The organism is Candidatus Endomicrobium procryptotermitis, from assembly GCA_031279415.1.
GTDB classification, from domain to species: domain Bacteria; phylum Elusimicrobiota; class Endomicrobiia; order Endomicrobiales; family Endomicrobiaceae; genus Endomicrobium_B; species Endomicrobium_B procryptotermitis.
Genome location: JAITIP010000038.1, coordinates 1 through 57,671, shown reverse-complemented (window position 1 = coordinate 57,671; position 57,671 = coordinate 1). Strand labels below are relative to the sequence as shown.

Here is a 57,671-nt window from a genome sequence, read left to right as displayed (position 1 = left end):
AACGCGCTGAAAGCAATACTGACAATTTAAAAGAAGTGGAAGACCAGCTTAAAGAAAATCTTGCAGGCACAAAATTTCCTTTCAGAATTTCTGCAAGACCGAAAAACCTTTATGGGATATATAGAAAGATGGAAAGACAGAATAAACCTTTTTCCGCGATTGAAGATTTGTTTGGACTACGGATTATTACTAATACCGTAGAAAATTGTTATGCGATTTTGAGCATAATAAATTCGAGTTTCAAACTTGTGGATGGTTCGTTTACTGATTATATAAATCTCCCAAAATCGAATATGTACCAATCTCTTCATATGACGATAATTTCAGATAAAGGAGTTATAATCGAAACACAAGTAAGAACCGAAGAAATGCATCAGCGGGCCGAATACGGAATTGCAGCACATTGGAGATATAAAAAAAGAGTCGAAAGCAGTGGAAAAAATGTTAAAGAAGACAATAAATATGCGCTTACTGAAGACCGGCTTGACTGGCTCAAAAAATTTTTGGAGTGGCAGAGGGAAACTACGGATTCAAAAGAGTTTTTAACTACTCTGAAAACCGAATGTGATTTCGAACAGATTTTTGTTTTTACACCGAAAAGAAAAGTCATAAAACTTCCTTATGGAGCCACAGCTTTAGATTTTGCATACACTGTTCATTCCGATATAGGTGATACATGTATGGGCGCAAAAGTAAATAATAAGATGGTTCCGATAGACACTAAACTTAAAACAGGTGACATATGTGAAATTTTGGTAAGGAAAAACATCAAACCCAGCAAAAATTGGCTGGAATTCGCTATAACTGCTCAAGCCCGTTCCAGAATAAGAAAATATTTACGTGAACACAAAAAAAGTCCTAACGGATGATAATGACCATCCTCACAGTAAGCTGTGTGGATAGTCATTTTTTACTGCATCCATAACCACCGTCCACATCGGTGATTATGGCTGTTTTGAAGCGGTATCTATATAGCTTTTTTTACTTTGTTGGATTTTATACACGAAGTGCATACATATTCGCGGGTCTTTTTTCCATCGAGAACTATGTTCAAGCTCTGAAGATTGGGTCTGAAAAGCCTTTTTGAAGCTTTATTTGAATGGCTGACAGTGTTTCCTGAAGTTGAACCTTTTCCGCATACTACACATTTGTAAGACATTTTTTAATCCTCCGATTATAAACTAATTTATGCATTATATGAAATTTTAATTTTATTTGCAAAACGGACAGTGTTTGCCATTCATTACTAAGTTTCCGTCTTTAATGCGCTCAGTATAGTGGCAAATATATTTTCTTTTTCTCCTAGTGATAAAGATGTTACTGCATTTTCATCGATTATTTCAGTTATTTCGGTTTCCGGAGTTAGTGAGGATTTGGAAATCAGCTGCAGGATTTCAGCGTTTGCAGAAGCTTCAAGTATATTACTGTCTTGCGTAAAATCTTCTTTTAAAAACTTTTTCATTTTGTCATAAGCATATATAATATTATTTGAAGAATCCAATATTATGAACATTTGATAATTTTGAGAATTCGCCCTCAAATAATATTCGATAATTTTAGTCAGTTTTTTCTTATCATCTTGCAATGATTTAATCTTTTGCAGTGACTTTTCATTTTCCGTAGCAAACATGTCGGCAATTTCATCATACTTTCCATCTTTATATGTTTCTACAACGACCTGTTCTATTTTCTTTTTCGTTCTATTAAAAGGTGCGATGACAAATAACTTTGAAAGGAAATAAAGAATAAAAATCAGTATTACGGCAGTTATCGCAGCTACCGTGAAGTATTTTATTGTCCAGTATTTTGCATTTTCATTCGCTTTTTGCATGGAAAATATACAACATAAAGTATAATCATTGGTAAGAGGTGAAGAAAAAAGAATGTGGTCATTGTCATAGGAAAGCTGGAGAAGTTCTCCGTCATAGCTTACCGACCTGTCATAGATGTCACCTTTTCTCATGGAATTCCATTCATTTGTATTATTATGTATAATTACGGCATTATTTCTGTCTAAGATAAACGCAGATGTGACATTTTCAAGTTTTGAAATGGATTCGATATTAGTAAGAAGTGATATATCGTCGGAGTTTTGTATCGCTCTGTTTATTGATGCAACTGAAACCCTTACGGCCGAGCGCGCTTTTTCAATCGTAAGATTTTCCAAATCTTCAGTTTTATATTTTACCAGCTGGTAGGTAAGGAGATAAAACGCTCCTGCAAGAATTAAAAAGAAAGAAAAATTTAACGCTATAATATTTTTTTTCATAATGAAGAAATTATACAAAATATTTGGGGGCTTTTGGCAGTGAAAGAAGATTCTTTGAAAATCAAGGAAGCTAGAACATTTAAAGACAAGCTTTTGGGATTTATGTTTAAAAAATCGGCGGATTATGCGATTTTGTTTAAAAAATGTAGAGCAATACACACTTGTTTTATGTGTTTTAATATTGACGTGATATTTATGGACAGAAACAAAAACATAATAAAAGAAGTTAAAAATTTGAAGCCTTGGCGTGCGGCATTTTGCGGGAAAGCTTATTATGTTTTGGAAATTCCCGTCAAGGAGAGCAAAAATTAAAAAAATGCCATTAAATTATTTTTTGAAAATCAGCAATATTTTGAAGGAATTTTAAATGATACGGCTTGACAGCGAAGTACAGTATATAAAAGGAATAGGACCGAAAAGGGCACAGTCTCTGCTAAGATTAGGCATAAAAAATGTCAGCGATTTGTTGACTTTTTTCCCCAGCCAGTATCAAGACAGGACCCATATTGTTTCCGTATCAGACGCTTATAAGGATAAGCAATGCTGTATATGCGGCAGAGTAGGGATATCTCATGAAAGAAAACTTTCAGCAGGTCTTTTTCTTTTGGATATTGAAATTTTTGACAATACAGGCATGGCTTACATCAGATTCTTTCGCAAAAAAAATCCATATTCCAAAATAGATGTATTCGCTTCAATAAGAAAAGCTTTTGAGCCGGGAAAAACGGCATATATTTTTGGGGACACAAAAATTGAAGCAGGAGCAAGATACATATCGGTTAACGATTATGAAATCAGAAATTTCGAAACGGAAGTTCCACTTTTTTTTAATAAAATAATCCCGGTTTATCCTGCAACAGAAGGATTAAATCAGAAAGTGATAAGGGAAGCCGTAAAAAACGCTTTGGATACCGCCGTAAATTTATATCCCGACATTTCTGCGATAATACCGGAGATTAAAAATATTCCTAAAATAAGCTCTTATGAAGCGATAAGACGAATACATTATCCGCAGACTTTGGATGATGCAGAAAATGCAAGAAGAGCTTTTGCAGTTCAGGAATTTTTCGTTTTGGAAAGTGCGCTTGCAATTTCCAAAAACAGAATAAAAAACAAATCGAAAAACCGCCGCTATGAGATAAAAAAAACTTTTCTTACAGCTTTCCGCCAAAACCTAAAATTTGAATTTACCAAATCTCAGAAAAAAGCCATAAATGATATTTTTGCGGATATGCAAAGCGCTCTGCCTATGAACAGAATACTTATGGGCGATGTCGGTTCTGGAAAAACGGTTGTCGCTCTGAGTGCCGTTTTGCTTACATGCGAAAACGGGTTTCAATCTATGATTGCCGCGCCTACGGAAATTCTTGCCGAACAGCATTTTCTTACGATTTCAAACATGCTTGCAGGATTGGATATAAACATAGTTCTGGTGACATCATCTACTATGAAGAAGAAAACCGAAAGGGAAAAAATACTTTCCGCCTCCGAGAAGGGCTCGGCGCTTATAATTATAGGTACACATGCTCTTATGGAAGAGAGGATAAAATTCAAAAATCTTGCTTTGATAGTTGTCGACGAACAACATAGGTTTGGCGTTATGCAAAAACATTCGGCATTAGACAAAACTGACAATCCTGATACTCTTATGATGACGGCCACTCCCATTCCACGCGCTTTAGCCATGACGGTTTACGGTGAAATGGATATGACAGTAATCGATGAGCTGCCTCCGGGTAGAATTCCCATAAAAACGCGTTTTACAAGCGAAAGCGAAGCTTATTATAAAACTATTTCCGAATTGCAAAATGGCGGACAGGCATATATAGTTTATCCGCTTATAGATGAATCCGATAAAATTGCCCTTAAATCTGCAATCTCAGAAACCGAGAAACTTTCACAAAGCTATTTTAAAAATTATAGAGTTGGACTTCTGCACGGAAAAATGAAACCTTCGGAAAAAAACGAAATAATGGAAAAGTTTAAAAATAAAAATTTTGATATTTTGGTTTCAACTACGGTTATTGAAGTAGGAATCGACGTGCCTAACGCTTCGGTCATGATAATACAGCATGCCGACAGGTTCGGACTTTCCGCATTGCATCAGCTGCGCGGAAGAATCGGAAGGGGAAAAAAACAATCTTATTGTTTTTTAGTAGGAAATTTGAAAAGCAAAGCTGCGGCAAAAAGACTTAAAATAATGACAGAAACAAATAATGGATTTAAAATTGCCGAAGAAGATTTGCGCATGCGCGGACCGGGAGAACTGATAGGAACCGTACAGCACGGTTTTCCAGAATTTAAAGCTGGCGATTTGATTAAAGACGCCGATATTGTCGACTTTGCAAAAGATTCTGCTGTAAAACTTATAGATCAAGACTCTCAATTAATAAAAAAAGAACATTCTATTCTGAAAATGCTTATAAATCAACGTTTTTCTGATAAAGTGAAACTGATTGGCGTCGGTTGATTATTTCATTGAAATTTGATATAAACTTGCCTATGTATAAAGAACTTTCAGCCGTTTATCCCGGCAGTTTTGATCCTCCTACAAACGGGCACTTGGATATAATAACAAGAGCATCTAAATTGTTTCCAAAAATTATTGTTGCAGTTACTGAAAATGCCAATAAAAAGCATATGTTTTCTTTGGAAGAACGTGTTGAATTATTAAAAGAAGCTTCCAAAAATTTGGCAAATGTTGAAGTTACCTCTTTTTCGGGGCTTTTGGCAAATTATCTTGAAAAGATAAATATTTTCATATTGATAAGAGGTCTGAGAGCTTTATCAGATTTTGAATATGAATTTCAGATGGCTTTAATGAACAGAAACTTGAACAAAAATATAGAAACCGTCTTTTTAATGCCAGATCAAACCAATACTTTTCTTTCTTCTAGCATGGTTAAAGAAATTGCGGCTTTAGGCGGAAATACAAAAGATTTTGTTCCAGAATGTGTAGAAGAAAAACTGCTCGGGCAAAAGAGGTGATTTATGTATGATTTATATATGCTTATTGAAGAAATGGGAAAATTAAAAGCTTCGGATTTGCATATAACGGTCGGAGCGCCTCCGATGTACAGATGTGATACGAAAATGAAGCCTGCGGGAGCAGTAATCTTAGATCACGAATCCTGTAAAGAGCTCATATACGGTGTTTTAAGTAACGAACAGATGCGGCGTTTTGAAAAATCCTGCGAACTCGATATGTCTTTTGGCATAAGAGGTTTGGGAAGAATCAGAATGAATGTGTTTAAACAAAGAGGTTCGATTTCGGCGGCTTTAAGGCTCATCCCTACAAAAATATGGACGTTTGAAGAATTAAACCTTCCTAGGGTTGTATATGATATTGTAAATTATCCTAAAGGGCTTGTTCTTGTTACCGGCGCTACGGGGTCAGGCAAATCTACAACACTTGCTTCGATGATAAATTACATAAACCAAAACCGTTGTGGGCATATAGTTACAATTGAGGATCCCATAGAATATATTCACAATCACAAAAAATGTATAGTTAACCAAAGAGAAGTCGGCTCCGACACGACTTCGTTTGCTTCGGCGTTAAAATATGTGCTAAGAGAAGATCCTGACATAATTCTTATAGGCGAAATGAGAGATTTGGAAACTATTTCCGCTGCTGCTACCATAGCTGAAACAGGGCATCTGGTTTTTGCCACTCTTCATACCATGGATACAGCTTCTTCAATTAACAGAATGGTAGATGTTTTTCCAGCTTATCAGCAGGGACAGATAAGAGCCCAGCTTTCTTTAACTTTGCAGGCGATTTTATGCCAGCAGCTTATGCCTCACATATCAGGAAAAGGAATGGTTTTGTCTACCGAAATAATGATGATGAATGCAGCAATGAGAAATATCATAAGGGAAATGAAAACTGAACAGATTTATTCCCAGCTTCAGATAGGCGCCAAATACGGCATGCAGACCATGAATCAATCGATAGCCGAAAATGTTATTAAGAAAAGAATATCGAGAGAAACAGCATTTGAATATACCACAAACAAAATTGAACTCGAAAGGCTTATAGCCATGGATGGAAGGTAAAAAAAGGATAAAATATGCGCGGCAAAGATGGATTTAGTGAAATCGAAATAGTAATAGCCATAGCCGTCATTGTAATTATTTCCATTATAGCTGTCCCGAAGTTCGTAGACGTTTTACAAAAATCTGAAGAAAGCGCCACGAAAAGTGCTCTCGGCGCATTAAGGGGAGCGATAGCGATGTATTACGGCGACCACGAAGGAAATTATCCAAGCGCCGATATTGTAAAAGAGCTTACTGAAAATGAAAAATATATACAGGAAATACCTTATGCTGCATGTCCGCCTTATCATAAAAAATCGAACAAAATTTATACCTCTGATTTTGAAAAAAATAGAGATTTATGTGGATGGGCGTATAAAGCTGATGACGGCGATGACGGCAGCGGCAGAGTCAAAGGGCAGATATGGGTAAACTGTATCCATCAGGATTCAAAAGGAAATATTTGGAGCGAGTTATAATTATATGGATATTCTTTTTTCCGATTTTAATATTATTTTTTACATATTTTTCTTTCTTACTGGTCTGGTACTAGGCAGTTTTGCCAATGTGTGTATATACAGAATGCCTCTGAATTTATCTATAGTAAAACCGCGTTCTTCTTGTACAGTATGCAAAAAACAAATCAAATGGTACGACAATATACCTATTATGAGTTATATAATTTTGCATGGCAAATGCCGTTATTGTAAAGAAAAGATATCAATTACATATCCGATAATAGAACTGCTGACAGGATTGTTGTTTGTCTTGCTGTATCATTTTTATGGATTGACCCCTGCTTTCTTTCTTTTTTGTTTTATGACTTTCTGCCTTGTAGTTATTTCTGGCATAGATTATTATTATCAGATAATTCCAGATATTTTTCCACTTATGCTTACAGTTGCGGGGTTTTTGCTTTCGTTTTTTAACGTATCTTTGGGTGAACATTTTATGCAGAAATTCTTAAACGCTTTCATCGGCTTTATTGCCGGAGGCGGTTCTTTGTTTTTGATAGGATTGCTTGGACAATTCTTTTTTAAGAAAGAAGCTATGGGTGGAGGTGACATAAAACTTATGGCCGGAATAGGGGCAATAGTAGGCTGGCAGAGAGCTCTTTTTGCGATTTTTATAGCTTCGTTTTTAGGAAGCATTTTAGGTTTATTTCTAATATTAACTAAAAGAGTCGAAAGGAAAGGATATATGCCTTTTGGCCCATTTTTAGCGGTTGCTTCATACATAACTTTGCTTATACCCGCACCTTCTTTTTTGCTTAACTCTTTTTTTGTTTTAGAGCTTGACTTTATAAATAAGTTTTTCGGGACATAGAATTTGAACACCTCAACCGATAAGTTTAATTATCTGATTCTCATCTTTGGAGTTTCTTTAATCACATCTGTTTTTGCAAAGTTTTCGGACGCCGTCGGAATACAATCTGCTCTTCTTTTTCTTTTGGGAATAACATTTTTTTTCACTATCAACAATAATATTTTAAAATATAAAAATTATGTTTTGCCGCTGCTCTTTTTTGTTTTGTATGCGGTATTTTCATATTATAGTGCGGATTTTCAGTATAATGCCAGAAACGGCATAATGCTGCTTTCGTATTGTTCCTGTGCATATCTTTTGACGGGATTTTTAAAACCTTATGACAAAAGAAGCATTTTGCTGATTCCGGTTTTTATAGGTCTATGGCTTACAATATTTCTTTTTGCTTCCAATGTAACTTTTGCGGGCTATATGGAATCTGCCGGCGCTTTGTCAAAAAGCACGCATGCTACAGCCGGTTTTCTTATTTTGGCTCTTTGTCTTTCTTTCGTTTTTTGGCAGAACGAAAGAAAAATTTATATTTATACTTCTTTTATTATTTTAACCGCAGTTATTTTGACAAAATCTTTTTATGCTATAGGGCTGGCTTTTCTTGCTTGCGGCATTTTTTTATTTTTTATGAGGTCTAAAATAAAAATAAAAACGCATTTGCTTGTTTTACCTTTTTTGGCTGTATCAGCGGCAGCGTTTTATCAGGCGTTTAAAAGCGGTTATTTTGCACCAAAAATAATATCATGGCAGACAGCTGTTTCAGTTGTAAAAGACAACTTACTTATGGGCACGGGCTTTTGTAATTATTCTGTCGTTTCCGGAAGTTATGCCAAAATTGCCAGCGCAGACGTTTCACAGACGGAAAATTTATTTTTGCAGCTCATTGCTGAAACCGGAATACCAGGTCTTGTTTTGTTTGCAGCCATTTTGGCAGTATTTTTCATCCTTGCTGCAAAAAAAATAAAAAATATAGAAAATAGAGTAACGCATCTGCCTGTTATGCTTGCCGTAATATTTTTCATTGCATATAACATGTTTGAATCAACGGCATTCATATCCACCAATATGCTTGTATTTTTTATACTTTTATCTTTTCCTTTAGAAACGTCAGAGATAAAAACCAGAAAAATAAAAATTAATACTTATATTGCGATTTTGCTTATTATCCCGTTTCTCTACATATTGGCAGTACCTTTTCTAGCGCTTAGCGATTATAAAAAAGGTATAATGCTTTTTACAGTAAATAAATATACTGCCGCGTGCGGCCAATATCTTAAAGCGCTGGAAAAAGATGCGTTAAATCCTGCTTATGCAAGCAAACTTTCAGACGCTTATTTTGCCATAAGCCAAAAAGAGAATACTTTGCTTAATCTCGATAAAGCAATAGAATATAAAAAATTTGCTTTATCTCTCAACAAATGGGAAGGAAAATACTATTATGATTTGGCATGGCTCTATAAACAAAAAGGCGAAAAGAGACTTGCTTCAGACAATATAATAAAAGCTTTAGAAATGGATCCGTTTGACAAACAGTTCATGGAATCCTATGAACTTGTGTATTAACGGTAATTTTGATAAAAATGCTGCTAAATTCGTATATTTTTATTTCGAAATGAGCATTATTTGACATCAAAGTTTTTTTATGTTAAATTATTAATCTACGTCGTCCGATATGCCTCTGCCTTTTAGGCAAGCACACTTTATCGGGCTTTTTTTAAAGGATAAAATTAATGCAATATAACAAACCTTTTCTGACCTATGAACAACAGGCAGAACTTTTAATTTCTTGCAAATTTACTACAAATCAAAAATATGCTGATTTTCTAATAGTTTCAGTATTATTTAATAAAATTGTATCTAACAACTAAGAGGAAAAATGTTTAAAAAACACTTTTTGAAAATATTGATTGGCTGTTTGTTCAGTGCAGTTTTGATTTTTTTGACACTTAGACAGGTAAATTTTAACGAATCATTTGAGCTTATCAAAAATGCAAATTATTATATTTTGCTGCCAGGCATAATACTCTATGCTTTAACTTATGTGCTGCGCAGCATAAGATATTATTTTATACTTTTACCTGTTAAAAGTACGACTGTCCTACAAAATTTTCCTTATATGATGCTCGGGTTTTTTATGAACAATATCATACCGCTGAGAATCGGCGAATTGATAAGAGCAAAAGTTACGGGAGAAAGGCTGCAAATCTCAAGAAGCAGCACTTTCGGCACTATAGTGATAGAAAGGCTCATAGATGTAATTATTTTTGTATTGTTCTTTTTTATCATTATGGCGGTTCTTCCTTTTCCAGGTTTTATTAAAAAGTCTTTTTACATTTCCGGTGCAGTTTTTGGAGCGGTTCTTTTGGTTCTATTTTTGATTTCAAAAAATGAAACCAAAGCTGTGGACATAATTTCAAAAATTCCTATGCCGCAGAAAATTAAAGATATTTCAGTAAAACTTTTGGGCAAATTTGCCGGAGGGCTTATAATATTGAGAAAACCGAAAGCTTTTTCAGCGGTTTTAATCTTATCCGTACTGATATGGATTACAGAAAGCCTATTTTTAGTACTTACTGCTTCTTCATGCGGGATAAATATCTCGGTTTTAGGCGGCATTTTTGTTGTTATTATAATAGGTATAGGAGCCATAATTCCTACCGCTCCAGGATACATAGGCGCATTCGAATTTATGGGTGTAGCGGCGCTTTCAGCTTTATCAGTAGAAAAAGATGCGGCTTTTGCCTGTATAGCAATATATCACTTTTTGCAGCTTATGACGATTTTTACTTTAGGAATATTCAGTATAGTAAAAGAAAGAATTTCTTTTGTAGATTTGTTCAAATTTGTAAAAATTGAAGAAGGAAATAAATGACAGAAATACGATGTACTAACAGCTGCATTAAATATCCCAATGACAGCTGGAAAACCGATTTAGAATTTCAAACCAATTGTCTTGCATATACATTATTCAACAATAACATTCAATCGAAATATGGCATAAACCATTGGATACCTTTTACAGAAACAGAAGTAAATTCACGCGACAAATTCGACAGCCGGTTTATGACCGATTTTATCAATGGTAAACAGAATTATACAGCAGAAAATATATTATTTCCAGAAACTAAAGAAAGCAGGAAATTGGAATTTTCTGCCGAAGCTCAAGCTGTTTTTGCTGCTAGGAAAAAGTTATGGAAGTATTACCATGCACAACCAAAAAGCAGCGTAAATGCATCACTCTACGACATACGCGAACACTTTCAGTGACGCAGCAGAAATGGTAGAATGAACAATAAGTCAACAAGTGAAAAATATAACGAGCTTATTGACAGTTTACGCAAAATTTAAAAGTGCTTACAAAAAAAATAGAACCAAAAGTTTTTAAACATGGTTTTTTGAAAAAATAAAAAAATGAAACAATATATGTTAAAACTTTCAACAGCTGGATGAATGAGTCCAATAGTGAATTTTAACCACCACAATGCGGCATTAAAAAGACTGGTTTAATTTTATTGAAATATGGACATGAGTTCATTAAAAGTCCGGTGGATTGGCGGGACTTAAAAAGGAAATATAATGGGAAAAGAAAAAATCGTCATTGTTATGCCTGCTTACAACGCCGCAAAAACCATAAAGCAGACTTTAGATGATATTCCGCAAGGCAGTTATGACGAAATTATTCTGGTTGATGATTTGTCAAAAGACACTACCGCAGAAACGGCAAAAAATCTTGGACTTAAAGTTATCATCCACGAAAAAAATAAAGGTTATGGGGGAAATCAAAAAACCTGCTATAAAGCAGCTCTTGAAGCGGGTGCTGATATTGTTGTCATGCTTCATCCAGATTACCAGTACGACCCCAAACTTGTGCCTTTTCTCACCGGAATTATCAGTCAGGACGTATGCGATATTATGATGGCAAACCGCATAAGAACGCGTAAGGAAGCGCTGAAAGGCGGAATGCCTTTTTACAAATATTTCTTTAACAGATTTCTTACGATTACAGAAAACATAGTTCTGGGTCTTAATTTGGGTGAATATCATACAGGCTATCGGGCTTTTTCCAGAAAAGCTTTGGAAACTATAAATTTTAATGCGGATTCAGACGATTTTGTTTTTGACCAGCATATTTTGGTACAGGCGGCGGCCTGCGATCTCAGAATAGGCGAAATTCCAGTTCCTGCAAAATATTTTGACGAAGCTTCTTCTATAAATTTCGGGAGAAGTTTAAAATACGGCTTAGAAACACTGTGGATATTGATAAGATATATATTGCATAAATGGCATATTTATAGGTCAGCTATGTTTTTGCCGTTAAATAAAAAAACTGGAAAATAAAATGAGTACTGAACTCCTTTATTTAATTTCTTTTTGTACGGCTTTTCTTATTTCTTTGCTTGTAATGCCTTTGTGTAGGTTTTTGGCAATTAAGTTCAATATTATGGATAGTCCTATCAGTGCGGTTAAAACGCATACAATCAGCATTCCTTATATGGGAGGCGTCGCCATATTTTTAGGCTGTATTTTAAGTCTCCTTATTATAAGAGCAGTCACAAGTTTCCCTGATGGAACCCTTAGAAGCCTGAGAGGAATTATTTATGGAAGTGTTATGGTTATGCTATTGGGGTTTGTAGATGATGCCAAATTTAAAGGACTCGGCTTTAAATCAAAACTGATAGTACAGTTTTTGGCAGCTGCAATTGTCGTTTTTGGTTTTGATATAAGAATTAATTTTTTTCCTTCATATCTTTTATCCTGTATAATAAGCATATTTTGGATTGTGGGAATAACAAACGCTTTTAATATTATAGATATTATGGACGGTCTTTCAAGTGGTATTGCCATTATCGCTGCTTTTGCTTTTTTGTTCATATCGCTTCCTACGGAAATGATATATGTAAATTTTTGCGCCGCAGCGCTTGCGGGATCTGTTTTGGGTTTTATACCTTATAATTTTTCAAAATCTAAAAAAATATTTATGGGAGACACCGGCAGTTTATTTATAGGTTTTGTACTGGCAAGCCTTGCCATGGGCACATCTTATACTGCAATGAATGAAGTAGGTCTTTTTGCTCCACTTTTGATCCTTGCCGTACCGATTTATGAAACGGGACTTGTGAGCCTGTTTAGGATGCATAAAGGTAAATCTCCATTTTTGGGAAGCAAAGACCATTATGCTTTAAGGCTTGAAAAAATGGGTCTTTCAAGAAAACAAATTTTAATTATGACATATGCAGCATGCATAATTTTGGCATTTTGCGCGTTTCTGTTTACAAAGCTGCCGCTTTCATATGCCATAATGCTTTTATTTCTAGTTTTAATATGTCTATGGGTAATTACAGTAAAACTTGCTTCCGTAAAGGTAGAATAAAATGAAAAATATCATAATAATAGGAGCGGGTATCAGCGGATTATCCGCGGCATATTTTCTTAAAAAACCTTGTATAGTTTTGGAAAAAAACCAGACGGCCGGCGGAGTTTGCCGTTCTTTTTACAAAAACGGTTTTACTTTTGACTGCTCAGGACATTTCATACATATAAAAGATAAAAAAATAAAAACTTTTGTCAAAAAAATGACCGGCGGCATTGATAAAATTGTCAGAAACTCTTCAATTTTTATAAATGAAACTTTTGTCCCTTTTCCTTTTCAGGCAAATCTTTATTATCTTGACGAAAAAACTAAAAAAGAATGCGTTGATGGTGTATTAAAAAGAAAAGAGATTGAAATTTCAGCGAAAATGCCTTTCATAGATTGGTCTGAAGCGATGTTCGGTAAAGGCATAACAAAATATTTTATGAAACCTTACAATGAAAAGCTTTGGAGTTATGATTTGTCCAAAATGACTGCCGAATGGACAGGACATTTTGTACCGAAGCCCGATGCTGAAAGCATAGTTAAATCTGCTTATTCAAAAAATGGAAAAAAATATGGTTATAACAGCACTTTTTATTATCCGAAAAAAAGCGGCTGTCAGGCCTTAATAAACGGTTTATTAAAAAAATGTAAAAATGTCGAACTGAATTCAAAAACTTCTGAAATTGACACAAAAAATAAGACTGTTATTACTTCTTCAGGAAAAAAATATGGTTACGGCGTTTTAGTATCCACTCAGCCGCTTACAGAGCTTATCAAACAAATTAAAAATGTTCCCACAGGGATAAAAGCGGCAGCTCAAAAACTTAAGTGTTCTTCTGTAAGATGTGTCAATCTTGGCATTAAGTCTAAAAATGGCATTCCAAAAAAATTAAATGACACACATTGGGTTTATCTGCCCGACAAAAAACTTTCTTTTTACAGAATGGGAATTTATTCCAATGTCAATGCATCGTCCGCCCCCGAAAATTGCTATGGCTTTTATATTGAATTCTCCTCTCATAACGGCGTCTTTAAAAAATACGGGGATGTTATAAAGGATTTAAAAGCTATAGATTTTATCGGTAAGAATGATGAAATCATGGTTGAAAATATAATAGATATTCCATACGCCTACGTTATTTTTGACGATAAAAGGGAAAATGCCTTGAATGCAATAAACAGTTGGCTTAACAAAAACGGTGTTTTTTCAATAGGGCGTTACGGCGCATGGGAATATTCGTTCATAGAAAAAAATATTAAAGATGCCAAAACTTTGGCAGAATATATAGATTTAATTTAACTTAACTAACTTTTCCGCAAAAATGATGTAATTAAAACTAATATAATGTACTATAATATGCGAGGTAAAAATGGATATTGCGATAATAGGAACGGGCTATGTAGGTTTGGTCAGCGGAGCATGTTTTGCAGATATAGGGCATAATGTAATTTGTGTAGATATGGATGAAACAAAAATCCGAATGCTTGAAAACGGGCATATGCCTATTTACGAACCTGGAATAAGCGAACTTATAGCCGATAATGTAAAATCTGGAAAACTTTTATTTTCAAACGATATTACGATTGCCGTTCAAAAATCAAGTGTTATTTTTATAGCGGTTGGAACGCCTGCTGCTCAAGATGGTTCAGCCGATTTAAAATATGTTTTTATGGCGGCAGAGGCAATTGCAAAAGCCATTAATTCTTATAAAGTGATAGCGACAAAATCAACCGTTCCGGTAGGTACGTCTGAAAAAATAAGAGAACTTATAAAACGGGATTCGAATTATGATTTTGACGTTGTTTCGAACCCCGAATTTTTAAAAGAAGGGTCGGCAATTAATGATTTTATGAAGCCCGACAGAATAGTTATAGGTGCAGACTGTGCAAAAGCTGCCGAGATAATGCAAAGAATTTATGAACCGTTTACAAAAAATTTCCATCCGATTATTGTTATAGATGTAAAAAGTGCAGAACTTACAAAATATGCGTCAAACAGTTTTCTTGCAACAAAAATTTCTTTTATAAATGAAATAGCAAATATCTGTGAAAAAACTCATGCAAATATAGACAGCGTAAGAAAAGCCATGGGAGCCGATAAAAGAATCGGATATGAATTTTTCTATAATGGCATAGGATACGGAGGCTCTTGTTTCCCGAAAGACATTCGTGCATTAATATCAACGGCAAAAAGCAGCAATTATGTCCCGCATATTTTGGAAGCTGTCGAAAAAGTTAACGAATTTCAGAAATTAACTTTATTTAATAAAATAGTATCTCATTATAAAGATAAAATTGAAGGTCTTACTTTTGCCGTCTGGGGACTGAGTTTTAAACCTAATACCGACGATATTCGTGAAGCTCCGTCAATAAATGTAATAAACAAACTTCTCGACAAAGGTGCGGAAGTAAAAGCTTTTGACCCTGTAGCAATGAATAATGCAAAAGAAGCACTTAAAGGCAGAATATATTTTATGCAAAAAAAAGAAGATGCTTTAGACAAAGCTGATGCTTTAATAATTTTTACAGAATGGAATGAGTTCAAAAATATACCGAACGGTCTTTTAAAGTCAAAAATGAAAGGAAATGTGGTTTTTGACGGAAGAAATTTATGCAGCTCTGTATCTATGAAAGAACAGGGAATGATATATTATTCAATGGGGCGTTTATAGTGAAAACTGTTTTGATAACCGGAAGCGCAGGTTTTGTAGGCTCTCATTTATGCGATAAAATGCTTTCGCTGGGTTTCAAAGTGATAGGAATTGACAATCTATATTCCGGCTATGAACGCAATATATCACATTTAAGTTCCAAAGAAAATTTTACTTTTATAAAAGAAGACATAATTTATTTCAATACCGATGAAAAAATAGATTACATAATGAATTTTGCATGTCCAGCTTCGCCGGTAGCTTATCAGAGAAATCCTATTTTTACTTCGGATACATGTTATCTTGGTGTGCGGAATATGCTTGAAATCGCAAAACGCAATAATGCCGTTATTTTACAGGCTTCAACAAGTGAAGTATATGGTGATCCTCATATCTCTCCTCAAGGAGAAACTTATTTTGGAAATGTGAATCCATGTGGAATACGCAGCTGTTACGATGAAGGAAAGCGCATTGCAGAAAGTTTGATGTTTGATTATGCGAAAATTTTCGGGGTAGGAATTAAAGTTGCCCGTATTTTTAACACTTACGGTCCTCGTATGGACAAAAATGATGGCAGGGTGGTTTCTAATTTTATAGTGCAAGCTTTGCAAAATAAACCCATTACGGTTTATGGAAACGGGGAGCAAACGCGTTCTTTTTGTTATATTGACGATTTAGCAAATGGAATAATAAAACTGTTATTAAGCGATAACAATATTAAAGGTCCTATAAATATTGGGACTGATTTTGAGTTCAACATATTATGGCTTGCAAATAAGATTATGGAACTAATTAAAACAAGTTCTGTAATCGAATATAAAAATCTTCCGGAAAATGATCCCAAAAAAAGAAAACCGGACTTAACCCTTGCAAAGCAGCTTCTCAGTTATCATCCAAAAGTAAACATTTTGGACGGACTCCTAAAAACCATAGAATATTTCAAAACAATCGTTTAAATCTGAAAAGGAATTTTATTATGCTGAAAGTAGGTTACATAATTACCAAACTTGAACTCGGAGGTGCGCAGAAAGTCGCACTTTATACAGCAGAACACATAAACAAAAGTGAGTTTAACAAATTTCTGATAACTGGCAGAGGTGGAATATTAGACAGTTTTGCCGAAGAAAAATTTAAAATTTACCGGCTTTTCGATTTCGTCAGAGAAATATCTGCTTTAAAAGACTTGAAATCCTTATGGCAGATTTACAGAATTCTAAAAAAGGAAAAACCCGACATTGTTCATACACATTCATCAAAAGCCGGAATACTTGGCAGGCTTGCCGCAAAACTTGCAGGAATTAAAGCCATAGTCCATACGGTTCACGGATACAGTTTCAATGAAACGCAGAACTTATTCAAAAAATACTTGTACGTTTATCTTGAAAAGTTCTGTTCTTTATTGTCCGACAAACTTATCGTAGTAACAAAAGAGGACATCAAAAAAGGTATAAAATATAAAATTTCCAAAGAAGACAAATTTGAGATTATAAGAGCGGGAATAGATATAAATTATTATAAAAATTACATCCCGAACAAAAATTTTAGAAAATCGCTTGGTATAAATGAAAATTCAAAAGTCATAATTACCATAGGACCTTTTAAACCTCAAAAAAACCTGAAAGATTTTATAAAAGCAGCAAATATTGTGTCGGCTTCTCACAATGACGTGTTATTTCTTGTCGTCGGAGACGGCGCTCAAAGAAAAGAGCTTGAAGCTTTAATATCGGAATACAGACTTAATAAAAAAGTAATTCTTTTAGGATGGAGAAATGACACAGCCGAATTATTGTATGCCAGCGATATGTTTGTTTTAACTTCATTATGGGAAGGACTTCCTTGTTCCATTATAGAAGCGATGTGCTGTTCAAAACCGGTTATCGCAAATGCCGTTGATGGCGTAAAAGAAATAATAAAAGAAGGGGAAAGCGGATTTCTAATTAAGCCTCACGATTATGATTCTACAGCCGAGAAAATAAATTATTTTCTAAACAACAAATCTGAACTGTTGAAAATGGGACAAAAAGCAAAAGAATCAATAACAGAAGAATTCGATATAAACGAAATGGTTTTACAACAGGAAGATTTATACAAACATTTGTTAAATAATAAATAAGCTATAATTTCCCACAGTTTAGCACAGATTAATGGAAGGGAAATGCTAAGTTTTAATAATTCTTTTACTTGTCTGTCATTTAATCTTTTATTCATTTACTCCATACTTATATTTTTTAAATCTTTCTTTTTCAGTTAAATAACACTCTTAGAATTATTTAGAATTATATTGAGTTTTCATTTGTTTTTTTATAGAATCCTAATCAGTGCATTTATCTGTTCTAATTTAACAACGGGGATTATATGAGCACCAGAAGGAAGGCAAGGGAATGTTCTTTGCAAATGCTTTACACGATTGACAATTGCAATATGCCCATTGAGTCAATCTATCAGTGTTTTGACGAATATTTTCCTCAGGTCGAAGCTTACAAGGTTTTTTCGTTAAAAATATTCGAAGGCGTGTGTTGCAAAAAAGAGGAAATAGATTCCCTTATCGCTAAATATGCAAAAAACTGGGAATTGGACAGAATGGCCGTTGTTGACCGAAACATTATCAGGCTTGCCGCTTATGAAATTATAGATATGCCTGAAACTCCCATTAATGTAATAATAGATGAAGCCGTTGAAATATCAAAGAAGTACTCTACAAGAGACTCAAGCAAGTTTGTAAACGGTATTCTTGACAAACTTAAAGCTGCCAGACAGCAGACAAAGTAAAACTCACTTTTAAACCTTTTTGGAAGGTTTTTTTTATTTTATGGAACAAAATGTTAAAAAACGAATTGACTATTTAAAACAAGAAATTACACGGCATAATAAACTTTATTATGAGAAAGACGATCCTGAAATATCCGATACCGAATACGATAATCTCGTAAAAGATCTCGAACAACTTGAAGCAGCATATCCTCAGTTTGCAGTCAAAGATTCTCCTACGCAGAAAGTGTCCGGTATGCCGACATCTTCTTTCAAACAGGTAAAACATTCCTCAACAATGCTTTCTTTGGACAATACCTATTCTGTGCAGGAAACATCTGTATGGTACGAAAAAATTCTTAAAAGTGTACAAAATGACGATATTGAATTTATAGTAGAACCTAAAGTGGACGGCGTAAGCGCAAGCCTTACTTACATAAATGGAAATTTGACGACAGGTGCTACGCGCGGAGATGGAGAAACAGGAGAGGACATAACTGAAAATATCAAGATGGTTGAAGGCATACCTCATAAATTAAACGACGGGAAAAATTTTCTGGATTTTTTCGAACTGCGCGGTGAAATTTATATGGATAAAGAAAATTTTGCCACTATAAACAAAGAAATTCTTGATAACGGCGGACAAAAATTCGCAAATCCCAGAAATGCCGCCGCCGGCTCTTTAAGACAGAAAAATCCTCAGATAACGGCTTCTAGAAAATTAAAATTTTTTGTTCATTCTTTTGGTTCAGTTTCTGGAAAAGATTTTAAAAAGCATTCTAATTTTTTGGATTATTGTAAAAAATGCGGGTTTATACTGCAAAACAATGTTTTGCTGTGCCACAGTCTAAAAGAAATAAACGATTATATGGACGCAATGTTGAAAAAAAGAGAATCGCTTCAATATGAAATTGACGGACTTGTCATAAAGGTGAATGATTTAAAGCTTCAAAAAGAGTTAGGCTATACGAACAAAAGTCCGAGATGGGCTATAGCATATAAATTTCCTGCAAAACAGGCTACGACAAAACTTTTAAAAATACGTGTACAGGTTGGAAGAACTGGCATAATCACTCCGTCTGCAGTTTTGCAGCCTACGGAGCTTTCGGGAGTCATGATTTCACATGCCACGCTTCATAATTTCGAGGAAGTGGAAAGGCTTGGTGTAAATGAAGGCGATACAGTTTTAATCGAAAGAGCAGGCGACGTTATCCCTAAAATCGTGAAAGTTGTGAAAAAAGAAAGCGAAAATTTTTTTAAACCGCCAAGGTATTGTCCAAAATGTAAAAGCACGGTGGTCAAAGAAAAAGAAGAAGAAGTCGCATACAGATGCATCAATCCAGAATGTCCAGAACAATTCAGGAGACATCTTATACATTTTGCCGGCAGAAACGCCATGGACATAGAAGGTTTCGGCGAAGCTGTAATAGACCAGCTGCTTAAAAGAAACAAATTGCGTTCTATCGCAGATATATACCATTTGACTTTTGATGATTTTCTCGAACTCGACCTTTTCAAAGAAAAAAAAGCTAACAATCTTATTAAAGCCATCAATGAAAGTAAAAAACGTCCTTTAAGCAGGCTTCTCTTTGCACTTGGAATACATCATGTCGGAGAAAAAGCTTCAGAAATAATCGCTAAACAATTTAAAAGCATTGATTCGTTGTCGGATGCCTCTACTGATGATTTCATAAAAATAAATGAAATTGGAGAAACTCTTGCAAATTCGATAAAGAAATTTTTTGAAAATGCTTCGGTAAAATGCATAATCAAAACTTTAAAAGCTTCGGGTATAAACATGATGGAAGCCGAAAGTTCCGCTGCGGGAATGCAGTTTGAAGGTAAAATTTTTGTTTTGACAGGAGAGTTGTCGACATACACGCGCGGGCAGGCTGAAGAAATTATTAAATCGCTGGGTGGAAAAACTTCATCTTCTGTAAGCAAAAAAACGTCTTATGTTCTTGCCGGAGAAAATGCCGGCTCAAAGCTTGAAAAAGCCAAAACTCTGGGCGTTACCGTTATAGATGAAGAAGAATTTAATAAAATGGCAGGGAGATAGTATTTTAATGAAAAAAGAACTAACGGAGATTACAATATATCAGGACGACAATATAATTGTCGTAAACAAGCCATCGGGAATTTTAGTTATTCCTGATAAACATACAGACGAAAGCAAAACACTTATCGGCATACTTAAAAAACAGATGAGTCAAAAAATATGGGTTGTTCACAGAATTGACAGAGACACTACAGGAGTTATTGTTTTTGCTAAAAATGTTCAGGCACACAAAGCCGTGAGCATGCAGTTTGAAGCTTCCGAAGTTAAAAAGAATTATATAGCCTTGCTTTCGGGAGTTTTGGAAGATGATGAAGGCGTTATCGACAAGCCGATACTTATTTCAGGAAGAGACGTTTCAATAGATGAAACTGGAAAAAAATCTATGACAAATTTTAAAGTTTTGGAAAGATTTAAAAGTTATACGCTCGTATGCGCGCAGCCGCAGACTGGAAGACGACATCAGATAAGAATTCATTTTTGGAGTATAGGACATCCTTTGGCGGTGGACTGCAAATATGGAAGTGCCCAGCCTTTATATTTATCATCATTTAAACGAAATTATAAAGAAAAAAAAGGAATTAAAGAAAAACCTTTAATTGACAGGCAGACTCTTCATGCTGCTGCATTAACTCTTAAAATACCCGGTCAAAATATGGAAACAACTTTTGAAGCCGCCATACCTAAAGATTTTGAGTTGATGATGAAACAGTTGAGAAAATACCATAAATAAATTTAATGGGGGACTTAAAAAATGGCAAATAAAGTTTATTTTTTGTCATGGGATAGAAGGGGGGAACTTTACAGTTTTCTAAAAAAGGCCAGAGTTTTTGACCATGTAAAAGCAAGACAGTATTTGGCGATAAAAATGCATTTTGGCGAAGAAGGAAACGATGGTTACATAAAATCTAAATATGTCTCTCAGATAGTGAAAATAGCCAAAGAAAAAACGGCTTTTCCTTTTTTAACCGACACAAGCACTATTTATGTCGGAAAACGTTCTGATGCTTATCATCATCTTTTGATTGCTGACAAACATGGATTCAATATAGTCAATTGCGGCTGCCCCGTAATCATAGCCGACGGGCTGAGAGGAAATGCGCAGGAAGATATTAAAGTCAATTTTAAACATTTTAAAAACGTAAGCATTGCGCGCGATATATTTTATTCTGACAGTTTTATTTTTTTAAATCATTTTAAAGGGCATGAAGTTACGGGTTTTGGAGGAGCTTTGAAAAATATGGGTATGGGTTGCGGAAGCAAATCCGGCAAATACGCTATGCACCACAGTTCAAAACCTAAAGTAAGAGCCGAAAGATGCAAAGCCTGCGGACAATGTGTAAAATGGTGTGCTCAAAATGCATTGAAGCTCATCGAGAAAAAAATAGTTATGGATGCCGGCAAATGCGTTGGATGCGGACAATGCATAGTAACATGTGCTTTCAATGTTTTCGGATTGAAGTGGAATGAAGGAACGCTTGTCGTTCAGGAAAAAATCGTCGAATATGCCGCAGCAGTAATAAAAGGCAAAAAAAGTTCCAGCATTAACTTTTTAAATCATATAAGCAAATTCTGCGACTGTTTCTCGATGGCTAAAAATCCCCCTATGATGAAAGATATAGGAATAATAGCAGGAAACGACCCTGTAGCTGTTGACCAGGCAAGTTACGATATGGTCAAAAAAGTGTATGGAAAAGACCTTTTTAAAGAAATGCATCCGGATTTAGACCCATCCATACAGCTTGAATATGCGCAGATGCTCGGAATAGGTTCAAGAGAGTACGAATTGGTAGATTATTGATATGCTGATAAAAAAAATAGAAAGAGTCAAAGGAAGAAAAAATATATTTAAAATCTTTTCGGAAAACGAAAAAAGCTTTTTGCTTTCTGCGGATGCCATAGTAAAGTTCGAGTTAAAAGAAGGAAAAATTTTAACTGAAGTGGAATTTAAAGAAATATTATCTTTTGACAAATCTGGCAGTGTCATTGCCGACGCTCTTTTGCTTGTCGGAAAACATCCTTACGGTTCAAAAAGTTTATACGATAAGCTTATTATAAAAGGACACGATCCACGCAATGCGCAGGCGGCAGTCGATAGGCTTAAAAAACTTAACTATTTAAACGACGCCAAATTTGCCGCCGATTATGTGCAGTATCTTAAAAACAAGGGAAAAGGCGAATTTGTTTTGCGGCACGAACTTGAAAGACATCTGGCAGATAAAAATATTATAGACAATATATTGAAAACTCTTAGAGAGGCAGAAGAGCCTCATGAACGGATTATTGGAATAATTAGAAAAAATTTCAAAAAATTAGACTTCAAAGATAAAAATGAAGTGAGAAAAGCCGCAGCCTTTTTTTTAAGAAGAGGTTTTTCTTCAGAAAATATAGCAAAAGCTCTGAGAGAGTATAAAGGAGTAAATTTGGATGAAAATTAAAACATATTTTTACATAATAAAAAATTTTATTTAAAGGAGAAAAAACAATGGCTACGGCTCTTTTAAGCGTGTATGACAAAACCGGATTAACGGATTTTGCAAAAGAATTAAGAACACTCGGCTGGAAAATAATTTCCAGCGGGGGAACGGCAAAAATGCTTACAGACAATAAAATTGAATGTGCGGAGATTTCGGAAATTACGGGTTTTCCTGAAATTCTTGACGGAAGAGTAAAAACACTTAACCCTAAAATACATGGAGGAATTCTTGCGGTAAGAGATAAAAAAGATCATATTGAACAACTTGAAAAACTCGGCATAAATAAAATAGATATTGTCGCTGTAAGCCTCTATCCGTTTGAAAAAATGATGAACGAAATTCCAAAACCTGAAGATAAAAAAATAGCTCAAGAAATAATCGAAAATATCGATATAGGCGGCGTTGCACTTTTGAGAGCGGCCGCTAAAAATTATAGAGACGTTATAGTTATTTGCGGCGTTGAAGATTATAAAACAGTAATAGACAGCTTGAAAAATAATTCCGTAAGCGAAGAATTCAAACTTACGCTTGCGGCAAAAGCTTTCAGGCATACGGCTTATTATGATTCACTTATTTCGAATTATCTTACTTATGAAAAATTCCCTTCTCACACTTCAATCCCACTCAATAAACTTTCCAGCTTAAGATATGGCGAAAATCCGCATCAGGAAGCCGTTTTGTACGGAAATGGAAACGGACAAAACAAACCGATCGTAATTTCGGCAAAACAACTGCATGGAAAAGAGCTTTCATACAATAATTATCTCGATTTGGAAACGGCATGGAGGCTGGTACACGAATTTTCCGACCCTGCATGTGCTATCATAAAACACAACAACCCCTGTGGCTGTGCTGAAGGAACCGATTTAAAAGATGCTTATTTGAAGGCATTGTCATGCGATCCCGTCAGTGCTTTCGGTGGAATAATAGCTTTTAATAAAGCGGTTGGAGAAGATACTGCATGCGAAATCGCCAAACTGTTCGTAGAATGTATAATAGCTCCAGATTATTCTCAAGGCGCTTTAGATATTTTTATGCAAAAGAAAAATATAAGACTTTTAAGACAGGCAATACCTTATGAGGAAGAAAAGAATACTATAGAATACAGAATGATGTCTTACGGCATGCTTGTTCAGGACCGCGATAATCGCATTTTTTCGGAAATGAAAGAAATGAGCACGCGCAAACCGACAAAAGAAGAAAACGATGCGCTTGATTTTGCATGGAAGGTATGCAAGCACGTTAAGTCGAATGCAATTATTCTGGTAAGAGGAAGGCAAACCGTAGGCATAGGCGCTGGACAAATGAGCAGAATAGATTCGTTGCAGATAGCTCTTAAAAAAATGAAAGAAGCCGCAATAGCCATTAATGAAAAAGCTTATAGCCTTGTTTTAGCTTCAGACGCTTTTTTTCCATTTCCTGACGTGGTTGAAACTTCGGCAAAAGCAGGTGTTACTGCAATAATACAGCCTGGTGGCTCGATAAAAGACCAAGAGTCGATAAACGCAGCAAACGTAAACGGAATAGCCATGGTCGCCACCGGAATGAGACACTTTAAACATTGAGAAGTAATCTTGAATTAAATTTTTCGCAGGAAAGGCGCGGAATTTTTTAAAATTGGGCAGCTTTTTTATATGCTGCAATATTTATTGTTATGCCAATGTTATTATAATATGGTATAAAATAGAAAAATATATATTATTATATGAAGGAGAAAAATAAAATGAAAAAAATTTTAATTTTTGTAATATGTTTATTTTTATCGCTTCAGCCGGCGTTTGCGCAGAACAAAAAACAGAATTCAGGATTTAACAGAAACACGTCAACACAAAATCAAAAAAGCAGTTCTCGAAACATCTTTGGCCACAATAAAAATAATAGTTTTAGAAAGAGCGAACCGGTTAATATTCGCATAAATAATAATAGCAGTGACGATTTTCAGCGACGCAAAAGTTCGGTTGTTACTCCTGCACCGGCTGTGCTTAAAAGCGTTAACTCTAAGCCTCAGCTGAAAAATGTCAAACCTGCCGTCACAAAAAGAGAGAACGTAAGACCGTCAGGTAATGCGGCAAGAAATAATGCAAATAACCCTAATAGCCGTAGATATGAACGACGCAAAGATGTGAATGCAAATCCTGTCATTACAAAAAGCAATGCCGTCAGGCAGCGTTCTTTTAGCAATAATAATTATAGAAAACTCGAGCAAAGTAGAAGTAATAATACAAACAGAAGTTACGCTAAATCTGTAAAGCACAATAGTATAAACAACCAATTAATCCGTCACAGACATCACATACCTCCGAAACGTTACCGTCCTAGAACATATTATCCTTATTCACACTATTACAGGCCTGCCAGATTCTTTTCGGCTGTAAACTTCTTACTTTTTCCTTTTGGATATTTATCTTTCCATCATCATTATGCGCACCACTACTATTACACGCCATATTATACAGGAACGGCAGTTTATTACGGATATAATAATTATAATTATTTTACCAGCAACAAACTTTCTGCTGACTATACAATGCTCAACGATGATACTGAAGAAGGAGGCATATTTTACGACACGACTTCAGTTCCGGAGCTGTCGGATATAAAAATTCAAAATACAAGATTGATAAACAGCGAAAAAAATTTGATAGGTTTTGAAATAGATAACGGTTCAAAATATTACATAGCGTCAATATCTTTTAAAATAACTGTAAGAGGTGAGGATTATACCAATACCAAAAGCGGTATTTTCTATAAACCGAATAAACCACTTGCTCCTGGAGAGAAAGAATTTTACAAAATATCGTTAGATGATTTAGAACTGTATTTGCCTGAAACATATACAATTTTTGCCGATATAGAAAGTATCACTACTCCTTCCGGAAGCACGATAACTGACAATAGTACATATTAACCTTCCCATGATTTTCAGTACTGACGACAATAGTAAAAATACATTTGCTGGTGTACTCTTATAACATCATTATATTCTTTTGTCTTCAGTAAAAAAGGGGAAGAACTTGAAGAGTTGTAACAAAGCTTTTATGGCAATTATATACTTGACAGACCCAAAATAAAATGGTAGCATATTCTTAGACGATAAAACATATCTAAGGAGATTCTAACAATGAACAACTTTAATTCACTAATAGACTTCCTGAAAGTCTTCGACACAGAACAGAAATGCATAAACTACCTAACAAAAATAATTTGACAAGGCGGCGAATACTGCCCTCATTGCGGATCAGTGAAGAAGATTTCCCACTTTAAAAACAGTAATATCCATAAATGCACTGATTGCCGTGTAAAGTTTTCAATCAAGGTTGGAACTTATATTTGAAGATAGCAAGATACCTCTTTTAAAGTGGTTTATGGCTGTTTATTTGATGACTTCTCATAAGAAAGGCATATCAACTTACAACTATCAAAAGACTTAGGCGTAACGCAAAAAACAGTTTGGTTCATGCTTCAAAGGCTAAGCATGCGATGGAGACGGAATCATTTAAAAAACCTCTTAAAAACATCGTTGAAGTGGATGAAACCTATGTCGGCGGTAAAGAAAGCAATAAACACAAAGACAAAAGAACTCAGGCATATAATAAAGTCCAGGGAGATAAGGCTCCAATCCTCGGAATGCAAGAATTAGCAGGGGATTTAAAACTTGTTCACTTTGAGAAAACAAACAGAGAGAATATTAAGCCTATCCTTAACCGGCACATATCCAAAAATGCTACTATACATACAGATGAAAGCCCGGTATATAAATTCTTAAAGAACCGGAAATTTGTAAATCATCATCAGAAACAGTATGTTAATTGCAGCGTAACAACAAATCATATTGAAGGTGTTTTTAGCCACTTTAAGAGGAATATAAAAGGCATATATCATTGGTGCAGCAAGAAGCATATTCAGATGTACGCTAATATGTTTTGCTTTAGGTGGAACACAAGAGATTTTAGTCTCCAAGATAGGATCACATTTTTTGAAAACATATCAGGTAAAAGAATCCAATATGAGGAGTTAATTAATGGATAATAATAAAAAGAAGTTTGAAGAGACCATGAATAAACTTGCTAAAGTAAAAAAAGATGAAGTTAATCATGATGTTAGTAAATATATAGTTAGTAAGAAATCTTCAAAGAAATCTAAAAAGTCTGTTGTTTTGAGACCTGCTTGAGTTTAAGCTAAAAGTAAGAAAAATTGTTTTATAATGAAATATTTGTGTTTTTGTAGTATACTTTTTACGAAAATGGAAAATATAGTATTTTGTAAAATAAGGAGTAACAATGGCAGATAAAATAGAGTTTCATTTTAAAGGTGGCAATGCAGATAAACAACAATTGCCTGTTGAATACATGATAAACCTACTCTCTAATGTTAAGGATTTAGCATATTTAATGATTGCACAATATCAAGGTATAACATTTAATGAGAGATTTAGACCATCAAAAGAAATTAAGGAACAATGTTTTATAAATTGCGAATTGCCAAAAGATGGTAGCTATAATCAGGCAATTTCAATAGGATACAGAGAAGATATTTTATTACCTGTTTTTAATGTAAAAGAATCTTTAGATAATTTTTTTACTTTTAGTGCAAAGAATGATGAGAAAGAGATTGAAAGAGTTTTTCCTCACCCGAAAATGAGGATAAAAGCATTATCTCATGTGAGATCTGCTTTTCCACCATCTGATGATGCTATATATGTTGAAATTAATAATATTCCCGAAATCAGCAGCAAGTCTATTCAAAAAAACATAACTACTATTATTGATAAAACTATAACTGTCGTTGAAGAATACATGACTGTAGTGACAGGACGTTTAGTAAGCATTGATTTTGAAGAACATAAAATTGTAATAACTCATCCAATGACTAAAAGGCTTTTAGACTGCTTTTATAATGAAGATGTTGAAGATATGCTTTTGGAAAATAGAAGAGATTTAGTCCAAATTACGGGACAGGTTATTTTAGATGAAAATGATCAACCAAAAAAAATAACAGATGTAATAAGTATTCAAGAAGTTGATTTGTCCCCTATAGAAATTGACCATATAGAATGTAACGGCATAAAGCTAAAGCCGAAAAGACAGCTTATATTGACTCCAAAGTTAGATGAAACAGAACAGTTATATCTTATTGAAAATCCCTCTATAGGGTTGGAACTTTTTGCATACACTAGACAAGAGCTATACAATGATATTAAGTTGGATATTTGTTATTTGTGGGAAGAATATGCAAAAGTTGATGATGATATATTGTCTGAAGATGCAAAAAAACTTAAAACTAATTTATTAGATGCATTTAAGGAGATTTAAGAATGTCTATAAGCAGAGATAGAGAGACCATTAAAGAAAATCTCCAAAAGAAAGGCTTCAACTTAAAAGATGGAGGAGACCACTGGAGATTTATTTACTATTCAAAAGATGGTAAAAAAACAGCTGTCCATACAAAAATAAGTAGAGGAACAAAATATAAGATGTTAAGAGATAATTTATTAGCTCAAATGGCAAAACAATGTAAGTTGGTAAAGTCTGATTTTAAAGATTTAATAGATTGTCCTCTTTCCAGAGATGTCTATGAAAAGAAATTAGAGGAACAATCTATAGCTATATAAGAGGTATATTTTGTACATGTAAGCCTACAAAGGTTTAAAACATAAAGATTATTTGTCGGGAACGCAAAGAAAGATTGCGTTTTGCTTGTCAGTCGTAAAAGTCTGAGGGCATACTAGAAACCACAAATAATCGTTTGCTATTTGCCCGGCTCTTCGGAGCTGGGTAGAGGGCGGTGATTATACGGGTTATTCTAGTAGCCTAAATAATTTCGCCGCTCTTTTTTTTATAGGGCGAAACAAATAAAAGGAGGTTTGTTAATGGGAAACCCGGTTTATGGATTGGGTTGGCATGCTTGCAAATGGTTTTTTATTAAAGTAGTTATTCCTGCCGTAGCTGTTGTTACTGGCGGCGCAGGTTATGTTGCTGGAAAGCATTCTAAAAAGAAGCAGTGACCTTTCCCCAAAAAAGTAAACTATTTGCGAATTAGTGAAAAAAGAAGGAAAATAAAGCGAATGGAGGATTTTATGGGGAAGAAGAAATTCAGTGAAGAGCAAATAATCGGGATATTGAAAGAGGCAGAAAGCGGAGTAAAAATAGTAGATTTATGTAGGAAGCACGTGATGAGCGATGCAGCATATTACAAATGGAAGATGAAGTATTCAGGGCTAACAGTGAACGAATTAAGACGGCTAAAGGCATTAGAAGAAGAAAACAGGCGGTTAAAGAACATCGTAGCAGATCAGGCACTTGATATAAGAGCGTTGAAGGAAATAAACGAAAAAAACTTTTAGAGCCCGAGACAAGAAGAAAAGCAGCAGAGTATTTGAAAGTAAGTCTTGGGCTGAGGGAAAGGCGGGCATGTAAAATAGTAGGGATAGACAGAAGCAGCCATAGATATAAAAGCAAGAAAACTGATGAAGCGATAAGAGAAAGGCTGATAGAATTAGCACATGAAAAGAGACGATATGGAAGTCCAAGGTTGCATATACTGTTAAGACGAGAAGGATATGTAATAAATCATAAAAGAACAGAACGGATATACAGAGAAGCGAGTTTATCATTAAGAAAAAGAAGACGTAAGAAACAAATATCAGTGATAAGAATGCCGTTGAAAACAGCAAAAGAAGCCAATGAGCAATGACGATGGATTTTGTGTTAGAGAGTTTATGGAACGGAAGAAAGATAAAGATACTGACGATAATAGATAAGTACACGAGAGAATGCCCATATTTAGAAGTTGATACGTCAATAAACGGCAGAAGGATAGTAGAAGTATTGGAACGAATAAGAGGTGTAAGGGAATTGCCGCAAGCAATCACGGTAGATAATGGACCGGAGTTCACGGGCAAGGTATTAGACGAATGGGCATATAGGAATAATATACAGTTAGATTTTATAAAACCCGGAAAGCCTGTAGAAAACGGATACATAGAAAGTTTTAATGGAAAATTAAGAGATGAATGTTTGAATGAGAACAGATTTTTGAATATAAGAGAAGCGAAAGAGAAAATAGAAGAATGGCGCAAAGAATACAATGAAACAAGACCGCATAGTTCTTTAAAAGGTTTAAGTCCAAACGAGTTCATGAAAAAACAAGCAGAAATTATGGCATTAAAAACAGCTTTTCACTAACTTACAAGCGGTCGAACTTTTGGGGAAAGGTCAGCAGAAGAAGAAATAAAATCAAGGAGAAATGAAATGAATAAAATTATCACAGCATTGTTTGCGGTTGTCTTATTTGCAGGAGTAACAATGGGAGCCAATGGTGTTATTACTCCAGAAGAAAGAGGCGAGAGGGGTTATGGGCAGAGATCTAATAGTTATTATGCGCAGCAAGCACAAGATAGGAAAAGTGCTTATAACCAACAGCAACGCCATAATCAAATGCGGCAGCAATGTAAAAGTATGCAGCAACAAAAAGAAGAGGCTGCATTAGAGAGAGAATTAAAAAAACTATTTCGTTAATATAAAAATAATAAGATAAGTCTTTAAAATAAAAACTCCCTGCATTGTTTTGATGTGGGGAGTTTTGTTTTTGTTATGTGTGGGTCTGATAACTATATAATTGCCGCTTTTATTATTGACAATCAGACAAAAAATAAACTAACTACCGCTGATACAAAGTGAAATAATAAGGCTGTTATTTTTTTACGCGTATGAGAAGAACTATGCCTATGGCAAAGAAAATAAAATTTGGAAGCCATGCGGACATAAAAGGCGTGAGAATGGCATTTTCACCTAAAGACTGGGTAATTGCCTGCACACCCCAATAAATGAAAGAAGCCACCACGGCCATCGTAAAGCTTAAAATTTTACCGAATCTCGGACCTATCCCCAAAGCAAAAGGAATGCCTATCATCATCACGACCAAATGGCAAAATACAGAAGCATAACGTATATTTAAAACGATTCTTTCTTTCAGGGCAGTTTTTGCGAACATTTGAAGCTGATAAATATACTTTTGAAAATCATAAGTGTTCATCATTTCATAACGCATTTTTTTAAATGCAAAATCGTCAGGTTTCAAATGTATGTCGGATTCGTAATCTTTAAAATAAATTTCATTCCATAAACCTGTCCCAAACTCTCTTATAACGCCATTTCTAAGAGTCCATGTTTTATTTTTCCAAACTCCTTCTGCGGCGAGAACCAGCCTTTCTATATAAAAATCTTCACTGTATTTTTCAAGAATAATATCTTTCATGAGCTTTTCTTTAGTATCTATGTATCCAACTGTCATACGGACATTGTTCGGAAGAGAAACTATAAGATTTTTAAACTCTGTCTGCATCTGTATTTTTTCTTTTTGTATTTTTTCTTTTCTTACTTTTTCATTAAACGCAGTAGTGTGTGGAACAATAAGTTCTCTGATAGCCAAATCAGCTCCGCCTATCAAAATACCAAGCGTCATAAACAAAACAATTATTCGCCACATATTTATTCCGGCAGCTTTCATTGCTGTTATTTCATTTTTTTTTGCCAGATCGCCTAATGAAAAAAGCAATGCAAGCAAAGTGGAAACAGGGAGAACCTGTATTATCCACCAAGGTACATTTGAAACGAGATGCTGAATAACTATTAAAAAAGGAGTTTTATTTTCCATATAAAAACTAAGCTCTCTAAAAAGCTCAGATATAAGGACAATAAAACCGAAAGCGAATGACGTGAAAGAAAATATCGTAAGAAATTTTCTACTTACGTACAAATATAAAGTCTTCATTATTTTTTTACCATTTTTATGAATAGAAATACACCGGCAGATGAAATAACGGCATTTGGCAGCCACATTATAAATTTGGGATCTGCATAATTTTTTTCACTCAAATTCATAGCAATTACTAAAAGCATATAATAAACAAAAATCACTCCCAAACTCATTCCAAATCCTATGGCTTTTCCGCCTTTGCCGGCCATTATGCCTATCGGAACGGCAACAAGGGCAAATGCGATCGGCGCAAGCGCCAATATCCATCTCATCCAAAACTCTATGGCATATACTATATAAGGCAAGTTCTGTTCTTTATATTGCTTTATTGTTTTTAAAATTTCGACTGACGACAATTGCTGCATAGTTGTATTATTGGCTTTTTTGGCATCGGTTAGCGGTATAAAAAAAGTATAAGTTTTAAACGTCATATGTATCATATTTTTAATGTCGGAAGGGTGAGCGCGCTGCCAGTAACCGTCAAACAGTTTCATCTGCACACCGTTTAGGTAAACTTTTACCGCCGCAGAAGAAGCGGCGATGCGCCATGACCCATGTTCCCATTCCTCTTTTTTTTCCTGATATGACTGTCTTCTTTTTTCTTTCTCGTCTTTTTCGAATCGGTATATGTTTATTCCAGACATCGTATTGTCCAGACTGTTAACTTTATTGGCATAAATTTGATAATCTCCAAGTTTTACTATGCTTTTTTCATCAAATCTCACAAGAGGACGTTTCATGATGATTTCTTCAAACAGACTTCGGAAGTTGCCATGCATGGAAGGAGACCAAAAATGGTTGAAAAATACAAGAAAAAAAGAAATCAAAGCCACAAAAATAATTATCGGAACTGACAATGTCTTATAATCCGCTCCGGTAGCTTTCATCGCGGTAATTTCATTATCTTCGGAAAGTCTCCCGTAAGCTATCAAAACGCCAAACAGCACCGCCATCGGGATCGCAAGAGTTAAAATGTTTGGAAGTATAAAAATAAAAAGTTTTATTACAAGCCACAAAGCCACACCTTTTGAGAGAAAAAGGTCAACAAGCTGAAAAACCTGATCCAAAAGCAAAATCATTGAAAAAACAGCCAACCCAAAAATAAAGGACCCACAGAATTCTTTTATAATATAAAAATGTAATTTTTTAATCATAATTTAATTTGAAATTATATCAAAAATTTATGGAAGAATGAATAAGAATTTAATATAATTTAAAAATATATAAACTCACAAACAAAATGAAAACATTAAAAGCAATTTTACCCTTATTTTTATTGTTTTTTTTCGCCATTTGCATGGCGGATTATAGACCAGCAAATAAAAAAAAATATTCTTTAATTGACGAAAATGACAAAATATATAGACAGTTTGAAGATTACGGCAAAAAATATTCAAATATTCAAAGCATAGAATCTTCAGTGACGGTAATTTCGGCGTTATTGTCTGATTTTGAAAGGCAGATGCTGCCGGAAACCACTCAGGAAATTGCCGGCAGGGAAGTTTTGGAGTATCTCAATGAAAGTGTTTTTTCAAATCTCGGATATTCTTCGCAAAAATGGAAGAAAAAAGATACACTTCCCGCTGATTATAAAACCGAATCTTCTTCACAAACCACAAAGCCACAGCAGGAAATGCTGCCTCCGGGAATTATTGCGTCTTTGCCTTTTGAGGCACAGCTTTCTCTTTCCGGCAGAAAACTTATCGGAATGGAGTACACCGCACGGCAGTACGATAAAGAAGAAGATGGAAAAAGAAAAAATACTTCTTCACTCAATATGGAACAGGAACTCCAGATGAGAATTTTAGGAAGAGTCGGCAACAGGCTTGACATTAATGTAGATTATGACGATACTGCGGATAAAAAAGATATTTCCTTAGTATATAAAGGGGCTCCGGATGAATTTATAGAGGAAGCGGCATTTGGAGACATATCCGTAGCACTTCCGACTACAGAATTTATGAACTACTCTAAAGAGTTATTTGGTTTAAAAGTCGATACAAGATATAAAACATACTCTTTGGACGCTTTTTTCAGTAAAACGAAAGGTGCCTCGGAAATAAAGCGTTTTGAAGGTAATACACAGCTTGAAAGAAAAACCATTGCAGATACTTCATACATACGTTTAAAATATTTTTCGATTAATGACCCTAACATATCTATACGGCCTATAAAAGCTGGAAGCGCGCGCATTTTTATGGATTATCAAAGAATAGACCCAAATTTAAACGTATCGATTACAACTTCAACACCTCTAAACTTTTTAAAAAATCGTACTATTTCACCGACCGACCAATATAGAGGAAATTTTGTGCTGCTAGTAGCTGGGCAAGACTATACTATTGATTACAATACAGGAATAATAACGTTCAGAAATCAGCTTGCAAGTAATTATGTGGCAGCGGTAGATTATCAGTATATAGACGATACATGGCTCAGTTCAGGCGGTTCAGCTCCGGGTGTTCCTCTGATTATAAAAGACGTAAACAATACGACGCAGCGTTCCATGGAATTAAAAACGTATTATAATCTCGGAAATTTAAAAATCATACGCGATAATGGAAGGGGAAATTTTACGCTTGAGCTTAAAGATTTAAACGGCGATGTGCCTACGGTTATAAATCCGGGAAATAAAACCATGATTCCATCGTATCCTTCAAATATTACGGTTGATTTTGAAAACGGGATATTTCATTTAAATCCGGTTGATGGTGAACCTCTCGCAGACGATTTATATACTTTAAACAATCACAGATACGATTTTATAACCGAATACCAATACGTGGTAAAAATTCTTACTCTGCGACCGGGAATAGTGCCGCAGTCGGAAAAAGTCATTATCTCTGGCAGAGAATTGAAAGCAAACACGGATTATATAATAGATTATGACCTGGGAATTTTGACGATAATAAATGAAACGCTAATAACGGCTACTTCCGTAATAGACGTTTCATATGATTATTCTATGTTCGGTTCCGCGGCGGAATCTACTCTGGTTGGAATGCGTACAAACTTAAATTTGACAAATAATATAAGTATAGGCGGTAGTCTGCTTTACGATTTTACAGCCAAAGGCGCAGTCCTTCCTGATATAAGAAGCACTCCTAGAAGTCTTTTGGTTGGAGAGGGAGACATTAAAATAACGGATTTAAAAATAAATTCTCTTAATATTACTATTAATGCAGCTGCTGAATATGCCGTGAGCTCTCAGGATGACAACACTTCCTCAAAAGCTTTAATCGATTCTTTTGACAGCGCGGTTTATGAAGACAATGCGGCTATGGTTGACGAAAGCTGGCTACATTCAGCGGACAAAAGTCCCGCTACTAAGAGAAACCTTAACGAACTTTCATGGAGAAGTTATGATATTGCTCTCAGAGAAATAAGTCCTCAACTTGAAATAGTTGATGGGCAAAAACAGCTTGTGCTGGAAATAGATTATGACGTTACAACTCGTTCGCAGATTGCAATGGCGCAAAAACTTTCACTTTCAGGATATGATTTTTCAAAAAAGCTGTACGCAGAAGTATGGATAAAAGGAGACGGAAAAGGTGCAAAATTTGCCGTCGATTATACCACAAGCATAAACGAAGACACCGACGGAAATGGACTACTGGATACCGAAGATACCGATGGCAACGGAATTATAAGTCCTTGGGAAGATACGGGACAGACTTTTCATGACGTAAGCGGAGGTCAGCCTTCACTTATAGGCGCGCATAATGGAAAACTTGACACTGAAGATTTAAACGGAAATGGAATTCTTGACACTTTTGAAAATGTCGCAGGTGGTATAGATTTAAGTGTTGCGTCCGCAGTAATTACCGATGAAAATGGAATAACGCATAATTCTATAGATTGGACGGGCTGGAAAAGATTTAAAATCCCGCTGGATATGAGCAGTCCGGAAAATTGGAAAAATATAAGAATTCTGCGTTTAAGAATTATTAGAAACAGCGGCGGACAGGCTGGAAAAATCATAATAGGAAAAATTTCTATCGTCGGAAATAAATGGGAAAAATCCGATTCGAACCCTTTAAATGTAACTTCGTCCATAGGCATTTCTGACCCTGACTATGTTTCGCTTCTGTCAAACTCATATTATCAGGAACTTTACGATACAGACAATTCCATAAAAAAAGACGAACAGTCGTTAAGACTGCAATATGTTTCAACTATTACCGCAAGGTCTGTATATATCGGAGAAGCTCTGGATATTTCAAAATATGACAGCATCCGCTTTTTTGTTTTTCCAAAAAATGCGCAGCCCGGTGACCAGATTATTTTTCGCGCCGGCAGCAATGACGATAACTATTTCGAATATAAACTCCATATTGACGCGGCTGACATAGGAAGATGGAAATTAATTAAAATAGACCAAGAAGGAAGCGGCAGAGCAGTGCGGTGGAGTTCTTCCGAACCCGCCGCAGTGATAACTTCTTCCGGTACGCCTTCGCTTGAAAAGATTTCACAGATTACTGTCGGAGTAATTCCGTCAGTTCCATTAATGAACGGCGACGTATGGTTTAACGAAATACATGTTATGGGTAGCAAAAAAATTAACGGTACGGCATGGCATGCAGGCGGAAATATACGCTGGAACGGTTCAAAAAGAATAGGCGCGATAACTTTAGGGGCAAACAGAAAAGCTATTGAAAGAGATTTTCAAACGGTTACCGCTGGAGTGTATAACAGGGATTATCTCGAAGACAAGGCTTATGTCTCTTTTGACGGCTTCAGGACCGAAACTTTAATGCTACTGCCGATAAAAGCTCAGTTGTCAAAGACAAGAACCGTTACGCCAAACATTATAAACAATAATTCCAATCTTATTTCAATTAAAGAAGAAGGAACCGTAGTCACGTATTCTGGTTTTGGAGAAACTTCGCTTGATTTGGGTGTGGACTTTCCGAAATTGGCAGCACAATATTCCAGAGCGGTTATAGATTCTTCAGAAATAGAACAGCTTGAAGACAGAGAAACTATTTCAGGAAGCTTAGTCTATAATAATCCCGTTGTGTTTCCTCTTTTGCCCACAAACGTTATGGCAAACGCGCAGATAATAAATTCGTATTATAAAGTATATCCATCGACGCCGATGGCAGACTCTGACTCATTTTTAGGACTGGACGCTTTTAAATCTTATTTGGATATTAACGAGTACCACACACTTGAACAGACAGAAATGTTTGCGGTAAAACTTCCTTTCAAATTTTCAAAAGGTATTTTATTTTCTCCTTCGTATTTGATGGACAGAATCAGAGAAAAAAATCGCGATTTTGCACAAGAAATAAGTTATGATAAAACTCTAAACCAGACAGTAGGTGCAAGTCTTGTTTTGGGGATAATAAATTGGTTCAGCCCGACTTTCACGTACAGCATAAACACTAAAGAAAATTATAATGTGATTTCAAGTACTAATCCTGTAAATTTAATTATTCCCGGAGAAAAGAAATATATAGAAAGAAGCGGCATAGGCGAAATATCATGGAATCTAAACGCTTATGACATAGCTTCAAACGTATATTTAAAAAGCCTTGTATTTTCGGCATATTACAGGCTTCAGGATTCGGATTCCTATGAAAACGTCTACAAAGAATTTAATTCCACAGGCTTTTCAGCCGATAAACTTTGGATAAGAAACAATAACCTTATGGAAATTCTGCCTTCGTACTCTTCAAACTCTTATACAGTAAAAAGCATTTTAAACAGAGATGACATCAGAGTAAACGGAAGGTACGCTCCTTTTGAAGCTTTCAAACTAAAAGGACATCTTTCTCCTTTAAACACGCTGATTGCAAATTTTACTTACACGGAGGGAAGCGAAAGTTCATACATTACAGGAACGATAAAAGACGTATACACGCAGATATGGCCGGAACTACTTGTGGGAATGTCCGGAATTGAGAGATTTTTCGGTTCTGTATCGTGGATGAGCGATACTCAGTTTAATTTTAAATTTCACAATAAACACATAATTACTTATGGAGTATCCAATGCGGAAGACATAATGTACGGTTTTGATTATAGGTGTAAACTGTTTAAGAAGTTCGATTTATATTTTTCGATTGAAAACACTGGTACGGATGAAGATGATTTTGAAACGAGCAAAAGCTTATCCAACGGACTGGCTAAAAAAATTGTAGGACAGGGAGCTTTTGATTGGGGAAAATGGAGATTCAGCCTGCGTTATGAAAATGAAGATCAGTGGAGAACAAATGCTGAAGGCAAATATGCAACTCAGGTGCTAAGAAACAGCTATCTAGGCCAGATAAACTCCGATTTAACGCTTCCTGCAGGAATAAAAATACCTTTTATAAACAAAATAATACCTTTGACAAATAGAATAATTTTCCTGTCGAATCTAAAATACATAACTCAAGATTCGGAAACCAACATAGAAACCGACAATAATACGAACTATGGAGCAAACCTAAGTGCCGATTATGAAATCTCAAAATATTTCAGAATCACGCTCGGTGCTTCGTATGACAGATTCGAATATACATACAATCCCAACTTAAACTACACAAACCTTTCATTCGTCTCAAAACTTACAATACAATTCTAAACGGTAAATAACACAACAATACAGAGTATAGTTTTGATATTTGTTCCTAAAAATTTTCAATCATATTATGGAATTCGTTTGTAATTTTTCTGAGTATAACAGCCTCGGATTTTTTTTGAGTTTGAACAGAATCAAAAGTGTCCGATAAGATGTATTATGGTGGGAATTTTTTTTTAGCTGTTTTATATCACCACACATACCACTATAATATATAAATTCATGGAGGTCTGGTTTATGAAAAATTTTTTTCGCAATTTGTACACTTCTCTTAACCTCAGTATTCTTCGTTCACCTATTAAGTATTTAATCACTTGGCTTATTTTTTCTTTAATTTTCTGGTTCTTTCTTTGGCAGCTCGGCACTATCGCTTCTGCTTTGACCGAACGCATCATTTTACACGATATTTTGCGTGCCAAACATTTTATTATGCATAACCATCATGGCGGTTATTCCCGTACTACAATTAATAATACTGATAATAATACCGATAATAATAATAGCACTCAGGCTTATTAGCCTTTGTGCTTTTACTGCGGCTTTTGTCAAGCGCACCAGACCTCGCTTGTTACAGAGGCCGCAGTATTTGACAGTGCTTGCGCACCGCAAAGGGCTTGCACCCTGCAAAGGGCTTGCGCACCGACAGATTAAAAACGGAAAGGTATAAAATATAGTAACATGTTTAATAATTTTAAAGTTATTATTAATAAATATACCTACGATATTGATGGTTTCTCTTTATCACGTCGTCTTTATTTTTTGCTTGATGGACGTATCGTTGGTTTTGATGACGTAAACGGCATTTTAAAAGGCAGCGGCTTAATGGAATATCAATATAATAAATTTATAACGCCTAAAGAAATTTTTGAAGGCGATATCTTAAAATTTTTTGATAAGTTTAATAATATTTTAACAGGTGAAGTCTTTTTTTCTGATAAACGTCTGCAATGGCTTATTTTATGCGATGAAAATATTCACGGATGGCACATTCATAATCTTTGCGATGCTGGTACTCCGACTATAGTTAAAAGAAAATTCGAGGAGTTCGATGATTTATATGTCTAGACCACCTAAAATTATTACTAAAAATATTAAGCTTGAAACTATTTTAGATAATAACGATTATAAAATATTTTTGTTTTGGCGACATAAAAATATAAACAACCTTATCAATTATAATAAGCCCGCTCAACTTTTAATATATATGATTTATGTTTTATGCCTTTCTAGACAGCAAATTCTTGATTATAATTTTATATCTATGCGCCAGTATTATAAATTAACTAAATATTTAAAAACTACTGATATATATAATATTAAAAGAGCGGTAAATTATAATTATTTATGAACCAAGAACAAAAAACAAAAACCAGCGACCAACAATATAATATTCCCAAAAATATTGACATCGATAAAAATGGGAATGTTATTTCCGATATAGAAAAAAAAAATAAACAAAAAGAAGAAGAAATTAAAAAACGTAAAGCACTGGTTCGTGAAATTTCTGAAAAAAAGAAGACCGCAGCTAAATTCGGAATACGATGCGCTAAACTAGGCCGCCCAAAATATACTACTAGATATGAATATATTTTGGGACTTTCAGAAGACGAAGAGTTTATTGACCAAAATATTTTATGGTTTGATAGTCGTTCCATCGGCTCAATGTTCAGCGAAATTTCATATAATTTGTATTGCGACGGGTATGAATATGCACAAAAGGAAATGTATGAAACAAATTTAACAGAAGTTCAAAAAAGGTTTAATGATTTTAAATTTTCTAAACATATCAATTTTATTGAAAGTTTTATTAAAGCCGTTCATATAATTCTTTATAATTCAGATAAATTATATATTAAAGATAGTGTTATAAAGCTCGTTTCATGGGTTCAATGGTTCCGCTATGGTCTCACACACAATTTTAATAAAGTTCATTCTCAACAAATTATAACCCCTAACGCTTTATTTTTCTTTTCAGGAATAGGCGGAACCGGTAAGGGCGAATTATTAAAAGCTTTAAAAAATGCATGCCTCGAACTTGGTATTGCCGCCGGAAATGTAACAACTTCAGGTTTGAGCGGTAAATTTATTACTTCTGATATCAAAAAATTACAGCTGGGCATAATAGGCGAGGCGCTTTGGCAGAGCCAGCGCGGACGCGATGTAAATATTGACGTCATCAATAATATAATAGATAAAATTGAAATTGATTTTGAAAGAAAAGGTAAACAGATGGAACGCCTTCAAACAAATTTAACTATAATAGGCGGCACTAATAATAGATATTTAAACCGACGCTTCAGTCTTATACCTTTTAATGAAATCGAAGTAAACGCAAATTTAAAACCACCTGAACCTGCCAAAATGAAACAAGCATGGATTGATTTAATAACTTTTTGCCCTGACCCAAAAGATACCTGGTATGATGTACAAACTATGAATCAGAAAAGCCCTCAGGCAGCAAGTGAAGATATTTTAAGTATTTTCGATTGTTTTTATAGAAGCGGCGAATTACATTTTGCTTCCTTATCTGTACGTGAAATTATAAAAAAAATAACAAATAAAGACAGAGAAAGCCTAAGAGATAGAAGATTTATTTTAAATGCTTTAAAACATCTTATTGAATTAAAAATTATAAAAAAAATATCTCCACCAAGTAATGAGGCACTAATCGTTTCAAAAGTCGAAATCATAGATAATGATAAATTTCAAGATATTGTCAGCCAATATAATCCAGACGAAGCACGAGAAATAAAAGAAGGCCGCACATCTAAAGAAAAGGTAATTTCAGATATTATTTTTGAACTCTATGTCCAACCTATAAAAGAAAAACTTTCAAATAAAATTTTAACCCTTGAAATCGATAATCAAAAGATTGAAAGTGAAATACAAACCAATGATAAACCTAATACTGAAAAAATTTTAAAACAATTAGATATTCAAACTGATATTGACATTTATAAAAGAATTTTAAACATTATTGAAAATATTTCAATTAAAAAAGATAAACCCCCAGGCTAACACATCTGGAACCGCTGCCTGTTGGGACTAATCAGCTTCCACCCGCTCCCAATAATTCTTAAGAGCTTTTTAATAACTGTCATTTCACTTGTTAATGCCATTTTGTGTGCTGTTTTATCCTTTTTCATGTTATCTGTTTTTTAAAAATCTATTATAATTCTGATTTTAGCTCAATAATAATAAACGGGGGCGGGTTTATTCCTTTCTTTTTTCCTTTTTTTATTAAAAATAACATGAAAATAAAAAATATATAACACGAAAAAATTCTTATTTATCAAGGGTTTTTTTTATTTTTGTTATTTTTTTATCTTTTTATAAAAATAAGAGAATAATAATAAAAAGAAAAAAAAAGCGGGAATATTAAAAGCTATGGTATTTACATAAAAACATAAAAAAATAACAAGCCCTAGCGGACGGCAGCCTTAGCAGGCAGCAGTCCTTGCGGACGGCAAGTTAAAACGGCAAGCCTTAGCAGTTGGAAGCCGCAATAATAAAGGGGCGCAAGCACTTTGCAGTGTGCAAGCACTGCAGTGTGCAAGCACTGCTGTCGTATCCAAAATGTAAAAAATTAAAAATGTTTTTTCGTCTATAACATTAAAAAAATTATGCAAAAAATCGCATTTTTAGCCCTTTTTTACCCTTATATATATAGGGCTTGCCTTTTTTTTAGCCCTTTTTTACCCTTGCATACGGCTTAAAAACGGAAAGTTAGAAACAACGCAAGGAGTATGCAAGGTTATATAAAGATTATTTTGGAAGCGTACACATTAGGGGTACGCAGTATTTATAAAAAGTAAACTCTTTTTTTAAATTCTCGTGACTTCAAAATAATCTTTGCAGTGTGCAAGCACTTTGCAGTGTGCAAGCACTTTGCAGTTGGAAGCCGCAATAATAAAGGGGCGCAAGCCCTAGCGGACGGCAGCCTTAGCAGACGGCAGGTTAGAACGGCTCTGCAGTAGGACGGCATTAAGATATAGGCAAAAGGTAAAGAGGTTTAAAGATGGATAAAGAAATAAAAGCAAAGGATTTCATTATTAATTCAGATTCAAAATTTAAAAACCCTTTGCAGCTAGAATTTGAACGGGAATTTTTATTGTCTATTCCTGTATATTTTAAGGATTCTAGAATAGAAAAGTTTTGTCATTTAGTCGCATTAGAAATGAAAAATGCTACTGAAGCTTTTATCACAGCTTATCCAGATAGTAAAGCCAATAATAAAACTATTTGGGAACGAGCATCTAGACTAGCTAACCGCCCAGAGGTTTTAAGGAGAATACATCAATTACGTGTACCTATAGCAGCTAAAAGCGCTTTATTGTTTGACGAGCTTTGTAGAGAGTTAAAAGAAGTTGCGACAGATACCAGAGAAAAGGTGCAAAATGCACGGATAAAAGCTATAGAACTTAGTTTTAAATTGTTAGGTATTAACTTTGATGATAATAGGTTTAATTTAAATATTGAAAGCCCAAACAATATTACATTGAATTTTGACAGCAAAGATAAGGATTTATAAATTAATGCTTCTTACACAAAAACAAAAAGAGTTACGTAATTTATGCGTAAGCGGTGCCCGTGAAATTTTAGCTGTCGGAGGTTCTAGGAGTGGAAAGACTACCTTATTTTTAAGAAATTTGATTATACGCTCATTGAAAGTTAAAGAAGCTAGGCATGCTATATTCAGACAGCAGTTTATTGATGTTAAACATTCTATTGGAATGCAGAGCCTGCCCTTTGTGTTAAACCTTTTCTTTAAAGGCGTTCCATATAAAATAAATAAAAGTGATTGGATTATCAAATTTATTAACAATGGGAGCGAAATTTGGCTGGTTGGACTTGATGATAAAATAAGAACTGATAAAGTGTTAGGGCTGGAGTTTAGCGGTGGCTTTTTTAATGAAGTCTCTGAGATATCATACAAAAGTTATTTAAAAGCTAATACGAGATTTTCGCAAAAGAATGATTTATGTAAAATAGCTTATTTGGATGAGAACCCAACAACTAAAGGTCATTGGAGTTATAAAAAGTTTATTCAGTTAAAAGACCCTCAGGATGATACACCGATAGACCCGTCAAGCGTGGCACATATATTTATTAATCCTGAGGATAATATACAAAATCTTCCTAAAGAGTATTTAAATATTCTCGACGGACTAAGTATAGACGAAAAAAATCGATTTAAATTTGGACTTTTTCAAAATATGGTAGCAGGTGCTGTTTATAAACATGAAATATCAGCGGCAGAAATTGAAGGCAGAATCGGAGATATTAAACCTGATACAGAACATCCAGTTTATGCAGTGTTCGATATCGGTATAAGCGACGCTACAGCAATTTGGATTGTACAATTTCTTAAAAATAAAATTCTATTCTTGGATTATTATGAAAATAATATGGAAGCCTTACCCCATTATTTGGCGTGGATTGAAAATCATGAATATAAAATTAAAAAAATGTTTCTGCCCCATGATGCAGAAAATAAAAATTGGTCAACAGGTAAAAGCAGCAGAGAAGTTGCACAGAGCTATGGAAATATAAAAGGCTTTGATGTCGAAGTTATAGCAGCTATGCCGCTTTGGGATTCAATTAATGCCGTTAGAATTCTTTTTCCTAAATTTTATTTTAATGAAAGTAAATGTAAAGAAGGTATTGAAGCAATAAGAAATTATAAAAAACAGTGGAATGATGTACTAGGAATATATAAACAAGAACCATTGCATGATTGGGCTTCTCATTGTGCAGACGCTTTAAGATATACAGCACTGGCTTATAATCTTCAAAATATAAGCCCTTTTGAAAAAGCTAAAGAACAAAAAAAAGGTATTACATTTAATGATATTTTGTCAAGTATGAAAAAAAGGAAACAGAATTGGATTTAAATTCGGTCGAATCGCTTAAAAATGAAATAGTGAAAAGGCTTAATGTTATCAGCGCTGAAATTCCTAATTATAAAGGTAACAATAATAAAGATTTGTTAAGTTTTTTAAATAGATATTACGGCGGGTTTTTAAAAGCTTTAAGAAATGTAGGCGCAATTAAAGGGTTTAATTATGGTATTGATACAAATAATATTTTAAATGTAAAGATAAAAATATTATTAAATGGAAAGGCTTTAACCATAAAAACTAGAAATAAATATATTATTTATGAAACGCTTATAGAAACGTTTATAAAGGGTAGTTATTAGGGAGATGTATATTTATGAATCAAAATGAACTTATAGAGCGCTTAGATAATGCTAAAAAACGCTGTAAAGATTGGATTAATAATGTAAACGAATATGAAAATATTTATTCGTGCGGTGCTTCAGAAGAGAAAAAAGCACAAAAAAATAAACGCTATAATATACTGTTTGCAAATACTCAAATATTGTTTGCCGCATTGTTTACATCTTTACCTCGTTTAATTATCCGACCGCGTACTTCTAAAGAAACTTTGACCAATTCTAAAATGAAATTATTTTATAGTACTGTTATAGACATAATTAAAAAGGCTGTAGAAATATGCATTAATACCGATAATATAAAAAAAGTCGTTGAATCTTTTAAACTTGATATTCTTTTAAGCGGTCAGGGCGTTTTATGGTGCGTTTTTAATGCTCAATATCAACAGCTTGGCAATGATACAAAAGTAACAAACGAACGTGTAAAAATTGAACATGTTTATTATAAAGACTTTTTGATTTCCTCCGGGAGAACATGGAACCAAGTTTGGTGGATAGCTCGACGCCATAAAATGACAGAAGAAGATATTTATAAGCAGTTTCCCAATGCTGAGTTAATAAAACCACAATTTAAAGCCTCTGAATCTCAAAAAGAGTTAATTGATGTTTGGGAAATGTGGGATAAAAGTAATAAAAAAGTCTATTTTGTATCTGATAAGTGTCGTAATATTTTAAAAGAAGAAACAGACCCCTATGGCATAGAGGGATTTTTTCCAACACCTGAACCGTTTAGATTTATATTAAATAACAGCAATTTGAAAGCTACTCCAGAATATGAGGTGTATAAGGAAGAAGCACACGATTTAAGCATATGTTCACAGAGAATAGCCAATTTAATTAAAAGCATAAAGTCCAGAGCCTTATATTCAGCTTCTAACCGTCAAATCGCAGATAAATTAAATAATGCAGGCGATAATGAATATATTGCAGTTGAAGTAAGTTCCCAGATTAATGAACTTGGAATTGATAAACTATTTACATACGACCCTATTGAAATGAAACAGAAAGTGGCCGAAGGACTGTATAATCAACAGCAGAATTTAATAAATAATATTTATGAGATAACCGGTATAAGCGATATTATGAGAAGCATAAGCGCCGTAAATGAAACAGCTGAAGCTATAAGTAAAAAAAGTAAGTTCGGAAATTTAAGATTACACAGCAGGCAAGAAAAAATAAATAATTATATTAAAGAAATATATAAAATTGTTTGTTCACTTATATGTGAACTATTCAGCATTGAAACTTTACAAAATATTACCGGTGTTAATCTGCCTTCTGATGAAGAAAAAATTCAGTTTGAAGAGCTTATGAAAGTAAGGCAGCAGACAATAAAACAGGGAATACAAAAAGGTATACCCGTAAATCTTCCACCGTTAAACCCAAAGACTATTAAATTTTATTCTCTGCCTTCTTGGTTAGAAATTAAAGCGTATATCGAAGATAATAAATTGCGTGATTATCTTTTTAGTGTCGAATCCGACAACGATATTTTTGAAGACGAAAATCGACGCTTTAAAATCCGCAGTACAATGATTGAATTTATATTTAGAATAATTCAAACAATGCTGCCTTTTATTTCACAAAATCCAGATTTTTCAGACAGTATTATAAGGCTGATCATTTTTGCTCTTTCCGGCACAGGTCTTCCTTTAGAACTACAGGGAGAAATTGAAAGCGGACTTGAAGCTTTAATTGAAAAAATTAAAAGCCCTAAACAGCCTCCTCCTCCTCCTCCCGAACAGGTACTTGCTCAGGCTGAAATGTTAAAAGCTCAGGCTGAAATGTTAAAAGCTCAGATAAAAACAAAAGAACTTGAACTCGAAACCATTAAAGACGGAAAAGAACTTGAACTCGAAAAACAGAAAATTATTAATGATGCAAAGTTTAAAACTCAAGATAATATTATAAAGGCTTATAAAGACAACAAGGTCTAGCGGCGGCTCTGCAGCCCTAGCGGGCGGCAAGTTAAAACGGCAAGCCTTAGCAGTTGGAAGCCGCAATAATAAAGGGGCGCAAGCCCTTTGCAGGGCGCAAGCCCTAGCAGGCGGCAGTCCTTGCGGACGGCAGGTTAGAACGGCTTGGCTGACAGTGCTTATGCGCACAAGCAGGAAAAAATATAACAGAGGCAAAAACATGAAAAACAATGGTACACAGCAACACAATGAAGTTCAGGCACAAAATTTATACGAGCATGCACCTACACAGCAACACAATGAAGTTCAGGCACAAAATTTGTACGAGCATGCACCAAAAGCTAAGAATATTACAGAGCAACACAACGAAGTTCAGGCACAAAATTTGTACGAGCATGCACCAAAAGCTAAGAATATTACAGACGCTTTAAAAATAGCTGATTTAAAGGTCAATGAGTTAGAACAAAGCAGAATAAATAAAAATATAGAACCGTCTAACTCTCAAAAAGCTGTAACAGAAGTTATTGAACCGTTAAAGTATTGGGCTGATGAAGAAAAAGCTTTTTTTAATACTCTTGATATCGACGGCAAAAAACGTATGATGGGTATGTTTAAAAATATTCAAAGCGTTTATGATAGAAAGACCCAAGAACTTAAAAAACTCGAAAAAGAATATAACAATATTAATGATTTGTTAAGTGAACACGATAAATATTTTGAAGAAAATAATATAAGTAAAGCACAATATATAAATAGTTTAGTTGAAGCTGACAGGCTTATAACGGCAGACCCAGTAGGGTTTATTTTTAATGTAATGGTTCAAAGAGGCATAAATTTTGACACGTTAGTAAATGGATTAAAACAGCAGGCGCAAAGAGCAACAGACCCAGTATATAATCGACTTGCTCCCCTTGAAATACAAAATAGGCAGTTAAAAGCCTTGCACGTTAAACGGGCTCAGCAAGATTTGGAAAATGAACTGGAAAAATTTGTAAATGCACAAGACGAAAAAGGTAATAAAAAATATCCTTATTTCCAAGAAGTTGAGCAGGATATGGCTCAACTGGCAACCCAAACAGGTATTACAGATTTAACAGATTTATATGAAAAAGCTATCTGGTTAAATCCTAAAGTACGTGAAAAAGTCCTCAGGGAAATTAACAACGGGTCTGGCGCCTTAGCAGGCGGCAATTTAGGACAGCAAGCCTTAGCAGGCGGCAATTTAGGACAGCAAGCCTTAGCAGACGGCAATTTAGGACAGCAAGCCTTAGCAGGCAGCAATTTAGGACAGCAAGCCTTAGCAGACGGCAATTTTATAACAACACCTCACCCGCAAGGTTTTACAGACAATAATTCACGACAGGCAATTACAGCGCAAAAGGCAAAAAAAGCAAGTTCTATAGGCGTAACAGATTCAATGGCAATAGGAACAGAAAGAAAGTATAAAAAAACGCTTGATGACATTATAAGAGAAGAAGCTCAAAGGCTTGAATAAAAAAAATTAAAAAGGAAATTAAAAATGAGAGATTTAATTGTTGCAACACTTAACGCATATTCAGATACTTTATTTGATAATGTGCTTGAACATAATGCATTACTTAACAGACTTAAAGCAGGTAGTAATACAACGCTTCTTGACGGAGGAGATGAAATAGAAGAAGACCTTATGTATGCTGAGAACTCAACGTTTAAATGGTATTCAGGTTTTGAACTCCTTGAAGTTACAGCTAACCCCGTATTGACTGCCGCTAAATTTGCGTGGAAACAGGCAAATGCAAATGTTGTAATTTCAGGAGAAGAAATTCGTAAAAATGCAGATTCTAAAACTAGGAAACATAATTTGTTAAAAGCTAGAATTTCTGTTTGCGAAAAAACTATGCAGAATAAAATCGGCGCTTCTTTATTTTCTGATGGTACGGGTTCGTCCGGTAAAGAGCTTACAGGGTTACAGGCTTTAATAAGTGATAACCCTTCAACCGGAGTTGTCGGCGGTATTGACCGGGCCGCTTATCCATTTTGGAGAAATCAAGTATATTCATTTAATGCAGAACAGGGTATATCCGTCGGGACACTTCCAACAGGACAGGAGTTCATTCAGGGGCTTGACGAACTCGTCTTAAGATGCACCAGAGGTACAGATACACCTCAAATGATTGTTATGGATAAAGTATATTTTTCAATATATAAAACTTATCTGCAATCAATAAAACGTATTACTGTAGATGTTAAAGGCGACGCCGGTTTTAAAACTCTGGAATATGAAGGAACTCCCGTGTTTTTTGATCCATATGTTCCCACCCAGCATGCTTATACACTTAATCTCGATTATTTGTTCTTTAAAGCTCATAAAGATGCAAATTTTAAACTGGACAGCGAAAGACTTCCATATAATCAAGACGCTGAAGTATATCCAATGCTGTTCATGGGTAATCTAACTATGGGAAATGCTAATTTACAGGGAGTTTTAAAGTCCTAGTGCTTGCACACCGCAAGCCTTAGTGGACAGCTGCCCGCTAGTAGGGCTGCAGCCTTAGCAGGCAGCAGTCCTTGCGGGCGGTAAGTTAAAACGGCTCTGCAGCCCTAGCGGGCAGCAGCCTTAGCAGGCGGCAGTCCTTGCGCACTCAAGTTAGAACGGCGTAATATTAGGAGGAGAATAAGCAAAATGGCTAAAATTTTTACCCAGACCCCATATTATCCAGCAATTGAATCAGGTAAAAACACATAGAAAATGTTTTAGGCTGTTTTATTGAGGAAGGAACACTTGATATATGGCAGTCAAAAAAATGTGCCAGTCCTTTGCAGTGTGCAAGCACTACTTGCGCACTCAAGTTAGAACAGCGTAATATTAGGAGGAGAATAAGCAAAATGGCTAAAATTTTTACCCAGACCCCATATTATCCAGCAATTGAATCAGGTAAACACATAGAAAATGTTTTAGGCTGTTTTATTGAGGAAGAAACACTTGATATATGGCAGTCAAAAAAAAGCGGCAAACAGATTTTTAAAAAGCGCATTTTATTAAATATCACCGTACAAACAGGCGCTGTTAAAGATATTGTAAGCCATGAGATTTTAGATAAAGATGAGAAAAGCGAAACATTAAAAAAAAGGTTTGCAGACGCTTGGCAATCGTTTATAAATAATCCAGGTAAAGTTGTTGTGGGCGCTAATGAAGCCGCCTCCCAAACTAAAAAGGAACTGGATGACACAAAAAATGCTTTAGATCAACTTACAAAAAATAATGAAAATCTTACAAAAAAGCTTGAAGAAATTACAAAAAATAATGAAAATCTTACAAAAAAGCTTGAAAAAATTACAAAAAATAAGGAGAATTAAAAAAATGAGCAATAAATCCATAAGCACAATAATTGGTGCAAACAATTTAGCAGCAACTGATACAATGCAATTTGAACTCGGTACCAAAGGTAGAACAACCGACGGTAAAATTGTGGAATATGTAAAAGCCGCCTCAAATATTACAGCAGTTCAATGGGTTGTTGTCAGCGCATCTTTTACAGCAACAGGACAGGCCGCACAAGCAGGATCAACAGGAAAGGCCATTTATCCTATTGCCGCAAATAATTACGGATTTATCGAGCTTACTGAAAATTTCGGCACACCATCCAGCACCAGCTCAAATGGCTAGCAGCCCTTGCGGGCAGCAGGTTAGAACGGCTCTGCAGTCCTTGCGGACGGCAGCCTTAGCAGGCAGCAGGTTAAAACGGCAAGCCCTAGCAGTTGGAAGCCGCAATAATAAAGGGGCGCAAGCCCTAGCAGGCAGCAGTCCTTGCGGACGGCAGCCTTAGCAGGCAGCAGTCCTTGCGGACGGCAGGTTAGAACGGCTCTGCTTAACAACGACAGGGGGAATTTATGAGGGGAATTTATGAATTGTTTAGAAATAATCCAGCAGGCTTGTTTGACTTTAGGATTTTCTGCACCACGTTCAATTAATAATACTCAGGATTATACAATCCTTCGGCTGTTAGGATTGCTTAACCGCTCTCTCGAACAAATATTAATGGACTATCAGTGGCAAAAGATGGTTAAATTTTGCCAATTTTCCGCTGATAAACAAACCGCATATAATTCAGTCTTAGACGGGTATAATCTAGAACTTATTGCGCCAGGCTTTAAATCTTTTATAACAGATTATATTTATAATGAAACACAACAAAAAACTATTAACAGCATAACATACGATAAGTATATAGCTTATAGAATTAACATGACATCATCATCTATATCTGAAAATTTTATTTTGCAAAATAATCATATTCTGTTTATGCCACATCCTTCTTTATATTCAAAAATAAGTTTTTTTTATAAAAGTAAAAGCGGCGTATATAATTTTGATGAAGAAAATAATTTGCTCATTAAAGAATATTTCACGCAAGACAGCGATAAAAGCGAAATTGAATCACATCTTTTGCTATTAGGTTTAATATTTAAATATAAAAATGAAATGGGCTTTGATTATGCTGAAAGTTTTAGAGAATATCAAAATTGTCTCGAAATAGAAAAGAGTATTGACAGCAATGCAAGAAGAATTAAAGAGGCTGCCAATACTTCAGGAAAAGTTATAGCAAATATTCCCGATAACAATATTGGTTACTAGTAACGGCAACGATAGATTGCGGGTCAAGCCGGCAATGACAGGGTTAAGGAATAAATATAATGCTTAGACAGCCTATAAAAAATAATGATAGACATCGAAAAAATATTACTGTAACCATACCATGTCCAACGGGCGGCCTTAATCTTAGAGATAATGTAGCTAATATGAACCCTAATGACGCCATTATTATGGATAATTTTATTCCATATGAAACTTATATTGAACAGCGACCCGGATATAGGGAAATTATTGAAACTTCCACTCTTGCCGAAAGTTTAATACCGTATGAAGTTGCTGATATTCATGAACTGCTGGTGGGAATGTCAGGAAAGTTATATATATTTAATCCAACTTCTCCAACTCCTCAATTAAAACTTATAAAAGAAAATTTAATTAATAATAAATGGCAAAGCACCCTTTATAAAGAACGTTTATTTATAGTAAACGGACAGGATCTTCCTCAGGTTTACGACGGGAATGAAATAGTTAATGCCCCTTTTTATCCTATATCCGACATTCCGCCTTTAAATTTGCAGTCTTTATTTTTAGTAACTATTTTTAAAAACCGTTTATTTTTTGCTCAAAAAGATTCTTTAAAACTTTGGTACACACAAGATGCAGGCAATATCTCCGGACCTTTAGTTTGTTTTGATTTAAGTCAAGTTGCCACCAAAGGCGGTAAAATTGCTGCCATTGCTAACTGGACACAGCAGGGCGGACAAGGTCAAAATAATTTATTTATTGTTGTAACTAATCAAGGTGAATGTTTTATTTACGACGGCACCGACCCCTCTGATATGGAAGCTTGGGCTCTAAGAGGTATTTATAATATTCCTAGTGTTATTGGAATAAATAATAATACACAACTGGCAGGTAATGTCATTTTAATTACTAAAGACGGTTATTTCCCGTTAAGCGCCGTTTTAAGTGTTGCTTTTGCCAGTAATGCTGTTGCTTTTAGTGATAAAATTAACGGCGAATTTAAAACTTTAAAAAATAGTTTCGACCTTGCTGATTGGCAAATATTATATTTAAATTCCAAAGATTTAATGATTATAAACGTTCCTTTAAATAATTATAAAAGCATTCAGCATGTTATGAATTGCCGCTCCGGCGCTTGGTGCAAGTTTACTGGAATTAATATTAAATCTATTGCTCCGCTGGGTTCCGATGTATATTTTTGCGGTTACGACCAAAATAAATTAGATGGCAGTTTAAAACCCGCAATATTTAGACTCTTCGACGGGTTAAGCGATAACGGTAAACCTATTATGAGTTATTGCCAGTCTGCTTACACTGATTTTGGATATCCACAGTTAAAACGCTGGGGAACATTAAAAATTATACAGTTCTCAGAATCAAAAATAAATTATCAAATAAATTTTAGTGTTGATTATTCTACTCCCATTTCCTCTTCTGATGTTTATAATAATGTCATTATTGAAACCCCCTGGGATCAAGCAGTCTGGGATATTAGCCATTGGGCACAAGAGGAAAATATATATCAAAGTATAACTATAATTAATGGTAAACCAGGGGTAAAAGGTTCTATTGGAATAAGATTAATAAAAAATAGTTCAACGTTTAAATGGCTTTCTAATATAATAACTTTTGAGACTGAGAAATAAAATAATATTTAATTAATGGAGAAAAAAAAATGGCTTATCAATTTGGAGGTTTGCAGGGTGCCGCAAGAGGTGCAGCGGCTGGAGGCAGCTTTGGCGGAGGCTGGGGCGCATTAGGCGGCGCCATTGCCGGATTTATAGGACTTCATGATTGGTTAAATGACGATGTTTTAGGACTAGGACCACAAGAATATGACGCATCAAAAGATGTAGCAAATCAAGCTAAAGCTATTGAAATGACCCAATACGCTTTAAATAGTCCTTATGGAACCGTCGATTGGACTGGCTCAATTAATGACGGCACACGTAAATTAAACATAACTTTGAGCCCAACTGAACAGGCTAAATATGATTCAGTTGTTAATTTACTAAAAGAATTAAACGCTGATTATGGAGATAAAGCGGCAAAAAGGGCTGAAGACGCTGTTTATGAAAGTTTCCAGCGTTATAATACTCCAGCCTTTGAAAAAAATTTAACAGATTTGCAGACTAAACTTGTAAATCAAGGTATTCCCGTTGGCAGCGAAGCTTATAAAAGAGCAATGCAGGATTTATATAATACTCAATACGATGCTAATTTAACAGCCGCAAATCAAGCTGTATTAACAGGAAATCAAACAAAAATTTCAGAACTGGGCGCACTTATCAATTTATATAATTCTATTAACCAAAGCATTAATAATCCTACATCAGATTATAATTTAACAAACAGCACTTCAGTAAACCCAACATATAGTTCTACACTTGCACAGCAGCAGGCTAATCAGCAATCACAAGCAGCCAGCATTGGCGCCCTTGCTAGTGCTATACCGTCCATAATTAGTGCCATTAAAGGCTCTAATAATAATTCTTCTTTTGCTAATTATAATCCTACATCAAAGCTGGATTATAATTATGGCAGCGGCTCCTATTTAAATAACTATCTCAATAATACTTCCAGCGTTAATCCATCTTATACATACAGCAGTGGACAATATAACCCTAATTTAAACACATTTTACAGCGATGTACGTATGAAGGAAAATATTGAGCCTATCGGAAAGCTCTATAATGGTCTAACAGTTTATAAGTTTAATTTCATAGGCGAAAATATTACAAAGATAGGATTAATAGCTCAGGAAGTAAAAGAATTAATGCCTTATGCCGTCAGCGAAGATTCTGAAGGGCTTTTACTTGTCAACTATGATTTAGCATTACAGATGCCGTCCGATAGAGAAGAAATAAATCAATATGATCCCCAGCGTCCCGACGGAAATGAACAAATAGTAGAGCAGGAAATTCCACAAGAGTACAAGCGGGGTGATTATAATGAATAAACTTTTGCAGGCACTGTTAATGAACATAAATACGGCAAATTCTAAAAATTCCGACAGTTTAGCCTCTCAGCAATATATTGAACCAGACGCTTATAATCAACAGCCGCAATATATTCCAGACGGATTTTATGAAGAAGAAACAGCGCCAGATTATACTACAGCCCTTGCTATGCTTGCGGCTGGAAGCCAAAGAAACAATAATGGTTTTTTGGGAAAATCAGCACCTATGAATACTGTATTGTTTGGACTATTAAACGGAATTAATTCAATGCAGCAGCGCAAAGCTCAAGAGCGCCAAATAAAAAAAATGACATTACTGAAGGCACTTGCAGACGCAAAAAAACGGCAGGTACTCCAAAGTCAAGACCCGTACGCAATAGCTGAATATGACAGCGAATTGGCTAGAGCCATTTTAAACGATAGAAGAGATAGAGAACTGCAGGATATTGACAGACAATGGCAGAGCGGGGAAAAAGTTAAGGCAAATAAATGGGATATAGAAAAACAGCAGAGGCTCTGGGAATATGAAAGGGAAAAAGATGCCCGATCCTTAAAAGCCGCTCTTTTAAAAATTCAAAAAGAAAAAGAAGCCGCAATTGAAGCTGAAAAACGGGCAAATTTATATGCAATGCGAAAAAGTTCACTAGACCAATTAGTAAAAGGATTAAACGGAGAATCAATCAGAAAAATTATTGAAGATCCAGATTATATAAATAAGTCAAGAGTCAGTCTTAAAATTCCTTTTTTAAAAACTAAGTTAAAACCTAAATTTCAAATTATGAAAGATGATAATAGACAAAAGCAATTATAAAATTTTTTTAACTTTATTATAAAATTGGTCGATTTTAGGTTTTAATTCTTTATACTTTTTCTCTTTTGCCGACAGTGCTTCAATTTCTGTATTATAGTTAAGCTCTACAAGTTCATTAACAAGATCTTCAGATTTAAGTTTAAGTTGTATAAATTCTGTAAGGCTATTTATAATTTGTTCAATTCCCGGGTCTTTTTTAGTTTTAAGCCGTATAAGTTCAGGGATAAGCATTAAAATTGCATAACTAATTTGTGTACCTTTATTTATAATTCGTTCTTTTTTATAAATTTTCTCATAAAAATGTTCTTTTAGTTCTTCATAGCTGTCTTCAATTTGTTTAAAATTCTTATCAATTTGATCGTGTATGGAATAGATTTTGTCATATATAGGTTGAAGGTCATATGATTTATTAAGTTCTACGAGCTGACGATTCAGATCTTTGTCAAATTCTTTGTGAAGTTGAACAAGTTTGATTTTAAGTTGTTCAATTTCCTCAGAACATTGTTTAATTATTTCATATTCTTTTTCTTCTTCATAGCTGGTAGGGAAAACAAAAAAGAATAGTAAAAGCAGCAAAAAAAATACTACGACTAATAAATTGATTATATAATGATCAGGCGTGCCACATATACCTATTAATCCTAATATAGTAATTGTACATATAATTAAACATATAATTAAACATCCTATTCTATTTTCATATATATAAATGAAAAGAGGTTTAAAAAAAGCTATAAAAAGAAGGCTTATAATATAAATAAGAAGGTCTAAGCAAATATAAATAAAATATATGCCGCCACAAAAAAGAATAATATCTAGAAGAGTTTCCATATATAAAATATATATAAAAAAAAAAAGTTTTTAAAGAGGTTTAAAATGAATGAAAAACTATATACAGTAAGATTAGATAATGATATATATGAAGTGGCTGGCCCCGCTGATCTTAATGAAAATCAAATCCTTAATATTATACAAAGTAATGACATTAAGCCGGTTAGAAAATTAGATGCTTTTCAAGGATTTTTAAATAATATGTCTGAAGGTTTAATGTATAATATGGCTGATATTGGAGCTGGGGCCACCGGCTCTGTTCGAGCTTTAAAAAATGCCTTGTTGTCTGCTAAGTTTAACCCAAAAGATATAAATCAAGACATGCATACTGCTTTTATTAATGATCGTAAAAAGTTTAATGATGTAAAAAATGACTTTACTTTAAACTATCCAAAAACAGCCCTCGGGGCTGAAATTTTAGGCAGTTTAATACCTTTATTACTATTTAAATTAAGCTCTACATCTAATCATTTGATATTCCCTGATACTATTAAACAGCATGTCAAAAGCGGGGCTGTTTTTGGCGGAGCAGATGCAGCGTTGAGGAACTGGACAGATAATGAAAATTTAATGACTTGGGATAGTGCAAAAGATTTTCTGAATGGTTTAGGTCTTGGCAGTGCTGGGGGTGCCCTAATGAGTGGATTTATGCCCACTGCATATGTTGGTTTTAAAAAGTTATTTGGAAAAAAAGATAAATTTAATAAGTTTATAAAACACGTCGGAAAAGAAAATATAGATAGGTCTATTAATGAAAAAAAAGCAATTTTAGATTTTGCAGATGAAAATATTATGGAAATGGCTGAATATTCAAGATTGCATAACACTAAAGCCAAACAAATATATAAAGATTATTCAAAAACACGTAAAACCCAACAAGTAGATAATATTAATGATTTAATTGATAAGAACTTTGGAAATAAAGGAAGTATAGAAGTATTAAATCAAATACAAGAAGACGCAAAAAAGGTTTATGAACCTATTTATAAAAAAGCTATGAATTATGGAAGAATACCTTATATTAAGCAAACCCCTTATACTCAATCTTTAATAAAAAAAATCAAAAAGGATCCGTTATTTGAAGACTGGGCAAGACTTCCAGACGATGATATCAGAATTTTGGATCTGGTAAAACAAAAAATTGATGATGATATAACAAAATATACTAATTATGGTGAAAAGTTAAATGTCAGCCAGTTAATGAAAGAAAAAGAACAATTATTAAATGCTGTTGATTCAGTGGTTCCAGAATATGCACAAGCCAGAAAAGCATTTGCAGATATGAAAGTGCTCGAAGAAGCACTTGAACGGGGAAGAAATTTTTATAAAATGAGCCGAGAAGAAATAAAAAATTTCGCACAAACCCTAGATCCAAATCAACAAAAGGCATTTTATACAGGTATAAGAGAAAAGCTTGTTAAAGACCTTGACGACGGCGCAAAAAGTAAAGGGGTAAACGTCTCACGACGCGTGTTTGATGACAGCGTTTTAAGAAAATTGGAAGGATTAAAAATAGATAATTTTGAAAACATTAAAAACAGAGCTATTGAAGAACGGCAAGCCATAGAAAATTTAAATAATCTATTAGGTAACAGCATGACAGCACAACGGCAAGCCCTAAAACCGAGCGCTTTTTTGAACCCAAAGAAACTTATGAATAAAACAATAGATAATACTTATCAAAAATTTTTAAGTTATGGTAAAGACACCACAGCAAAATATTTAACATCACCAAAGGATTTAGAACAACAAGTAATTGAAAGTATAAAAAACGCATCTGCGCTAAGTGCCGCTGTTAATAGTATTAATACATATGCAATCCGCCCGGCAGGTAATAAGGTATTTGCGGCAAGCGTTACGGATGACAGTTATAACTTACTACCAGCGACTTTAAAACAAAAAGTAATTGAAAGTATAAAAAACGCATCTGCGCTAAATGTCGCTGCAATCCGCCCGGCAGGTAATCTGACATCAACTCCTAACTCACGCCAAGCTCTGACATCAACTCCTAACTCACGCCAAGCTCTGACATCAACTCCTAACTCACGCCAAGCTCTGACATCAACTCCTAACTCACGCCAA

At 34.6% G+C, this 57,671-nt stretch carries 50 protein-coding genes and 1 pseudogene (1 of these 51 running past the window's edge); 46 read left to right on the top strand and 5 right to left on the bottom strand.

What is annotated here, in order from left to right; all coding sequences use genetic code 11:
• Positions 1-869, top strand: the 3' portion of a protein-coding gene (locus tag LBD46_08035) for a RelA/SpoT family protein (GenBank protein MDR2427106.1). 622 nt of this gene lie to the left of the window's left edge; the window shows 869 of its 1,491 coding nt (coding positions 623-1,491); its start codon lies off the left edge, out of view; the stop codon is at positions 867-869.
• Between the two features lie 98 nt (positions 870-967).
• Here the strand turns inward: LBD46_08035 and rpmB are convergent, their stop codons facing one another.
• On the bottom strand, positions 968-1,159 hold the full coding sequence (gene rpmB, locus LBD46_08030; GenBank protein MDR2427105.1) for a 50S ribosomal protein L28: 192 nt from the start codon (positions 1,157-1,159) through the stop codon (positions 968-970).
• 87 nt (positions 1,160-1,246) lie between these two features.
• On the bottom strand, positions 1,247-2,269 hold the full coding sequence (locus tag LBD46_08025) for a hypothetical protein (GenBank protein ID MDR2427104.1): 1,023 nt from the start codon (positions 2,267-2,269) through the stop codon (positions 1,247-1,249).
• Positions 2,270-2,308: 39 nt separating this feature from the next.
• Between LBD46_08025 and LBD46_08020 the strand changes: the two genes are divergently transcribed.
• From LBD46_08020 to LBD46_07885, 28 genes and pseudogenes are all read left to right on the top strand, one after another.
• Entirely contained in the window at positions 2,309-2,581 is a 273-nt protein-coding gene (locus LBD46_08020) for a DUF192 domain-containing protein (protein MDR2427103.1), read from the top strand.
• Positions 2,582-2,636: 55 nt separating this feature from the next.
• Positions 2,637-4,739, top strand: coding sequence for an ATP-dependent DNA helicase RecG (recG, locus tag LBD46_08015; GenBank protein ID MDR2427102.1), 2,103 nt, complete (start codon positions 2,637-2,639; stop codon positions 4,737-4,739).
• An 8-nt stretch (positions 4,740-4,747) separates the two neighbouring features.
• Complete coding sequence (gene coaD / locus LBD46_08010) at positions 4,748-5,257, top strand: pantetheine-phosphate adenylyltransferase (GenBank protein MDR2427101.1); 510 nt, start codon at positions 4,748-4,750, stop codon at positions 5,255-5,257.
• Between the two features lie 3 nt (positions 5,258-5,260).
• Positions 5,261-6,328 (top strand): type IV pilus twitching motility protein PilT, encoded by a 1,068-nt coding sequence (locus LBD46_08005; protein MDR2427100.1) that lies wholly within the window; start codon positions 5,261-5,263, stop codon positions 6,326-6,328.
• 14 nt (positions 6,329-6,342) lie between these two features.
• The gene (locus tag LBD46_08000; protein ID MDR2427099.1) at positions 6,343-6,786 is read left to right on the top strand and encodes a hypothetical protein; all 444 of its coding nucleotides are present in this window, start codon (positions 6,343-6,345) and stop codon (positions 6,784-6,786) included.
• 4 nt (positions 6,787-6,790) lie between these two features.
• The gene (locus LBD46_07995) at positions 6,791-7,633 is read left to right on the top strand and encodes a prepilin peptidase (GenBank protein MDR2427098.1); all 843 of its coding nucleotides are present in this window, start codon (positions 6,791-6,793) and stop codon (positions 7,631-7,633) included.
• A gap of 3 nt (positions 7,634-7,636) precedes the next feature.
• Positions 7,637-9,187, top strand: coding sequence for an O-antigen ligase family protein (locus LBD46_07990; protein MDR2427097.1), 1,551 nt, complete (start codon positions 7,637-7,639; stop codon positions 9,185-9,187).
• A 313-nt stretch (positions 9,188-9,500) separates the two neighbouring features.
• On the top strand, positions 9,501-10,496 hold the full coding sequence (locus LBD46_07985) for a flippase-like domain-containing protein (protein ID MDR2427096.1): 996 nt from the start codon (positions 9,501-9,503) through the stop codon (positions 10,494-10,496).
• Positions 10,493-10,891: a hypothetical protein gene (locus tag LBD46_07980; GenBank protein ID MDR2427095.1), complete on the top strand. Its 399-nt coding sequence runs from the start codon at positions 10,493-10,495 to the stop codon at positions 10,889-10,891. Before LBD46_07985 ends, LBD46_07980 begins: the two co-directional genes overlap by 4 nt.
• A gap of 309 nt (positions 10,892-11,200) precedes the next feature.
• A complete protein-coding gene (locus tag LBD46_07975) occupies positions 11,201-11,962 on the top strand; it encodes a glycosyltransferase family 2 protein (protein ID MDR2427094.1) in 762 nt (253 codons plus the stop codon).
• 1 nt (position 11,963) lies between these two features.
• Positions 11,964-12,995, top strand: coding sequence for an undecaprenyl/decaprenyl-phosphate alpha-N-acetylglucosaminyl 1-phosphate transferase (locus tag LBD46_07970; protein ID MDR2427093.1), 1,032 nt, complete (start codon positions 11,964-11,966; stop codon positions 12,993-12,995).
• Between the two features lies 1 nt (position 12,996).
• On the top strand, positions 12,997-14,280 hold the full coding sequence (locus LBD46_07965; GenBank protein MDR2427092.1) for an NAD(P)-binding protein: 1,284 nt from the start codon (positions 12,997-12,999) through the stop codon (positions 14,278-14,280).
• A gap of 70 nt (positions 14,281-14,350) precedes the next feature.
• Positions 14,351-15,652, top strand: coding sequence for a UDP-glucose/GDP-mannose dehydrogenase family protein (locus tag LBD46_07960; GenBank protein ID MDR2427091.1), 1,302 nt, complete (start codon positions 14,351-14,353; stop codon positions 15,650-15,652).
• A complete protein-coding gene (locus LBD46_07955; GenBank protein ID MDR2427090.1) occupies positions 15,652-16,587 on the top strand; it encodes an SDR family oxidoreductase in 936 nt (311 codons plus the stop codon). The genes LBD46_07960 and LBD46_07955 overlap by 1 nt, the downstream gene beginning before the upstream one ends.
• A gap of 20 nt (positions 16,588-16,607) precedes the next feature.
• Entirely contained in the window at positions 16,608-17,744 is a 1,137-nt protein-coding gene (locus LBD46_07950; GenBank protein MDR2427089.1) for a glycosyltransferase family 4 protein, read from the top strand.
• 242 nt (positions 17,745-17,986) lie between these two features.
• Positions 17,987-18,400: a transcription antitermination factor NusB gene (gene nusB / locus LBD46_07945; protein MDR2427088.1), complete on the top strand. Its 414-nt coding sequence runs from the start codon at positions 17,987-17,989 to the stop codon at positions 18,398-18,400.
• A 40-nt stretch (positions 18,401-18,440) separates the two neighbouring features.
• Positions 18,441-20,438 carry an NAD-dependent DNA ligase LigA gene (gene ligA, locus LBD46_07940; GenBank protein ID MDR2427087.1) on the top strand — a complete coding sequence of 666 codons (1,998 nt, stop codon included), beginning with the start codon at positions 18,441-18,443 and terminating at the stop codon, positions 20,436-20,438.
• 7 nt (positions 20,439-20,445) lie between these two features.
• Entirely contained in the window at positions 20,446-21,168 is a 723-nt protein-coding gene (locus tag LBD46_07935) for an RluA family pseudouridine synthase (protein MDR2427086.1), read from the top strand.
• Between the two features lie 21 nt (positions 21,169-21,189).
• Positions 21,190-22,236 (top strand): DUF362 domain-containing protein, encoded by a 1,047-nt coding sequence (locus LBD46_07930; protein ID MDR2427085.1) that lies wholly within the window; start codon positions 21,190-21,192, stop codon positions 22,234-22,236.
• Between the two features lies 1 nt (position 22,237).
• Positions 22,238-22,873 (top strand): recombination regulator RecX, encoded by a 636-nt coding sequence (locus tag LBD46_07925; GenBank protein ID MDR2427084.1) that lies wholly within the window; start codon positions 22,238-22,240, stop codon positions 22,871-22,873.
• Positions 22,874-22,920: 47 nt separating this feature from the next.
• A complete protein-coding gene (gene purH / locus LBD46_07920) occupies positions 22,921-24,477 on the top strand; it encodes a bifunctional phosphoribosylaminoimidazolecarboxamide formyltransferase/IMP cyclohydrolase (GenBank protein MDR2427083.1) in 1,557 nt (518 codons plus the stop codon).
• Positions 24,478-24,635: 158 nt separating this feature from the next.
• Complete coding sequence (locus tag LBD46_07915; protein ID MDR2427082.1) at positions 24,636-25,820, top strand: hypothetical protein; 1,185 nt, start codon at positions 24,636-24,638, stop codon at positions 25,818-25,820.
• A gap of 542 nt (positions 25,821-26,362) precedes the next feature.
• Positions 26,363-26,941, top strand: coding sequence for an IS1595 family transposase (locus LBD46_07910; protein MDR2427081.1), 579 nt, complete (start codon positions 26,363-26,365; stop codon positions 26,939-26,941).
• Complete coding sequence (locus LBD46_07905) at positions 26,934-27,083, top strand: hypothetical protein (protein MDR2427080.1); 150 nt, start codon at positions 26,934-26,936, stop codon at positions 27,081-27,083. The genes LBD46_07910 and LBD46_07905 overlap by 8 nt, the downstream gene beginning before the upstream one ends.
• A 109-nt stretch (positions 27,084-27,192) precedes the next feature.
• On the top strand, positions 27,193-28,224 hold the full coding sequence (locus LBD46_07900) for a hypothetical protein (GenBank protein ID MDR2427079.1): 1,032 nt from the start codon (positions 27,193-27,195) through the stop codon (positions 28,222-28,224).
• 2 nt (positions 28,225-28,226) lie between these two features.
• Complete coding sequence (locus LBD46_07895; protein ID MDR2427078.1) at positions 28,227-28,523, top strand: hypothetical protein; 297 nt, start codon at positions 28,227-28,229, stop codon at positions 28,521-28,523.
• A gap of 465 nt (positions 28,524-28,988) precedes the next feature.
• A pseudogene (locus LBD46_07890) lies at positions 28,989-30,096 on the top strand (IS3 family transposase).
• A 66-nt stretch (positions 30,097-30,162) separates the two neighbouring features.
• Positions 30,163-30,429, top strand: coding sequence for a hypothetical protein (locus LBD46_07885; protein ID MDR2427077.1), 267 nt, complete (start codon positions 30,163-30,165; stop codon positions 30,427-30,429).
• Between the two features lie 175 nt (positions 30,430-30,604).
• Here the strand turns inward: LBD46_07885 and LBD46_07880 are convergent, their stop codons facing one another.
• Together LBD46_07880 and LBD46_07875 are read right to left on the bottom strand one after the other, a co-directional pair.
• Positions 30,605-31,684 carry an LptF/LptG family permease gene (locus LBD46_07880; protein ID MDR2427076.1) on the bottom strand — a complete coding sequence of 360 codons (1,080 nt, stop codon included), beginning with the start codon at positions 31,682-31,684 and terminating at the stop codon, positions 30,605-30,607.
• Complete coding sequence (locus LBD46_07875) at positions 31,684-32,823, bottom strand: LptF/LptG family permease (protein MDR2427075.1); 1,140 nt, start codon at positions 32,821-32,823, stop codon at positions 31,684-31,686. Before LBD46_07875 ends, LBD46_07880 begins: the two co-directional genes overlap by 1 nt.
• An 86-nt stretch (positions 32,824-32,909) precedes the next feature.
• On the opposite strand from LBD46_07875, the gene LBD46_07870 reads away from it, so the two are divergent.
• The 16 genes from LBD46_07870 to LBD46_07795 all read left to right on the top strand — a co-directional run bounded on the left by LBD46_07870 (position 32,910) and on the right by LBD46_07795 (position 54,758).
• Positions 32,910-38,240, top strand: coding sequence for a hypothetical protein (locus LBD46_07870; protein ID MDR2427074.1), 5,331 nt, complete (start codon positions 32,910-32,912; stop codon positions 38,238-38,240).
• Positions 38,241-38,474: 234 nt separating this feature from the next.
• Complete coding sequence (locus LBD46_07865) at positions 38,475-38,756, top strand: hypothetical protein (GenBank protein ID MDR2427073.1); 282 nt, start codon at positions 38,475-38,477, stop codon at positions 38,754-38,756.
• A gap of 159 nt (positions 38,757-38,915) precedes the next feature.
• On the top strand, positions 38,916-39,302 hold the full coding sequence (locus LBD46_07860) for a hypothetical protein (GenBank protein ID MDR2427072.1): 387 nt from the start codon (positions 38,916-38,918) through the stop codon (positions 39,300-39,302).
• Between the two features lie 279 nt (positions 39,303-39,581).
• The gene (locus LBD46_07855) at positions 39,582-41,255 is read left to right on the top strand and encodes a hypothetical protein (GenBank protein ID MDR2427071.1); all 1,674 of its coding nucleotides are present in this window, start codon (positions 39,582-39,584) and stop codon (positions 41,253-41,255) included.
• A 1,000-nt stretch (positions 41,256-42,255) separates the two neighbouring features.
• Complete coding sequence (locus LBD46_07850; protein ID MDR2427070.1) at positions 42,256-42,768, top strand: hypothetical protein; 513 nt, start codon at positions 42,256-42,258, stop codon at positions 42,766-42,768.
• A gap of 4 nt (positions 42,769-42,772) precedes the next feature.
• Complete coding sequence (locus tag LBD46_07845) at positions 42,773-44,131, top strand: phage terminase large subunit (GenBank protein ID MDR2427069.1); 1,359 nt, start codon at positions 42,773-42,775, stop codon at positions 44,129-44,131.
• The gene (locus LBD46_07840) at positions 44,122-44,439 is read left to right on the top strand and encodes a hypothetical protein (protein ID MDR2427068.1); all 318 of its coding nucleotides are present in this window, start codon (positions 44,122-44,124) and stop codon (positions 44,437-44,439) included. The genes LBD46_07845 and LBD46_07840 overlap by 10 nt, the downstream gene beginning before the upstream one ends.
• A gap of 14 nt (positions 44,440-44,453) precedes the next feature.
• Entirely contained in the window at positions 44,454-46,412 is a 1,959-nt protein-coding gene (locus LBD46_07835) for a hypothetical protein (protein MDR2427067.1), read from the top strand.
• A gap of 199 nt (positions 46,413-46,611) precedes the next feature.
• The gene (locus LBD46_07830) at positions 46,612-47,886 is read left to right on the top strand and encodes a hypothetical protein (protein MDR2427066.1); all 1,275 of its coding nucleotides are present in this window, start codon (positions 46,612-46,614) and stop codon (positions 47,884-47,886) included.
• A gap of 24 nt (positions 47,887-47,910) precedes the next feature.
• Complete coding sequence (locus tag LBD46_07825; GenBank protein ID MDR2427065.1) at positions 47,911-48,867, top strand: phage major capsid protein; 957 nt, start codon at positions 47,911-47,913, stop codon at positions 48,865-48,867.
• Between the two features lie 389 nt (positions 48,868-49,256).
• Positions 49,257-49,727, top strand: coding sequence for a hypothetical protein (locus LBD46_07820; GenBank protein MDR2427064.1), 471 nt, complete (start codon positions 49,257-49,259; stop codon positions 49,725-49,727).
• Positions 49,728-49,731: 4 nt separating this feature from the next.
• Entirely contained in the window at positions 49,732-50,037 is a 306-nt protein-coding gene (locus LBD46_07815; GenBank protein MDR2427063.1) for a hypothetical protein, read from the top strand.
• 237 nt (positions 50,038-50,274) lie between these two features.
• A complete protein-coding gene (locus LBD46_07810) occupies positions 50,275-51,006 on the top strand; it encodes a hypothetical protein (GenBank protein MDR2427062.1) in 732 nt (243 codons plus the stop codon).
• Between the two features lie 59 nt (positions 51,007-51,065).
• A complete protein-coding gene (locus LBD46_07805; protein ID MDR2427061.1) occupies positions 51,066-52,634 on the top strand; it encodes a hypothetical protein in 1,569 nt (522 codons plus the stop codon).
• Between the two features lie 29 nt (positions 52,635-52,663).
• Entirely contained in the window at positions 52,664-53,947 is a 1,284-nt protein-coding gene (locus LBD46_07800) for a tail fiber domain-containing protein (GenBank protein ID MDR2427060.1), read from the top strand.
• The gene (locus LBD46_07795; protein ID MDR2427059.1) at positions 53,940-54,758 is read left to right on the top strand and encodes a hypothetical protein; all 819 of its coding nucleotides are present in this window, start codon (positions 53,940-53,942) and stop codon (positions 54,756-54,758) included. The genes LBD46_07800 and LBD46_07795 overlap by 8 nt, the downstream gene beginning before the upstream one ends.
• Here the strand turns inward: LBD46_07795 and LBD46_07790 are convergent.
• On the bottom strand, positions 54,753-55,589 hold the full coding sequence (locus LBD46_07790; protein ID MDR2427058.1) for a hypothetical protein: 837 nt from the start codon (positions 55,587-55,589) through the stop codon (positions 54,753-54,755). The two genes, LBD46_07795 and LBD46_07790, sit on opposite strands and share 6 nt — an antisense overlap.
• A 45-nt stretch (positions 55,590-55,634) precedes the next feature.
• Between LBD46_07790 and LBD46_07785 the strand changes: the two genes are divergently transcribed.
• Positions 55,635-57,671: hypothetical protein (locus tag LBD46_07785; GenBank protein MDR2427057.1), on the top strand; the 2,037-nt coding region annotated here is incomplete at its 3' end.

What these genes read in the sequence shown, in the direction of transcription:
- purH (MDR2427083.1), top strand. Translation starts at nt 22,921, where the DNA reads ATGGCTACGGCTCTTTTAAGCGTGTATGACAAAACCGGATTAACGGAT.
- LBD46_07950 (MDR2427089.1), top strand. Translation starts at nt 16,608, where the DNA reads ATGCTGAAAGTAGGTTACATAATTACCAAACTTGAACTCGGAGGTGCG.
- LBD46_07800 (MDR2427060.1), top strand. Translation starts at nt 52,664, where the DNA reads ATGGCTTATCAATTTGGAGGTTTGCAGGGTGCCGCAAGAGGTGCAGCG.
- LBD46_07820 (MDR2427064.1), top strand. Translation starts at nt 49,257, where the DNA reads ATGGCTAAAATTTTTACCCAGACCCCATATTATCCAGCAATTGAATCA.
- LBD46_07985 (MDR2427096.1), top strand. Translation starts at nt 9,501, where the DNA reads ATGTTTAAAAAACACTTTTTGAAAATATTGATTGGCTGTTTGTTCAGT.
- ligA (MDR2427087.1), top strand. Translation starts at nt 18,441, where the DNA reads ATGGAACAAAATGTTAAAAAACGAATTGACTATTTAAAACAAGAAATT.
- LBD46_07970 (MDR2427093.1), top strand. Translation starts at nt 11,964, where the DNA reads ATGAGTACTGAACTCCTTTATTTAATTTCTTTTTGTACGGCTTTTCTT.
- LBD46_07865 (MDR2427073.1), top strand. Translation starts at nt 38,475, where the DNA reads ATGAAAAATTTTTTTCGCAATTTGTACACTTCTCTTAACCTCAGTATT.
- LBD46_07845 (MDR2427069.1), top strand. Translation starts at nt 42,773, where the DNA reads ATGCTTCTTACACAAAAACAAAAAGAGTTACGTAATTTATGCGTAAGC.
- nusB (MDR2427088.1), top strand. Translation starts at nt 17,987, where the DNA reads ATGAGCACCAGAAGGAAGGCAAGGGAATGTTCTTTGCAAATGCTTTAC.
- LBD46_07960 (MDR2427091.1), top strand. Translation starts at nt 14,351, where the DNA reads ATGGATATTGCGATAATAGGAACGGGCTATGTAGGTTTGGTCAGCGGA.
- LBD46_07965 (MDR2427092.1), top strand. Translation starts at nt 12,997, where the DNA reads ATGAAAAATATCATAATAATAGGAGCGGGTATCAGCGGATTATCCGCG.
- LBD46_07885 (MDR2427077.1), top strand. Translation starts at nt 30,163, where the DNA reads ATGAATAAAATTATCACAGCATTGTTTGCGGTTGTCTTATTTGCAGGA.
- LBD46_07835 (MDR2427067.1), top strand. Translation starts at nt 44,454, where the DNA reads ATGAATCAAAATGAACTTATAGAGCGCTTAGATAATGCTAAAAAACGC.
- LBD46_07830 (MDR2427066.1), top strand. Translation starts at nt 46,612, where the DNA reads ATGAAAAACAATGGTACACAGCAACACAATGAAGTTCAGGCACAAAAT.
- LBD46_07895 (MDR2427078.1), top strand. Translation starts at nt 28,227, where the DNA reads ATGTCTATAAGCAGAGATAGAGAGACCATTAAAGAAAATCTCCAAAAG.
- LBD46_07815 (MDR2427063.1), top strand. Translation starts at nt 49,732, where the DNA reads ATGAGCAATAAATCCATAAGCACAATAATTGGTGCAAACAATTTAGCA.
- LBD46_07900 (MDR2427079.1), top strand. Translation starts at nt 27,193, where the DNA reads ATGGCAGATAAAATAGAGTTTCATTTTAAAGGTGGCAATGCAGATAAA.
- recG (MDR2427102.1), top strand. Translation starts at nt 2,637, where the DNA reads ATGATACGGCTTGACAGCGAAGTACAGTATATAAAAGGAATAGGACCG.
- LBD46_07980 (MDR2427095.1), top strand. Translation starts at nt 10,493, where the DNA reads ATGACAGAAATACGATGTACTAACAGCTGCATTAAATATCCCAATGAC.
- LBD46_07805 (MDR2427061.1), top strand. Translation starts at nt 51,066, where the DNA reads ATGCTTAGACAGCCTATAAAAAATAATGATAGACATCGAAAAAATATT.
- rpmB (MDR2427105.1), bottom strand. Translation starts at nt 1,159, where the DNA reads ATGTCTTACAAATGTGTAGTATGCGGAAAAGGTTCAACTTCAGGAAAC.
- LBD46_07850 (MDR2427070.1), top strand. Translation starts at nt 42,256, where the DNA reads ATGGATAAAGAAATAAAAGCAAAGGATTTCATTATTAATTCAGATTCA.
- LBD46_07860 (MDR2427072.1), top strand. Translation starts at nt 38,916, where the DNA reads ATGTTTAATAATTTTAAAGTTATTATTAATAAATATACCTACGATATT.
- LBD46_07875 (MDR2427075.1), bottom strand. Translation starts at nt 32,823, where the DNA reads ATGATTAAAAAATTACATTTTTATATTATAAAAGAATTCTGTGGGTCC.
- LBD46_07810 (MDR2427062.1), top strand. Translation starts at nt 50,275, where the DNA reads ATGAATTGTTTAGAAATAATCCAGCAGGCTTGTTTGACTTTAGGATTT.
- LBD46_08000 (MDR2427099.1), top strand. Translation starts at nt 6,343, where the DNA reads ATGCGCGGCAAAGATGGATTTAGTGAAATCGAAATAGTAATAGCCATA.
- LBD46_07935 (MDR2427086.1), top strand. Translation starts at nt 20,446, where the DNA reads ATGAAAAAAGAACTAACGGAGATTACAATATATCAGGACGACAATATA.
- LBD46_07870 (MDR2427074.1), top strand. Translation starts at nt 32,910, where the DNA reads ATGAAAACATTAAAAGCAATTTTACCCTTATTTTTATTGTTTTTTTTC.
- LBD46_07925 (MDR2427084.1), top strand. Translation starts at nt 22,238, where the DNA reads ATGCTGATAAAAAAAATAGAAAGAGTCAAAGGAAGAAAAAATATATTT.
- LBD46_07905 (MDR2427080.1), top strand. Translation starts at nt 26,934, where the DNA reads ATGGATAATAATAAAAAGAAGTTTGAAGAGACCATGAATAAACTTGCT.
- LBD46_07880 (MDR2427076.1), bottom strand. Translation starts at nt 31,684, where the DNA reads ATGAAGACTTTATATTTGTACGTAAGTAGAAAATTTCTTACGATATTT.
- LBD46_07995 (MDR2427098.1), top strand. Translation starts at nt 6,791, where the DNA reads ATGGATATTCTTTTTTCCGATTTTAATATTATTTTTTACATATTTTTC.
- LBD46_07930 (MDR2427085.1), top strand. Translation starts at nt 21,190, where the DNA reads ATGGCAAATAAAGTTTATTTTTTGTCATGGGATAGAAGGGGGGAACTT.
- LBD46_07855 (MDR2427071.1), top strand. Translation starts at nt 39,582, where the DNA reads ATGAACCAAGAACAAAAAACAAAAACCAGCGACCAACAATATAATATT.
- LBD46_07825 (MDR2427065.1), top strand. Translation starts at nt 47,911, where the DNA reads ATGAGAGATTTAATTGTTGCAACACTTAACGCATATTCAGATACTTTA.
- LBD46_07790 (MDR2427058.1), bottom strand. Translation starts at nt 55,589, where the DNA reads ATGGAAACTCTTCTAGATATTATTCTTTTTTGTGGCGGCATATATTTT.
- LBD46_08005 (MDR2427100.1), top strand. Translation starts at nt 5,261, where the DNA reads ATGTATGATTTATATATGCTTATTGAAGAAATGGGAAAATTAAAAGCT.
- LBD46_07915 (MDR2427082.1), top strand. Translation starts at nt 24,636, where the DNA reads ATGAAAAAAATTTTAATTTTTGTAATATGTTTATTTTTATCGCTTCAG.
- LBD46_07975 (MDR2427094.1), top strand. Translation starts at nt 11,201, where the DNA reads ATGGGAAAAGAAAAAATCGTCATTGTTATGCCTGCTTACAACGCCGCA.
- LBD46_08025 (MDR2427104.1), bottom strand. Translation starts at nt 2,269, where the DNA reads ATGAAAAAAAATATTATAGCGTTAAATTTTTCTTTCTTTTTAATTCTT.
- LBD46_07795 (MDR2427059.1), top strand. Translation starts at nt 53,940, where the DNA reads ATGAATAAACTTTTGCAGGCACTGTTAATGAACATAAATACGGCAAAT.